Annotated in this window: 53 protein-coding genes (2 of these 53 running past the window's edge); 28 read left to right on the forward strand and 25 right to left on the reverse strand. The window is 71.0% G+C overall.

Going from position 1 to position 56,241, the window contains the following annotated elements:
• Positions 1–301 carry the end of an aldehyde dehydrogenase family protein gene (locus GT755_RS26390; RefSeq protein ID WP_161482317.1) on the forward strand. 563 nt of this gene lie to the left of the window's left edge, so only the last 301 of its 864 coding nucleotides appear in the window; its start codon lies beyond the left edge, outside the window; it ends in the stop codon at positions 299–301.
• 305 nt (positions 302–606) lie between these two features.
• Here GT755_RS26390 and GT755_RS26395 read toward each other — a convergent pair whose 3' ends face one another.
• The 11 genes from GT755_RS26395 to GT755_RS26445 all read right to left on the reverse strand — a co-directional run bounded on the left by GT755_RS26395 (position 607) and on the right by GT755_RS26445 (position 10,743).
• A complete protein-coding gene (locus GT755_RS26395; protein ID WP_161482318.1) occupies positions 607–1,695 on the reverse strand; it encodes a helix-turn-helix domain-containing protein in 1,089 nt (362 codons plus the stop codon).
• A gap of 44 nt (positions 1,696–1,739) precedes the next feature.
• Complete coding sequence (locus GT755_RS26400; protein ID WP_161482319.1) at positions 1,740–3,050, reverse strand: amidase; 1,311 nt, start codon at positions 3,048–3,050, stop codon at positions 1,740–1,742.
• A 57-nt stretch (positions 3,051–3,107) separates the two neighbouring features.
• Positions 3,108–3,290, reverse strand: a complete 183-nt coding sequence (locus GT755_RS26405; RefSeq protein WP_030456990.1) for a toxin-antitoxin system HicB family antitoxin — start codon at positions 3,288–3,290, stop codon at positions 3,108–3,110.
• Entirely contained in the window at positions 3,283–4,134 is an 852-nt protein-coding gene (locus GT755_RS26410) for an SPFH domain-containing protein (protein ID WP_161482320.1), read from the reverse strand. The genes GT755_RS26405 and GT755_RS26410 overlap by 8 nt, the downstream gene beginning before the upstream one ends.
• A gap of 31 nt (positions 4,135–4,165) precedes the next feature.
• Positions 4,166–4,459 (reverse strand): hypothetical protein, encoded by a 294-nt coding sequence (locus tag GT755_RS26415; RefSeq protein ID WP_161482321.1) that lies wholly within the window; start codon positions 4,457–4,459, stop codon positions 4,166–4,168.
• Positions 4,460–4,522: 63 nt separating this feature from the next.
• Positions 4,523–5,170, reverse strand: a complete 648-nt coding sequence (locus GT755_RS26420) for a LolA-like protein (RefSeq protein WP_161482322.1) — start codon at positions 5,168–5,170, stop codon at positions 4,523–4,525.
• A gap of 400 nt (positions 5,171–5,570) precedes the next feature.
• Entirely contained in the window at positions 5,571–7,916 is a 2,346-nt protein-coding gene (hrpB, locus tag GT755_RS26425; RefSeq protein ID WP_328794508.1) for an ATP-dependent helicase HrpB, read from the reverse strand.
• A gap of 10 nt (positions 7,917–7,926) precedes the next feature.
• The gene (rho, locus tag GT755_RS26430; protein ID WP_161482323.1) at positions 7,927–8,988 is read right to left on the reverse strand and encodes a transcription termination factor Rho; all 1,062 of its coding nucleotides are present in this window, start codon (positions 8,986–8,988) and stop codon (positions 7,927–7,929) included.
• 165 nt (positions 8,989–9,153) lie between these two features.
• Positions 9,154–9,534: an NUDIX domain-containing protein gene (locus GT755_RS26435; RefSeq protein WP_328794509.1), complete on the reverse strand. Its 381-nt coding sequence runs from the start codon at positions 9,532–9,534 to the stop codon at positions 9,154–9,156.
• A 5-nt stretch (positions 9,535–9,539) separates the two neighbouring features.
• Entirely contained in the window at positions 9,540–10,118 is a 579-nt protein-coding gene (locus GT755_RS26440) for an LURP-one-related/scramblase family protein (RefSeq protein WP_030456982.1), read from the reverse strand.
• Positions 10,119–10,152: 34 nt separating this feature from the next.
• Complete coding sequence (locus GT755_RS26445; protein WP_161482325.1) at positions 10,153–10,743, reverse strand: TetR/AcrR family transcriptional regulator; 591 nt, start codon at positions 10,741–10,743, stop codon at positions 10,153–10,155.
• Between the two features lie 72 nt (positions 10,744–10,815).
• Here GT755_RS26445 and GT755_RS26450 point away from each other — a divergent pair, with 72 nt between their 5' ends.
• The 4 genes from GT755_RS26450 to lipB all read left to right on the forward strand — a co-directional run bounded on the left by GT755_RS26450 (position 10,816) and on the right by lipB (position 13,636).
• Positions 10,816–11,724 carry an ABC transporter permease gene (locus GT755_RS26450; protein WP_161482326.1) on the forward strand — a complete coding sequence of 303 codons (909 nt, stop codon included), beginning with the start codon at positions 10,816–10,818 and terminating at the stop codon, positions 11,722–11,724.
• Between the two features lie 2 nt (positions 11,725–11,726).
• Positions 11,727–12,704 carry a lysylphosphatidylglycerol synthase transmembrane domain-containing protein gene (locus GT755_RS26455; RefSeq protein WP_235967460.1) on the forward strand — a complete coding sequence of 326 codons (978 nt, stop codon included), beginning with the start codon at positions 11,727–11,729 and terminating at the stop codon, positions 12,702–12,704.
• An 86-nt stretch (positions 12,705–12,790) separates the two neighbouring features.
• Positions 12,791–12,985 (forward strand): PspC domain-containing protein, encoded by a 195-nt coding sequence (locus GT755_RS26460; RefSeq protein WP_030456978.1) that lies wholly within the window; start codon positions 12,791–12,793, stop codon positions 12,983–12,985.
• A 15-nt stretch (positions 12,986–13,000) separates the two neighbouring features.
• Complete coding sequence (gene lipB, locus GT755_RS26465; RefSeq protein WP_161482328.1) at positions 13,001–13,636, forward strand: lipoyl(octanoyl) transferase LipB; 636 nt, start codon at positions 13,001–13,003, stop codon at positions 13,634–13,636.
• On the opposite strand, the gene GT755_RS26470 is transcribed toward lipB, so the two are convergent.
• Both GT755_RS26470 and GT755_RS26475 read right to left on the reverse strand, forming a co-directional pair.
• The gene (locus tag GT755_RS26470; RefSeq protein ID WP_161482329.1) at positions 13,629–15,155 is read right to left on the reverse strand and encodes an amino acid permease; all 1,527 of its coding nucleotides are present in this window, start codon (positions 15,153–15,155) and stop codon (positions 13,629–13,631) included. The two genes, lipB and GT755_RS26470, sit on opposite strands and share 8 nt — an antisense overlap.
• A 30-nt stretch (positions 15,156–15,185) precedes the next feature.
• Positions 15,186–16,091: a phosphotransferase gene (locus GT755_RS26475; RefSeq protein WP_161482330.1), complete on the reverse strand. Its 906-nt coding sequence runs from the start codon at positions 16,089–16,091 to the stop codon at positions 15,186–15,188.
• A 75-nt stretch (positions 16,092–16,166) separates the two neighbouring features.
• Here GT755_RS26475 and GT755_RS26480 point away from each other — a divergent pair, with 75 nt between their 5' ends.
• A complete protein-coding gene (locus tag GT755_RS26480) occupies positions 16,167–18,503 on the forward strand; it encodes a GcvT family protein (protein ID WP_161482331.1) in 2,337 nt (778 codons plus the stop codon).
• Here the strand turns inward: GT755_RS26480 and GT755_RS26485 are convergent.
• Together GT755_RS26485 and GT755_RS26490 are read right to left on the reverse strand one after the other, a co-directional pair.
• Positions 18,486–19,361, reverse strand: coding sequence for a sugar kinase (locus tag GT755_RS26485; RefSeq protein WP_161482332.1), 876 nt, complete (start codon positions 19,359–19,361; stop codon positions 18,486–18,488). The two genes, GT755_RS26480 and GT755_RS26485, sit on opposite strands and share 18 nt — an antisense overlap.
• A 112-nt stretch (positions 19,362–19,473) precedes the next feature.
• A complete protein-coding gene (locus GT755_RS26490) occupies positions 19,474–19,875 on the reverse strand; it encodes a hypothetical protein (RefSeq protein WP_161482333.1) in 402 nt (133 codons plus the stop codon).
• 182 nt (positions 19,876–20,057) lie between these two features.
• On the opposite strand from GT755_RS26490, the gene GT755_RS26495 reads away from it, so the two are divergent.
• The 7 genes from GT755_RS26495 to GT755_RS26525 all read left to right on the forward strand — a co-directional run bounded on the left by GT755_RS26495 (position 20,058) and on the right by GT755_RS26525 (position 26,841).
• Positions 20,058–20,261, forward strand: coding sequence for a hypothetical protein (locus GT755_RS26495; protein ID WP_161482334.1), 204 nt, complete (start codon positions 20,058–20,060; stop codon positions 20,259–20,261).
• A gap of 540 nt (positions 20,262–20,801) precedes the next feature.
• A complete protein-coding gene (locus GT755_RS26500; RefSeq protein ID WP_030456970.1) occupies positions 20,802–22,109 on the forward strand; it encodes an ABC transporter substrate-binding protein in 1,308 nt (435 codons plus the stop codon).
• 56 nt (positions 22,110–22,165) lie between these two features.
• The gene (locus tag GT755_RS26505) at positions 22,166–23,131 is read left to right on the forward strand and encodes a carbohydrate ABC transporter permease (RefSeq protein WP_161482335.1); all 966 of its coding nucleotides are present in this window, start codon (positions 22,166–22,168) and stop codon (positions 23,129–23,131) included.
• Positions 23,128–23,952: a carbohydrate ABC transporter permease gene (locus GT755_RS26510; RefSeq protein WP_030456968.1), complete on the forward strand. Its 825-nt coding sequence runs from the start codon at positions 23,128–23,130 to the stop codon at positions 23,950–23,952. Before GT755_RS26505 ends, GT755_RS26510 begins: the two co-directional genes overlap by 4 nt.
• Positions 23,949–25,322, forward strand: a complete 1,374-nt coding sequence (locus GT755_RS26515; protein WP_161482336.1) for a GH1 family beta-glucosidase — start codon at positions 23,949–23,951, stop codon at positions 25,320–25,322. The genes GT755_RS26510 and GT755_RS26515 overlap by 4 nt, the downstream gene beginning before the upstream one ends.
• An 11-nt stretch (positions 25,323–25,333) precedes the next feature.
• Entirely contained in the window at positions 25,334–26,314 is a 981-nt protein-coding gene (locus tag GT755_RS26520; protein ID WP_202610553.1) for a LacI family DNA-binding transcriptional regulator, read from the forward strand.
• Between the two features lie 134 nt (positions 26,315–26,448).
• Positions 26,449–26,841, forward strand: a complete 393-nt coding sequence (locus GT755_RS26525) for a hypothetical protein (RefSeq protein ID WP_161482338.1) — start codon at positions 26,449–26,451, stop codon at positions 26,839–26,841.
• On the opposite strand, the gene GT755_RS26530 is transcribed toward GT755_RS26525, so the two are convergent.
• Positions 26,830–27,267, reverse strand: a complete 438-nt coding sequence (locus GT755_RS26530) for a CoA-binding protein (RefSeq protein WP_328794510.1) — start codon at positions 27,265–27,267, stop codon at positions 26,830–26,832. The two genes, GT755_RS26525 and GT755_RS26530, sit on opposite strands and share 12 nt — an antisense overlap.
• A 136-nt stretch (positions 27,268–27,403) precedes the next feature.
• On the opposite strand from GT755_RS26530, the gene lanKC reads away from it, so the two are divergent.
• The 5 genes from lanKC to GT755_RS26555 all read left to right on the forward strand — a co-directional run bounded on the left by lanKC (position 27,404) and on the right by GT755_RS26555 (position 35,346).
• Positions 27,404–29,914 carry a class III lanthionine synthetase LanKC gene (lanKC, locus tag GT755_RS26535; RefSeq protein ID WP_161482339.1) on the forward strand — a complete coding sequence of 837 codons (2,511 nt, stop codon included), beginning with the start codon at positions 27,404–27,406 and terminating at the stop codon, positions 29,912–29,914.
• A gap of 63 nt (positions 29,915–29,977) precedes the next feature.
• Positions 29,978–30,124, forward strand: coding sequence for a SapB/AmfS family lanthipeptide (locus GT755_RS26540; protein WP_156046157.1), 147 nt, complete (start codon positions 29,978–29,980; stop codon positions 30,122–30,124).
• A gap of 88 nt (positions 30,125–30,212) precedes the next feature.
• Positions 30,213–31,814 (forward strand): ABC transporter transmembrane domain-containing protein, encoded by a 1,602-nt coding sequence (locus GT755_RS26545; protein ID WP_161482340.1) that lies wholly within the window; start codon positions 30,213–30,215, stop codon positions 31,812–31,814.
• A complete protein-coding gene (locus GT755_RS41310) occupies positions 31,811–33,454 on the forward strand; it encodes an ATP-binding cassette domain-containing protein (protein ID WP_161482341.1) in 1,644 nt (547 codons plus the stop codon). Before GT755_RS26545 ends, GT755_RS41310 begins: the two co-directional genes overlap by 4 nt.
• Positions 33,451–35,346, forward strand: coding sequence for a prolyl oligopeptidase family serine peptidase (locus GT755_RS26555; RefSeq protein WP_161482342.1), 1,896 nt, complete (start codon positions 33,451–33,453; stop codon positions 35,344–35,346). The genes GT755_RS41310 and GT755_RS26555 overlap by 4 nt, the downstream gene beginning before the upstream one ends.
• A gap of 6 nt (positions 35,347–35,352) precedes the next feature.
• Here GT755_RS26555 and GT755_RS26560 read toward each other — a convergent pair whose 3' ends face one another.
• Complete coding sequence (locus tag GT755_RS26560) at positions 35,353–35,817, reverse strand: ATP-binding protein (protein WP_161482343.1); 465 nt, start codon at positions 35,815–35,817, stop codon at positions 35,353–35,355.
• Positions 35,818–35,926: 109 nt separating this feature from the next.
• On the opposite strand from GT755_RS26560, the gene GT755_RS26565 reads away from it, so the two are divergent.
• Entirely contained in the window at positions 35,927–36,730 is an 804-nt protein-coding gene (locus GT755_RS26565; RefSeq protein WP_161482344.1) for a PIG-L family deacetylase, read from the forward strand.
• A complete protein-coding gene (locus GT755_RS26570; protein ID WP_161482345.1) occupies positions 36,727–37,962 on the forward strand; it encodes an epoxide hydrolase family protein in 1,236 nt (411 codons plus the stop codon). The genes GT755_RS26565 and GT755_RS26570 overlap by 4 nt, the downstream gene beginning before the upstream one ends.
• Here the strand turns inward: GT755_RS26570 and GT755_RS26575 are convergent.
• Positions 37,901–39,097 (reverse strand): RNA polymerase sigma factor, encoded by a 1,197-nt coding sequence (locus GT755_RS26575; RefSeq protein ID WP_161482346.1) that lies wholly within the window; start codon positions 39,095–39,097, stop codon positions 37,901–37,903. The two genes, GT755_RS26570 and GT755_RS26575, sit on opposite strands and share 62 nt — an antisense overlap.
• A gap of 4 nt (positions 39,098–39,101) precedes the next feature.
• On the reverse strand, positions 39,102–39,449 hold the full coding sequence (locus GT755_RS26580; protein WP_161482347.1) for a YciI family protein: 348 nt from the start codon (positions 39,447–39,449) through the stop codon (positions 39,102–39,104).
• 110 nt (positions 39,450–39,559) lie between these two features.
• Here GT755_RS26580 and GT755_RS41315 point away from each other — a divergent pair, with 110 nt between their 5' ends.
• Entirely contained in the window at positions 39,560–42,769 is a 3,210-nt protein-coding gene (locus GT755_RS41315; RefSeq protein ID WP_161482348.1) for an nSTAND1 domain-containing NTPase, read from the forward strand.
• On the opposite strand, the gene GT755_RS26590 is transcribed toward GT755_RS41315, so the two are convergent.
• The 3 genes from GT755_RS26590 to GT755_RS41320 all read right to left on the reverse strand — a co-directional run bounded on the left by GT755_RS26590 (position 42,711) and on the right by GT755_RS41320 (position 47,733).
• Positions 42,711–43,841: an FUSC family protein gene (locus tag GT755_RS26590; RefSeq protein WP_161482349.1), complete on the reverse strand. Its 1,131-nt coding sequence runs from the start codon at positions 43,839–43,841 to the stop codon at positions 42,711–42,713. The genes GT755_RS41315 and GT755_RS26590 overlap by 59 nt on opposite strands.
• A 123-nt stretch (positions 43,842–43,964) precedes the next feature.
• Positions 43,965–46,466, reverse strand: a complete 2,502-nt coding sequence (locus tag GT755_RS26595) for an ATP-dependent Clp protease ATP-binding subunit (RefSeq protein ID WP_161482350.1) — start codon at positions 46,464–46,466, stop codon at positions 43,965–43,967.
• A 91-nt stretch (positions 46,467–46,557) separates the two neighbouring features.
• The gene (locus GT755_RS41320; protein WP_161482351.1) at positions 46,558–47,733 is read right to left on the reverse strand and encodes an alpha/beta hydrolase; all 1,176 of its coding nucleotides are present in this window, start codon (positions 47,731–47,733) and stop codon (positions 46,558–46,560) included.
• 24 nt (positions 47,734–47,757) lie between these two features.
• Between GT755_RS41320 and GT755_RS26605 the strand changes: the two genes are divergently transcribed.
• Complete coding sequence (locus tag GT755_RS26605) at positions 47,758–48,579, forward strand: class I SAM-dependent methyltransferase (RefSeq protein ID WP_161482352.1); 822 nt, start codon at positions 47,758–47,760, stop codon at positions 48,577–48,579.
• Here GT755_RS26605 and GT755_RS26610 read toward each other — a convergent pair.
• Complete coding sequence (locus GT755_RS26610) at positions 48,518–48,949, reverse strand: hypothetical protein (protein ID WP_161482353.1); 432 nt, start codon at positions 48,947–48,949, stop codon at positions 48,518–48,520. The genes GT755_RS26605 and GT755_RS26610 overlap by 62 nt on opposite strands.
• Positions 48,950–49,083: 134 nt before the next feature.
• Here GT755_RS26610 and GT755_RS26615 point away from each other — a divergent pair, with 134 nt between their 5' ends.
• The 3 genes from GT755_RS26615 to GT755_RS26625 are packed head-to-tail and all read left to right on the forward strand — an operon-like array spanning position 49,084 to position 51,420.
• Positions 49,084–50,028: an alpha/beta hydrolase gene (locus GT755_RS26615; RefSeq protein ID WP_161482354.1), complete on the forward strand. Its 945-nt coding sequence runs from the start codon at positions 49,084–49,086 to the stop codon at positions 50,026–50,028.
• A gap of 41 nt (positions 50,029–50,069) precedes the next feature.
• Positions 50,070–51,023: a helix-turn-helix domain-containing protein gene (locus GT755_RS26620; protein WP_161482355.1), complete on the forward strand. Its 954-nt coding sequence runs from the start codon at positions 50,070–50,072 to the stop codon at positions 51,021–51,023.
• A 10-nt stretch (positions 51,024–51,033) separates the two neighbouring features.
• Positions 51,034–51,420, forward strand: a complete 387-nt coding sequence (locus GT755_RS26625) for a TOBE domain-containing protein (RefSeq protein WP_030451747.1) — start codon at positions 51,034–51,036, stop codon at positions 51,418–51,420.
• Here the strand turns inward: GT755_RS26625 and GT755_RS26630 are convergent.
• Together GT755_RS26630 and GT755_RS26635 are read right to left on the reverse strand one after the other, a co-directional pair.
• Complete coding sequence (locus GT755_RS26630) at positions 51,417–51,788, reverse strand: STAS domain-containing protein (protein ID WP_161482356.1); 372 nt, start codon at positions 51,786–51,788, stop codon at positions 51,417–51,419. The genes GT755_RS26625 and GT755_RS26630 overlap by 4 nt on opposite strands.
• A gap of 106 nt (positions 51,789–51,894) precedes the next feature.
• Entirely contained in the window at positions 51,895–52,746 is an 852-nt protein-coding gene (locus GT755_RS26635; protein ID WP_161482357.1) for an LLM class F420-dependent oxidoreductase, read from the reverse strand.
• Between the two features lie 312 nt (positions 52,747–53,058).
• On the opposite strand from GT755_RS26635, the gene GT755_RS26640 reads away from it, so the two are divergent.
• From GT755_RS26640 to GT755_RS26650, 3 genes are all read left to right on the forward strand, one after another.
• Complete coding sequence (locus GT755_RS26640; RefSeq protein WP_161482358.1) at positions 53,059–53,721, forward strand: TetR/AcrR family transcriptional regulator; 663 nt, start codon at positions 53,059–53,061, stop codon at positions 53,719–53,721.
• Positions 53,722–53,758: 37 nt separating this feature from the next.
• The gene (locus GT755_RS26645; RefSeq protein ID WP_328794511.1) at positions 53,759–56,062 is read left to right on the forward strand and encodes a transketolase-like TK C-terminal-containing protein; all 2,304 of its coding nucleotides are present in this window, start codon (positions 53,759–53,761) and stop codon (positions 56,060–56,062) included.
• An 84-nt stretch (positions 56,063–56,146) separates the two neighbouring features.
• On the forward strand, positions 56,147–56,241 hold the 5' end (the start) of the coding sequence (locus GT755_RS26650) for a neutral zinc metallopeptidase (RefSeq protein WP_161482359.1). It continues 643 nt past the right edge of the window; 95 of the gene's 738 nt are visible here — the first part of the coding sequence; the start codon lies at positions 56,147–56,149; its stop codon lies off the right edge, out of view.

Consider the following 56,241-nt stretch of genomic DNA (forward strand, 5'->3'; position numbering starts at 1 on the left):
TCCCTCGATCACCCTCGCCGAGGTGCTGGCGACCTCCGACCTGCCGGGCGGGGTGGTGAACATCCTGACGGGGTCGGCCGCCGAGATGGCGCCGTGGCTGGCCGGGCACATGGACGTCAACGGGATCGACCTGACGGGGGCCGACGCGGAGCTGGCCCAGAGGTGCGAGGAACTGGCGGCGGAGAATTTGAAGCGGGTGCTGCGGCCCAACGGGAAGACGGATTGGACGGCCGATCCGGGGACGGGGCGGATGACGGCGTTCCTGGAGACGAAGACGGTCTGGCACCCGATCGGGATCTGACCGGGCCTCTACAGGAGGCCGTGCCGACGGGCGAACTCGCCGAAGGCCGAGCCGGAACACGCAACCGCATCCCCGTGGCGGTCAGCGCGTCCACGAGGTTGCCGGCCGAGACCTCGGTGAGTTTGCCCCTCTGGCATGCGATGGCGAGCAGCGCGGATGGTCGGGCAAGCCGCTCCGGATCTCCTCGCGGACGATGTGCGTCGTCAGGCAGGGTGTTCCGACCATGAGGTCGCGCAGAACGTCCAAGCGTTCGGCGCGGGCGAAGTGGCTCAGACAGGGCGCATCGAAGACCAGGGGTGTCGACGTCACGGTGTGGAGTCGCACTCCTCCTGGAGGGGCAGGTCATCCGCGTCGATATGGCCTCGCATCATCTCCACCGCCCGTGACGTCGTGATGAGCCGTCTTTGGAATGCCTCGAACACGGCGTGTGCGTAGCTGGGCGGCACCCGGATCGAATCGAGATCGGGCTGGGGCGCCCAGCCGATCGCCTCCTTGAGCTCCGCCTTCGTGGGGTTCCGTCTCTTCAGGACGTTGGCGGCGTCTCGGGTGAGGAATTCGGCTTGAACCGCTTGGCGGACGGTCAGCGACCACGATGCCCGGTAGCGGGCGGAGACCCTGACCAGCGACTCCCGGGAATCGCCCGGCGGCAGGTCGCGGAACACGGCCGACGGAATCAGGAGTTCGGCGGCGAAGGCGTCGATCACGGCTTCCCGTTCTTCGCGGGAGGTGCCCACGCCCAGGTCCGCCGAGTATTCGTCTCCGACGATGAGGTGGCCGAGTTCGTGGGCGGCGGTCGCCCGGCGGCGCCCGGGGTCCCCCTGTCTGCTCACCACGGCGGCCGCCACGTCGTCGTCGACCGCGGAAGCGCCGTCTCCGGGCAGGTCGACGACGGCGACGAGTTGCCCGACCTGCTCGCATACCGAGATCAGCGATTCGATCGGTCGATCACCGAGATCGACGATCTCCCTGACCCAGAGCGCCGCCTTGCGGGCACTGGTCGCGTCCGCGACCGTGACCGGGGATCGCTTGATCGCAGGGACGGCCAGAAGCCCCAATTCGACGAGCTGCCTGATGTCCGCCAGCCAGGCGGACAGCGCGACGCCCAGGTGGAACGACTGGCGACCGGCGTCGGTGGCGGTGTCTTCGGCCAGTTGGGCCCGGCGGGAGATGACCGGTGGCGGCGTGCTGATCAGATAGTCGAGCGGGACGCCGAGAATGTCGGACAGCCGGATGAGTTCCAGGGCGTCGATGCGACGGATCCCGAGTTCGATCTTGGCGACCATGGTGCGGTCGAGGCCCAGGGCGCGGGCGAGCTCTTCTTGTGACAACGCGGCGGCCAGTCTGCTTTCGCGTACCCGCTCACCGACGTCGGCCCACTGCTCCGGGTCCTTCATAGTGCGATAATCGCACGGGCTGAATCACGCGGATACCTGATGTGTCAAAAGGTTGGCGCATGCCGGGCCCAAGGCCGGGCGCGCTCCAGATAGCCCGCCAGGCTCAGCAGCAGCCCCTCCCCATCTGGCGGCGCGATCAGCTGGACTCCGATCGGCAGTCCCGAGCTGTGCCGTCCGAACGGGATCGTCATCGCCGGCCACCCCGCCATGTTCCACGCCCCCGTCAGCGGCGCGAACGTGATGTCGGCGTAGGCGTTGCGGGCCATCCCCCGGGACTCCCAACCGTCAGCCGAAGGCGGCAGGCGGGCGATGGTCGGGGTGATCAGCACGTCGATGTCGCCGAACCACTGGTCGGCGCCGTAGGCGCGCCACTGGTCGCGCCTGCGTGAGCCGTCGCGGTGGATCCGCTGCAGGAACCGGCCCACGCGGGCCATCGAGCGGGTGCGCGGTTCGAGTGAGCGTTCGTCGAGGTCGTGGGCGTCGGTGGCGGCGCAGGAGTACCAGGCGGCGATCGTCGACCAGCCCAAAGACATGGGGAAGCGGCGGCCGTGGTCGACCACGGTGTGGCCGGCTTCGCGCAGCGTCGCCCCGGCGGCTCGTGCCGCCTCCTGGAACTCCGCGTCGACCGAGAAGCCCGGCGGAAGGGGGTTGGGGGCCACGGCGATGCGGAGGTCTTCGGCCTCGGGGAGGATCGGGGTGCCGGTCATCACGGTCAGGGCCAGGACCGTGTCGTTCACCGTCGTGGTCAGCGGGCCGTTCTCGGACATCGCGAACCAGTCGTGGGGCGGGGGCTCCAGGAGGCCGTGGCCGGGTTTGAGGGCGATCACGCCGCAGGCGGCGCCCGGGATGCGTAAGGAGCCGAGGCCGTCGTTTCCGAGGGCCAGGGGGACCATTCCGGCGGCCACGGCGGCGGCGCTGCCTCCGGAGGATCCGCCGGCGGTTCGCTTGGCGTCCCAGGGGTTGCGGGTGTCGCCGATGGCGTACAGGCACAGTTCGGGGCACTTCGTCAGGCCGAGCACGATCGCGCCCGCCGCGCGGAGCCGGGCCACCACGGGATGGTCCTCCTGCGCGGGTTCCGGTGACGCGGCCCGGGTGCCGTTGGTGGCGGTCTGGCCGGCCACGGCCACGTTGTCCTTGACGGCCACCGGCACGCCCGCCAACGGGAGGTCGGGGCGGTGTCCGAGGGCCTTCGCGTCGGCCATGGCCGACTCCGCCAGGACGGTTCGGAAGGCGCCGACGGCGTCGTCACGTGCGGAGATCGCCGCGAGGTGGTCGGCCACGACCTGTTCCGCGGTCGCCTCGCCGGCGCGCACGGCGTCGGCTATCTCCACGGCGGTACGTCCGGCCCACGACATGTCCAGAGTGTGGACCGGACGTACCTGCCATTAGAAGGCTCGTAACCAAGACGATGCCTAGTCGGACCTTTTCGGCGCCCGTCCCGCCTGAGTCAGCGCCATGCGGAGCGCGAATTCGATCTGCGCGTTGACGCTGCGGAGATCGTCGGCCGCCCACTTGGCGATCGCCTCGTGGACGGCCGGATCGAGCCGCAGCAGGAGCTTCTTGGGCTCCTTCTTGGCGGGACGTTCGTCAGGCATACAGACTGCCGGCGTTGACCACCGGCTGGGTCGCCCGGTCGCCGCACAGGACGACCAGGAGGTTGGAGACCATCGCGGCGCGGCGCTCCTCGTCGAGTTCGACGACGTGCTCGGCGCTCAGGCGGTCGAGGGCGAGCTGGACCATGCCGACCGCGCCCTCGACGATCTGCCGCCGGGCGGCGACGACCTGGGCGGCCTGCTGGCGGACCAGCATGGCCTGGGCGATCTCGGGGGCGTAGGCCAGGTGGGTGATGCGGGCCTCCAGCAGCTCGATGCCGGCCAGGTCGGTGCGCTCACGGAGCTCGTTGGTGAGCTCCTCGGCGACCGTCGCGCCGTCGCGGAGGCTGGTGCGGTCTTCGATGTGGCTGTCGTAGGGGTGGGAGGTCGCCAGGTGCCGCACGGCGGCCTCCGACTGGATGGCGACGAAGTTCTCGTAGTCGTCCACGGAGAAGGAGGCCTTGGCGGTGTCGACGACCCGGTAGACGACGACGGCCGCGATCTCGACGGGGTTGCCGTCGGCGTCGTTGACCTTGAGCTTGGTGGTCTCGAAGTTGCGCACCCGGAGGCTGACACGGTTCTTGTCGGTGAACGGGACCGTCCAGGTGAACCCGGCGGTCTTGATGGTGCCGATGTAGCGGCCGAAGAACTGCACGACCTTGGCCTCGTTGGGGTTGACCACGGCGAAGCCGGACGCCGGCAGGAACACGATCACCGCCGCCACGACCACGCACACGATGAAGAACGCCTCGTCCTGGGTCATGCCGAACAGCACCAGGGCCGCCGCCACGACGAGCAGCGCGACCAGGATGACAAACCCGTTCATCCGGAAGGCCTCTCGCTCCATGCCCTTCCTCCTGACTATCGAAGTGATATCACTAAGATAGCGTCTCGCTAGCATCCAGCGTCAATAGCTCGGCCACGACGACTCTGTAGTGGTATTTCGCGGTCATCCCTTTGATGGTGGTCAGGTACTCGTCGTCGCTGATGCGGTAGACGCTGCGCACGCCGCCGTTCATGGGGTGCTGCGGCCGGTGCCGCACGGCGAGCTCGTACGCGATCGACCGCGCCTCGGCGCGCTCGCCCTTGACCTCGTAGATGTCCGAGACGCGCCACTCCTTGCGGGTGGTGTTGCCGACGTTCTCCTCGATGAGGACTCTCCACTGGCTCATGACCGGCGATCATGCCAAAACGCGCCCTCCCCGTAGGGAGGGCGCGTCTAGATGGCCGCCGGGCTACTCGCCCAGGAGGTTCTTCAGGGTCTGCGGGTCGACGTCCTTGACCTTGCCGGCCGGCGGCGTCTGCACGGTGACCGGCTTGTCGTACTCCTTGACCGTCAGGCTCAGGTTGAACGGCTTGCCGCCTTCCTCGTTGCGGAACTGCTGCCGCCTGACCATGCCCGAGGAGTCGACCCAGGTGTCCACCTGCAGGGTCTTGGGCCAGTCGCCGGGCGAGGCCGTCGGTGTGGGCAGGCCGGCGGCCTGCGCGGCCTCCTGCGTGTCGAGGGAGGAGCTGTAGTGGGTGACGGTCTGGCCGCCGACCTCCTCCTCGCCCTCGTTCTGGACGTCCTTGTACGCGCCGGCGATCTGCTTGACCGTCGCGGGGTCCTGGAGGCGGCCGCTGGTGAGCAGATCGGAGATCATCTTGCCGCGTTCGCCCGGGAGGTTGTTCAGCGCCACCCGCCACCAGGTGTCGCCCTGGTTCTGGATCAGGCCGTCGCCGTTCACGTAGGCGGTGTCGCCGTTGATGATGATCTGCGGCTGCGCCGAGTTGGCCTTGCCGTCGAGCGTGAGTTTGTTGACCTTCGCGGTCAGGAGGTTGGGCTTGTTCTGGCGGGCCCATGTGCCGCGCGCGTCGATCTTGCCTTCGCTGCTGAAGTGCATGGTGCCCGACGCCGTGTTGGCCTCGGCGCTCTTCGTGAGAGCGTCCTGCAGGGCCGTCGCCGGTTCGGCTGTCGTCGTGGGGCTGGCTGACGGGCTCTCCGAGCCTGTTGGGCTCTGGGTCGGCTCAGGACTCCCCGCGGGTGCGGATGTGGGGACGTCCGGGACGGGTGTTGCCCATGCCGCCGTCGTCCCGGCCCAGGCGGCGGCGGTGACCACTGCCGAGGCCGTGCCGAGAGCGGCGAGCCGTAGACGAGCGTGTCGCATTTGTCCCCCTGGTATGCGATTTGTGCTGTCCCAAGCACCGTAAGTGGACAAATGGGGCGAAAAGTAGAGGAATGTCCATTCACGGAATAACGCGGATGATCGCTTGACCGAAACGGACATGATCTTGACTGATCGTCTAGCGACGCCGGGGATTGGTCCGGGCTGTGGGTGGTGCGGCGAGCGGATCCTCCGGCCACGGGTGCTTCGGATAACGCCCCCGCAGCTCGGCCCGGACCTGCCGATAGCCTTCCCGCCAGAACGACGCCAGATCCCCGGTGACCGCGACCGGTCTGCCCGCCGGGGAGAGCAGGTGGATGGTGACGGGGACCCCGGCGACGACCGGGGTGGTCGTCCAGCCGAACAGCTCCTGCAGTTTGGCCGCCAGCACCGGCCGCTCGCCGCTGTAGTCGAGGCGGGCCTGCGACCCGCTGGGGATCTCCAGCCGTTCCGGTACGACCTCGTCGAGCCGCACCTGCCACGGCGCCAGGCCGCGGAGCGCGGCGGCCACGTCGAGCGCGGCCAGATCGGCCCGCCGCCGGACCCTGGTCAGGTCGAGCCCCTCGACCAGCGCCTTCTCGACATCGGGCCACGGCTCGCCGAGCGCCCGCCGGGCGAACTCCATGCGCTCCCTGAGCGCCCGCGCGGCCGGCGTCCAGGTGAGCAGTCCCACGCCCTCCTGCCGCAGCCCCTCCTTGACCGCCGCCGAGACGTCGGTCTTCAGGGGTGTGGACGACAACTCGATCGCCCCCAGCCGGCGAACCCGCCGGGCGACGACGTCGCCGTCCCGCCAGGCGATCTCGTCGTCCTCGACGACGGGGCCCGACATGAGCGCGACGCCCTCGTCGATGACGGCGGCCTGGCGCACCCGCGCGGCGGCCCTGCCCGTGGCCCGATCGGCGACCGCCACGGCCAGCCACTCGGCCTCGGCCAGCCGCGACCCCTGTCGCACCTCGGCCCCCGTACCGGACGCCATGACGAACCCGGTCCCGGCCCGCCGCCGGGCCACCCGCTCGGGATAGGCGAACGCGACGACGGTCCCGGCGACCTGGTCGTCGGACAACTCGCCCGCCTCCGCCGGTGCGGACGACTCACGGGCGAGCCGAGCGGCCTCGCGCCGCAGCTCCGGGGTGCGCCCGGCCCGCCACGCCGTGACGAGGTCGTCGGAGGCGTCGCGGGGGAGCTGCCCGCCGAGCAGGGCCACCACCTCGGCGGCTCTGCGCGCCCCGGTCAGCGGCGCGGCGTCGAGCAGCGCCCGGGCCAGCCGGGGATGCACCCCGATGTCGGCGATCCGGCGTCCCTTCGCGGTGACTTTGCCGTCGTCGAGGGCGCCCAGCAGCGTCAGAGTCTCGCGCGCCGCCTTCAACGGCCCGGCCGGCGGCTGGTCGAGCAGGGACAACCGGTCGGAGCCCCAGCACGCGGCCTGAAGGGCGAACGACGTGAGGTCGGCCAGCGCGATCTCCGGTTGCGGGTGGTCGGCCCGGCGTTCGGCCTCGGGCCAGCACCGGTAGACGACCCCCGGACCCTCCCGGCCGGCCCGTCCGGCCCGCTGGACGGCCGCCGCCCGCGACGCCGGAACCGTCACCAGGGACCCCAGCCCCCGGGCGTGATCCATCCGAGGCTCCCGGGCCAGCCCGGAGTCGACGACGATCCGCACCCCGGGCACGGTCAGGCTCGACTCGGCCACCGACGTCGCCAGGATGACGCGCCGCTCCCGGCCGGGGGAGAGCACCGAGTCCTGGACGTGGGAGGGCGATCCGCCGTGCACCTGGATCACGTCGAGATCCCCGAGCCGGCGCCCGACCGCCCCGAGCTCGGCCACGCCGGGCAGGAAGCAGAGCACGTCGCCGTCGTGCTCCCGCCAGGCGCGCAGGACCGTGTCGGCGACGTGGGAGAGGAAGGCCGCGTCGACCCGGGGCCAGATCACCGCGGGCCGGGGCGGCGGCGCCCACACGACGTCGACGGGATGCACCGCACCCTGGGCCTCGACCACGGGCCCCTCGATCAGGGACGCCCACCGGGGCGCGTCGGCGGTGGCCGACATGGCCAGGATGCGCAGGTCGGGGCGGAGCGCGGCGCGTACGTCGAGAAGAAAGGCCAGTGTCGTGTCGGCGTCGAGATGGCGCTCGTGGCACTCGTCGACGATGACCACGTCGACCCCGGTGAGTTCGGGGTCCCGCTGGAGACGCCGGAGGAGGACGCCGGTCGTCACGACCTCAATTCGGGTGTTCGCCGACACCTGGCGCTCGCCGCGGATGGTGTAGCCGACCCGTTCGCCCGTCTTCTCGCCGAGCGACCAGGCCATCCGCCGCGCGGCGGCCCGTACGGCGATCCGCCGGGGCTCGGCCACCACGACCTTGCGGGGGGCCAGCGCGAGCGGCACGAGCGTGGTCTTGCCGCTGCCGGGAGGAGAGGTCAGCACCGCCGCGCCGTCGGAGTCGAGGGCGGCCAGCAGCCGCGGCAGGGCGTGGGTGACCGGGAGCACGCCCGTCAGCTTAGGCGGCCTGGGCCAGACCGAGGAGAAGCTCGGCGTTGGAGCCGGTGTCCTTCAGCTTGGACAGGAACGGCTCGAAGCTCTCGTGCGTGTTGAGAGCCTTGCGGAGCCGCCAGACGAGCGGCAGCTCGGCGGGATCGAGGAGGAGCTCCTCCCGGCGGGTGCTCGACCCGGTGACGTCGACGGCCGGGAACACCCGCCGCTCCGACAGGGCGCGGCTGAGCCGCAGCTCCATGTTGCCGGTGCTCTTGAACTCCTCGAAGAGGTTGTCGTCCATCTTCGACCCGGTCTCGACCAGGGCCGTCGCGATGATCGTGAGAGATCCGCCCTCACGCAGCTTCCGCGCCGCGCCGAGGATCCGCTTCGGCGGGTGGACGGCCCGCACGTCGATCCCGCCGCTGAGCGTCTTCCCGCCGCCGGGCAGCACCATGTTGTACGCCCTCCCGACCCGGGTGATCGAGTCGATCAGCAGCACGACGTCCTGCCGCTGCTCGACAAGGCGCTTGGCCCGCTCGACCGCGAGCTCGACGACGGCGATGTGATCGGCCGGCGGCCGGTCGAAGGTCGAGGCGATGACCTCCCCCTTCACCGACGCCCGCATGTCGGTGACCTCCTCGGGCCGCTCGTCGACGAGCACGACCATGAGGTGGACGTCAGGGTGGTTGGTGCTGACGGCGTCGGCGATGGCCTTGAGGATCAGCGTCTTCCCCGCCTTGGGCGGGGCCACGATGAGCCCCCGCTGCCCCTTGCCGATGGGCGTCAGCAGATCGATGACCCGGGTGGACAGAACACTTTTGCTCGTCTCCAGCCGGAGCCGTTCTTCGGGGTGCACGGGCGTCAGCTCCGCGAAGTGGGGCCGCCGGCCGGGCGGCCCGGCGTCGACGGACACGAGTTTGCCGCCCTGGGCCGTGCCGTGCACGACGTCCCCCTGCCGGAGCCCTTCGAGCAGCTCAGGCGGGACGACGACGTCGTTGGATGATTTGAGGTAGCCGTCGACCCGCAGGTGACGACCGTCGAGGATGCCGCGCACATTCCGGGCACGGCGAACGAGGGGGGTTGCCATGATGGGCTCCTTGGGAGCACGGGAAGGCAGGCCACGGAAGGCCCAGTGGGACGCCTTCGGTGAATCAGAGTGTGAGGTCTGGGAGCGTGTGCCCGAGAAGGGGCCAGAAACACGCAATCCCGATGACACCGTAACACGGAGAGCGCCGCAGGTCTTCCCCCGGCTTCAGACGATCAGCCGGACGGCCAGCAACTCCGCCACCACCTCGGGCTTCAGGTCGATCTCGGCCAGCCGGCTGAGGGGGATCTCCTCGACGAGGTATTCGCCACGCGCCGGGTCGGAGAACTCCGGCCCGGTCCTGAGGGCGGGATCCCAGGCGTGGATGCGGCCCAGATAGAAGTACTGACCGTCGGCGACGTGGAAGAGCGAGTCGATGACCGCGTCCCCGCCCAGCTCTTCCCGCACCTCTCTGAGCAGCGTCTCTTCCAGACTCCGATCTTCAGGCTCGACGCCGCCGCCGGGAAGAACCCAGTAGGGCGCCCGCCCCGGCCGCACCCGCTTGATCGTCAGCAGGTGACCGCCGGGGGTGCGGAGAATCGCTCGCACCCGGTTCACCGGGACTGCAGGGCGTCCAGGGCCACCGCCATCGCGATCACCAGTCGGCGGTCCAGTCGCGGGTCGTTGATCTCGATCGCGTACCTGTCGCGCAGGCCCCACTTGCGGTCGACCGAGAAGGCGATCGACGCGCCCACGCTGAAGTCGAAGTGGTAGGGCAGCCACTCCAGCGAGTCGGCGAAACGCCTTAACAAGGCCACCGACAACCGTCGTTCCGTCCCGGTGTAGGTCGGCAGGCCGGGCTGCTGCACGTGCCACGTCGAGCGCAGGAGTGACTTGCCGAAGTCCTTGCGGAACATGCCGATCGAGGTGCCCGACGCGTCGACCACGTCGTAGCCGCTCGCCAGGTCGATGACCTTGCGGGCCTTGAAGGAGGCCAGGGCCTCGGCGCGGCTCTCGTCGGTGTAGAAGGTCACCTGCTCTTTCAGGGCCAGGCGTTTCTGTTCGGCGAACGCGACCACCGGGCCCTCGGAGCCGTCGGGTGAGGTCGCGCTCACCACGTAACGGTTGACCATCGGGGTGATCTTCTGGCGAAGGATCAGCTTCGACTGGGTCTGGAGGGCCGCCGCGTCCACAAGAACCTCCGTTTTCAGGGCCTTTCCCACCCTATTACCCAAGATCCCCTGTCAGATAGCGCTGGACGGAAGGGCCTACGGAGATCACCAGTTCGTCGGTGGTCATCGACGCCATGGGCTCGACGGCGAGCAGGTAGCGGGCGAAGGCCATGCCCATGAGCTGGGCCGCGGCCAGGATGGCGCGGCGTTCGGGCTGGTCTCCCGGCAGGCTCTTGGCCAGCGGGGTGGCCAGTTCGCCGCTCATGAAGTCGCGCATGATCTGGGCGGCGGCCGGGGTCGAGGCGATGGAGCCGACGATGGCGCGGATTCTGGGGCCGGTCTCCGGGCTCTCCCAGACCTCCAGGTAGCGGCGGGTCAGGCGTTCGCCCAGCGAGGAGACGTCGCCCGCGAGGGCGACCGCGAGTTCCTGGACGGGCATGGCGCCGCGCAGGGCGGCGTCGAACAGGCCGTCTTTCGAGCCGAAGAAGTGCATGACCAGGGCCGGGTCGACGTCGGCCGCGCGGGCGACGCCGCGGATGGTCGTGCCGCCGTAGCCCGATTCGACGAAGGAGGCGATGGCGGCCTCCAGGATCGCCTCTCTCGTCTGCGGGGTGCCCGGCCGGCGGCCGGTCTTGCTGCTTTCCATGGGGGCTATTCAACCACGTTGAATTCATCTATGTTGAACTCAACAGCGTTGAAGTCATCAAGGAGAGAAATCATGAAGAGGCTGATCCCGGCGGTGGTCCTGGCCACCCTCATCGGGATGTTCTTCGTCGGCTCGTTCGTGGGCGCCCTGCACTCGCCCGAGCCCCATGACGTGCCGGTCGCCGTCGTCGGGCCCCCGCAGGCCGCCGCGCAGCTCGCGCCGAAGCTCGCCGGGAAGTTCGAGCTCACGGTCTACGCCGACGAGGCGGCGGCGCGCACGGCCCTGGCCGACCGCGAGGTCGACGCGGTCCTGCTGCCGCAGCAGCAGAAGCTCGTGGTCGCCAGTGCCGCGAGCCGGTCGGCGGCCACGGTCATCACCTCGGTGTTCACCGCCGCCGCTCCGCTCGCGGTCGAGGACGCCCACCCGCTGCCGCCCGGTGACCAGGGCGGGATCGCCGGGATGTTCTTCGTGCTCGGGCTGGTCATCCCGGGCATCGCGATCGGGGTGGCGGCGGCCAGGGAGAGGCCGCTGGCCGGGATCGGGGCGATCGTGCTGGCCGGGGTCACCGTCGGGCTGGCCAACGCCTGGCTCGGCGACGTCGTGTTCGGGGCGCTGCCGGGCGCGTTCCTCGGGCTCGTGGCCGTCTCGGCGGCAGTGGTCGTCACGCTCGGGCTGGTGGTCGCGGGGCTGGTGCGGCTCATCGGGACACCCGGCGCGGGGCTGGCCGGTCTGCTCTTCGTGCTGATCGGGGTGCCGGCCAGCGGCGGGCCGCTCGGGGCGCGGTTCATCCCCGAGTGGTACGCGGCCATCGGACACGTGCTCCCGGTCGGGCAGGGATCGACCGCCATCAGGAACGTCGTCTTCTTCGACGGGGCCGCGCTTGGACTGCCTTTGCTGGTCCTTGCCGGTTGGGCGGTCGTGGGCTTGACCCTGACCCTCTCAGCCCTGTCTCAGGTCAAACGTGCATCATTTGCGGGGTGAGGATGATTCGCCGGTTGAAATGGCCGGCCATGGCGGGGCTGGCCGTGCTGGCCTACCTCACGCTGCGGGACGCTCTCCCGTCACCGTCCGAGGTGTGGGATGTGATCGCCGCGGCCGACGCCAACTGGCTGCTGGTCGCGGCGGTGTTCCAACTGCTGGCCATGGCGGTCTTCGCGCGGTTCTTCCGCAGGCTGCTGGCGCTGGGCGGGGTCCGGGTCTCCCGGCCCCGCATCCTGGCCGTCACCTTCGCCCGCAACGCCGTGGCGGGGTCGCTGCCGGCCGGGCCGGTGGTGTCGGTGGCGTACACGACGCAGGTCTTCACCAAGCTCGGGGCCGGGAAGCGGCTGATCGCGGCGGTGCTGGTGCTGGCGGCGGCCTACTCGGGCGGCACGTTCGGGGTGCTGGCCCTGGTGGCCCTGGTCTTCTCGCCGGAGACCCGGGTGGTCACGCTGATCGCGGTCGGCGGGGTGATCGCGGTCGCCGTGCTGGTGTTCAAGGCCGGGCATCTGCTCGACCGCGTGCCCAAGGTCGCCGGGCAGCTCCGGGCCACCTTCAACACGGTCGGCGGCACCCGCCGCGACCATCTGCGGCTGGCCCATCTGGCGCTGCTGAACTGGGTGCTCGACGTCGTCAGCCTCGGGGCGGTGTGCGTCGCGATCGAGGCGACCGCCAACCCCCACACGGTGCTGCTGGGCTTCGTCGCGGCCAAGACGGCCGCCGCGCTGGCGGTGGTGCCGGGCGGGCTCGGGGTCGCCGAGGTCGGGATGGCGGCCACGTACATCGCGGCCGGGATGTCGGGCGGGCAGGCGGCGGCGGTCGTGCTGCTCTACCGGCTGGTGTCGTACTGGATGAATCTGGTCCTCGGGTGGATCGCGTGGATCCTCCTGCACGACCCGGTCCGGAAGGCGACGATCGGAGGGCTGGCCCGGCTCGGATCGTCGCTGAGTCCCTACGTGTACGACCGGCATCCAACCCCTTAGGGGTTTTCTCAGGGTTCGTGGTGGAACGGGGGATAGTTACCGGTTCGTTCAACTGGTAACCGATCCACACGATGGAGGAACTCCTGATGCACCGATCCCGTCACCACAAGATGATCGCCGGGGTCTGCGGCGGTATCGCCGAGCGGTTCAACATGTCCCCGACGGTCGTCCGGCTCCTGTTCCTCGCCTCCTGCATCCTCCCCGGTCCGCAGTTCATCGCGTACCTGATCATGTGGGTGGTCTTCCCCAAGGCACCGGCGCAGAAGTACGCGCACCACTGACCTATCCTCGGTTCCATGGACGCACGGCCGCTGACCCTGATCCACGACGAGCTGGTCGACTATGAGAAGGCCATGGCCACCATGGACGAACTCATCGCCGACCGGCAGGAGGATCGCCGACCCGACACCCTGTGGCTGCTCAGCCACCCGAAGGTGTTCACGGTCGGCCGGCGGACGCTGACGGAACACCTGCCCGACCCCTCCCACGGCATCCCCGTGGTGACGACCACCCGGGGCGGGCAGCTGACCTACCACGGCCCCGGGCAGCTCGTCGGCTATCTGATCGTCAAGCTGCGCACCGGCGAGGGGGTCGTCGACTACATCCGCGAGGTCGAACTCCGGCTGGTCGAGGCCCTCGCCGCGGTGGGCGTCGACGCCGAGCGGCGCGACACGCCGCCCGGCTCCGAGCTGCTCACCGGGGTCTGGACCCGCGACACCGGCCGGAAGATCGTCTCGATCGGCATGCGCGCCTCCAAGGGCGTGACCAGCCACGGGTTCGCCATCAACGTCGACGGCGACCTCTCCCCGTGGGATCTGGCGGTGCCCTGCGGGATGCCCGACGTCGACATGACCTCGGTGTCCCGCGAGACGCGCGCGGGAGACATGGCGACGGTGGCCGCCGCCGTGGCGACGGCCTTCGAAGCTAACTGACCGGCTTCTCGTCGAGGGTCTCGTCCACGGTCCGGCGGGGGCCGGTGAACCAATGGCGGGCCGACAACGCCCACCACAGTCCGACGCCGAGCACCATCACGCCCACCACGATCGGCGCGTAGTTCACGGCCGTCCAGGTGAAGTCGCTGGTGAACGGCACCCCGGCCGGGGCGAGCGGCATGATGAAGTAGATCGACACGACCACGATCTCGATGATCGCGATCCAGCCCATCACCTTGTACTTGCGCCCGAGCGTCCACGGTCCGGGCTGGAACCGGTCGCCCATGCGCAGCCGCAGGTAGATCGGGATCGCGAAGGCGATGTAGAGGCCGATGACCGCGACCGAGACGACCGCGTAGAACGCGAGCGGGGTGCCCGTCGGGGCCTCCCACAACGCCGGGAGGGTCAGCACCAGCGCGGCCACGCAGCCCAGGATGATCGCGTTCACCGGTGTCCGGTTCCGGTCCACCTTGGACCAGAGCCGCCACCCGGGGACGGCGCCGTCCCGGGAGAACGCGTAGGTCATCCGCGACATCGAGGTCACGCAGCTCATGCCGCAGAAGAACTGGCCGATCGTGGAGATCGCGAAGATCGCGTTGGCCAGGTTGCCCGGCACGGCTGTGTCGAAGATGGCCCCGACGAAGCCGAACTGGTTGTTGATCTCGTCGACGTTGGTCGCCGCGAACAGGAACGCCAGCAGCAGGATCCAGCCGCCGATCGCCGAGTAGAAGATCGACTGCCACAGGCCGCGCGCCGCCGCGGTGGACGCCCCCTGGGTCTCCTCCGAGACGTGGGCGCAGGCGTCGAAGCCGGTGATCGTGTACTGGGTGAGCAGGAAGCCCAGCGGCAGCACGAAGAACCAGAAGCTGCTGTCGCTGAAGCCCGAGTTGTTGATCGTCTCGGTGAAGACGAACGACATCGACTGGTGCGAGTCCGGCCCGAAGATCAGGATCAGCACGACCACCGCCGCGCCGAAGACATGCCACCACACCGAGACGTTCTGCAGCAGGGAGATCAGCCGGTGGCTGTAGACGTTGATCAGCGCGTGCAGCGCCAGGATGATCGCGAACAGGATGAAGGTGTTGGTGAGTGACACCTCGTACCCGAAGAACCGGTCGAGGGTGATGTTCATGAAGGTCGCGCAGCCGTAGTCGACCGACGCGGTCACCGCCACCAGGCCGATCAGGTTGAACCACCCGGTGAACCAGCCGTGGATCGGCTTGCCCATCTTGGCGGCCCACCAGTAGATGCCGCCCGCCGTGGGATAGGCCGACACCAGCTCCGACATGCACAGGCCGATGATCAGAATGAAGATCGAGATGATCGGCCAGCCCCACGAGATCGCGATGGGGCCGCCGTTGTTCCAGGCCTGGCCGAAGGTGGTGAAGCAGCCGGCCAGGATCGAGATGATGGAGAAGGAGATCGCGAAATTGGAGAAGCCGCTCCAGGTCCGGGACAGCTCCTGTTTGTAGCCGAGTTCCGCTAGTCGCTTGGCGTCGTCGTCGAGGGATTGAGCCATCGAGGCCTCCTCATGCCGTGCAGTGGGGGGTTACCGGCCGGCGGCGTCCATGAGGGATCCGAAGCCGGGGTCCGTGAGGTCGCCCGTCGCCTTGGCGTACTTCGTGGCGGCTTCGGCGTTGTAGTCGAAGTCGCGCTGCTGGGCCACCAGGCGGTGGTGTACGACGAACCAGAGTGTCCAGGTCAGGTTGGACATGATCACGTTCAGTCGCACGCGGGCGATCAGCGCCTCGTCATGGGTGCCGAAGTAGGCTCGCGTGAGCCGTTCGACGTCGTCGGGGTCGAAGGAGGCCTCGGCGGCGATGTCGCCCAGTTCGAAGCAGGGGTCGTTGTTGCCGGAAAGCTGGTAGTCGACGATTCTGACCCGGCCCCGAGCCTCGAGGAAGTTCTCGGGGAGCAGGTCGTTGTGGCAGGGTACGTCCGTTATGTGACGTTTTGCCAGGGTTTCTTCGATTGTTCGGACGGTGCCCGCCCAGTCGGCGAAGCCGTCGGGCATCGGCAGGTCGTGCTCCCGGCAGAGGGCGACGAAGCCGTCGTACTTGCGGAAGATCGAGAAGTCGTTGGCGAAGCGCGGCCCCGCGTGGAGGGTGCGGGCGGCCTCGGCGATCTTGGGGATGCGGGCCCGGACGGCCGGCGCGTCGAGGGTGAGGCCGTCGATGTACTCCAGGATCAGCGCGCCCGGCAGTTCGTGCAGCACCCGGGCGCCCACGCCGGTCTCGGCGGCGACCACGGTGTTGGCGATCTCCTGGTCGAGGGGGAGGCCCAGGCCGGTCGCGGCGATCTTCGGATCGAGCACCCGGAGCAGCCAGCGGTCGCCGTCGTCGGTCTCCACGCGGGCGATGTAGTGGCTCAGCCCGCCCTTGATCCTCGTGTGGGTGACCGGTCGGCCGGCCCAGGACGCGACCAGACCCAGCGCGGACGCGACGGGATCTGGCATGCGCTGCTCCTTTTGGTCTACGTTTAGACCATTGATCGCATTTTGGGCGTCAGTTGTTACAGGACGGTACCGATGGTGCAACTTCCCGCAGACGCCCGAGCGGTCGTCATCGGGGGCGGGGTGGCCGGGTGTTCGGTCGCCTACCACCTGGCGCGGCTCGGCTGGCAGGACGTCGTCCTCGTCGAACGGCACGACCTGACCGAGGGCACGACCTGGCACTCGGCGGGCTTCGTCGGGCAGTTGCGCTCGACCGTCACCCAGACCCGCATGATCATGTACTCAGCAGGTCTGTACCCCGAACTCCGCGACCTCACCGGTCTGGACCCGGGCTGGCACGGCGTCGGCGGGCTGCGCCTGGCGACCACGCCCGAACGCCACGAGGAGCTGGTCCGGCAGGCCGGCGCGGCCGAGACCTACGGCCTCGACCTGGAACTCCTGACCGGCGCGCAGACCAAGGAGCGGCTGCCGCTGCTGGAGACCGGCGACGTCGTCTCGTCGCTCTGGTTGCCCGGCGACGGCTGGCTCGACCCCGCGATGCTGGCGAAGGCGCTGGCCGAGGGCGCCCGCAAGCTCGGCGTGCGGATCTTCACCGGCGCCGCGGTGACCGGACTGGAGACCGCGGACGGCGCGATCACCGGCGTCCGGTTCGGCGACCACGTGATCAGGACCGGGACGGTCGTCAACGCGGCCGGGGCGGCGTCCGGGGTGATCGGGCGGATGGCCGGGGTCGAGCTGCCGATCGTCCCGATCAAGCACCAATACGTCGTGACCGAATCGACCGGTGTTTCGGTCGGCATGCCCACCGTCCGCGACCCCGACAACATCGTCTACTTCCGCGAGGAGGGCGGCGGCATCCTGGTCGGCGGCTACGTCCGCACGCCCCAGGTCTGGGACGAGCCGAACCCGCTGGCCACGCCGCGGCACCTGTTCGAGCCTGACATGCCGAAGTTCGAGGAGTCGTGGACGTCGGCCGTCCACCGCCTGCCGCACCTGCGCGAACGCGGGGAGATCGTCAAGGTCGTCCACGGGCCCGAGGCGTTCACCCCCGACGGGGAGTTCCTGCTGGGGGAGACGTCGGTACGCGGCCTCTGGGTCGCCGCCGGGTTCTGCGTGCACGGCCTGGCCGCCGCCGGGGGCGTCGGCAAGGTGACCGCGGAGTGGATCGTCGAGGGCGCCCCCGAATACGACATGTTCGCCATGGACGTCGCGCGCTTCGGGCCGCACGCCCGGTCGACGTCCTGGGCGCGGGCGAAGGTGCTGGACGCGTACAGCGCCTACTACGACATCGTCTACCCCGGTCAGGAGCGCACCGCGGCCCGGCCGCTGCGCAGGTCGCCCGCCTACGCCCGGCACGCCGAACTTGGCGCCGAGTTCGGGGAGAAGGCCGGGTGGGAGCGGGTCAACTGGTACGCGCCCACCGGAGACGACGCGCCGCGCCCGAAGGGCTGGGCGGGCCGCGTCTGGTCGCCCGCCGTCCGCGAGGAGTGCCTGGCCACCCGCGACTCCGCCGGGTTGTTCGACCAGACCTCGTTCGCCAAGTTCGACCTGCGCGGCTTCGAGCGGCTCCAGGCCCTGGCCGGGGCGAACCTCGACCGCCCGGTCGGCACGGTCGTCTACACCCAACTGCTCAACGCGCGCGGCGGCATCGAGGCCGACGTCACGATCACCCGCCTGGGCGACGACCGGTTCCGGCTGGTGACCGGCACCGCCTTCGGCGGCCACGACGCGGCCCTGCTGCGCCGGCACGGCGTCGACGTCACCGACGTGACCTCGGCCTACGCCTGCTACTGCCTGTGGGGACCGGACTCCCACGACATCCTGAGCAGTCTGACCAGTGACGACCTCGGCTTTGGCTACATGCAGTCGCGCGAGATCAGCGTGGGCTACGTGCCGGTGCGGGCCCAGCGGGTCACCTTCGTCGGCGAGTACGGCTGGGAGCTCTACACGCCGGTCGAGTTCGGGCTGACCCTGTGGGACCTGCTGGCCGGGACCGGCGTGCGGCCCGGCGGCTACAAGGCGATCGACTCGATGCGCCTGGAGAAGGGCTACCGGGTCTGGGGGGCCGACATCACCCCGGAGACGACCCCGTTCGAGGCCGGGCTCGGTTTCGCGGTCCGGAAGTCGGTGCCGCGGACCGAATCCGCGGTGGAACTCGCCTGCCTCGTCGTCGACGACCCCGCCGAGGTGTGCCTCGGCGGGGAACCCGTGCGGGTCGACGGGGTGCCCGCCTCGCGGGTCACCTCAGGCGGCTACGGCCATCGGGTCGACCGGTCGATCGCCTACGCCTACCTGCCCAAGGGCGTGACCCGGGTGGAAGTCGGCGTGAACGGCGGCTGGGTGGGGGCCGACGTCGTCGCCGGGCCGGTCTACGATCCGCAGAACCTGCGGGTCAGGTCACGGGGGCAGCTCTGACCTGGTGGGCAGGCCCTGCCAGGTCGAGTGGGCGGCCACCGCGAAGGCCGCCACCGAGATGCCCCGCTTGAGCCGGTCGGAGGGGTGCACCCCGTCGAGCAGCGCGCTCAGATATCCGGCCACGAACGCGCCGCCGACCTCGGTCGCGTCGACGACCGTCACGGGGGCGGCCTGGGTGTCGTACCGGAAACCCTCGACCGTGGCGCTGGCCCCCTTGGAGCCGCGCATCACGACGAGTTCGGGCACCTGGGCGATGGCGCTCTCGACCAGGCCGAGCTCGTCCTGGTTGGCGAACAGGACGTCGGCCGAGGCGGCGAGCTCCCGGAGGCCGTCGCGGGCCTCCTGCACGCTCTCCCACAGGTTCGGCCGGTGGTTCACGTCGACCGAGACCAGCACGCCGGCGTCCTTGGCCAGCTTCACCGCGTGGTGCACCGCGCTCCACGCGTATCCGCTCAGCGCGGGGGTGATGCCGGTGACGTGCAGGATGCGCGCGTCCTGGACCTCCGTCGGCACGTCGCCCGTCGACACCCGCGACCCGGCCGAGCCGCCCCGGTAGAAGACGGCGTGCGCGACCCGGCCGATGCGGCGCTGGCGCAGCGCCAGGCCGCTGGCGGCGGTCTCGTCGACCCGCAGGTGGGAGACGTCCACGCCCTCGCCGCGCAGCACCGTGGTGGTGCGCACCCCGATCTCGTCGTCGCTGACCCGGCCGACGTAGGCCACCGAGTGCCCGAGCCGGGCCAGGCCGACCGCGACGGTCAGTTCGGGGCCCTCCAGGTCGAGCCGGGCGGACATGTCGTGCCGGATTCGGTCGGCGGTCACGACGCCCAGCACCTCGCCGAGCGTGAACAGATCGGTCATCGCACTCTTCTCCGCAGCTGATCGGGAAAAGCATGGCAGAACCGTTCCAACGGCGGAACGCCGATCGGCCCCCGCCTTGCCTCAGGCGAGGGCCGATCGATGGTGCCGCCGGTCAGAAGGCGTCGTCGCGGCGCGAGTGGCGTCCACCGGCGACGAGCCGGTCGCCGTCCTCCACCCGGTCGCGGTCCTCCACCCGGTCGACGGGACGGGTCTCGTCACGGTCGTCGACGCCGTTGTGGTTGCGGTCGACGAGCTGCTGCTCCAGATCCCGCTTCTCACTCTCCAGCCGGGAGACGCGGTCGCGCTCGGCCAGCCGCTCCTCGCGCATGCGGCGGCGCTTGGCGACGCTGCGGCGCATGCCGCCGCTGACCATCGCCAGCCCGATGAGGACGCCCGCGGCGGTGGCCGCGCCGAGCAGGAACATCTCGAAGGAGGTCAGCGTGAAGTTCCAGTCGAGCACGGTGATGGGGGTGGTCGCCGCCGCGGTGGTGTCCTGAATGGAGATTTCGATCAAGACTGCACCCGCGACCACGATCAGGAGAAGGCCCAGAAGAACCATGTGTTCTCACCTCGAATGCAGATGTGGCTTGGCCCACTTGTCTGCCCCCGATTCGGCCGTTCATGTCGGTCGTGGCGGGTTTCGGAGTTTTACAGGCGGTCGTCCATGATCTCCGTTTGCTTGGGTATGGGGCCGTTATGAGTGAGCTGCAGCAGGTGGAAGAGGAGATCGCCCGCATTCGCGCGGAGGCCCGTTCCCTGCGCGAGCAGATCGGCGACCGGGCCGGCGACGGTCCGGCCGACTCGGCGGAGCTGGCCACCCTCATCGCCAACGCCGACCAGCTCGACAACCTCGCGGAGGAGCTGGAGAGCCGGCGCGACACCCTGAAGAACCAGGGCTGACCGGAACCCCCACGGTCGGGACGAGCTGACGGCCTTCGGTGCCGGTCGGGTCCGGCGCGACCCTTCCGGCACCGACGGCCTGCACCTTCTTGCCACGTACCCGGAGGTGCGCCCGGACGGGCGTTCCGCCGTGAGCCCTGCCCAGGACCCTGCCCTGAACCTGTGTCCGGCCCGCGCACGTCCGCTCACCTGGGTCGATCCCCACGTGGAACCTCCTCGGCGGAAGACGGCGGCGAGCCGTACCTGAGAGAACAGAAAGCGCTCTCGCGCTCGGATCGTCCTGCTACTTCTGGACTTTTGTCAAGACTAGGTTTAACTTGCAGGAAACCCGCGAGAACTTTGAGAAAGCGCTCTACCTGATTCAGGAGATCCTTGGATCAAGCCTCTGAGCTGCTGAGACGTGTGAAAACTCCAGGGAACGTTCCCTGGAGGTCACGACGATCGTTATCTCTCAGCCCATTGACAACCCCACGGGCCCAGCTCGACCCTCACTCCAGGGAACGTTCTCTTCATGATCAAAAATAGGAAGGTTCCATCGGCATGTCTCACCCCCCTCGCCGCCGTGCCGCGCGGCTGCTGGTGCCCCTGATCGCCGCTTCCCTCCTGGCCGCCGCCTGTGGTGGTGGGGAGAGCACGCCGGCCCCCGGAGCCGCCAGCGGCGGTGCCGCCGCTCCCGCCGAGCCGGTCAAGCTGACCGTGGCCCTCTTCAGCGACTTCCACTACGGCCCGCTGTACGAGGAGTTCAAGAAGACCCACCCGAACGTCGAGATCACCGAGCGCCGGGCGCAGTTCAACGACCACCACAACAACCTGGTCACCCAGGTCGCCACCGGGGCGGGCGCCGCCGACATCGTCGCCGTCGAGGGCGGCTTCATCGCCACCTTCCGCGAGGTCGCCGACAAGTTCCACAACCTCAACGACTACGGCCTGGGCTCACGCCAGTCCGAGTACCTCGACTGGAAGTGGCAGCTCGGCCTGTCGAAGGACGGCTCCCAGCTCATCGGCCTCGGCACCGACGTCGGCGGCCTGGCCATGTGTTACCGGCCCGACCTCTTCAAGGAGGCCGGCCTGCCCACCGACCGCGACGAGGTCAGCGCCTTGTGGCCGACCTGGGAGCAGTACGTCGAGACCGGCAAGAAGTTCGTCGCCGCGGGCGGCAAGGCGGCCTTCACCGACGGCCCCGGTGAGCACTTCCGCGCCATGGTCGAGCAGGCCCCCGTCGGCTTCTACGACACCAGCGACAAGGTCGTCGTCGGCACCAACCCCGACGTGCGCAAGGCCTGGGACATCTCGGTCTCCATGATCCAGAACAAGCTGTCGGGCAAGCTCGTCGCGTTCACCCCCGAGTGGACCACCGGCATCGCCAAGGGCACCTTCGCCACGATGGTCTGCCCCGCCTGGAAGACCGGCGTGATCAAGGACCAGAAGCCCGGCGAGGGCACCTGGGACATCGCGGCCGTGCCCGGCGGCGGCGGCAACCAGGGCGGCACCCACCTGCTCGCCCCCAAGCAGGGCAAGCACCCCAAGGAGGCCGCCGAGCTGATCAACTTCCTGACCAGCAAGGAGAGCCAGCTCACCCTGTGGAAGGACGCCTCGGCCCTGCCGTCGCTGCCCGCCCTCTACACGGACCCGGCCGTCGCCGACTTCGTGAACCCCTACTTCGGCGACGCCCCCATCGGCAAGATCTTCACCGACGCCGCCAAGGCGTTGAAGCCGCAGTACACGGGCCCCAAGGCCGGTGACGTGAACGTCGCCATGGGCAACGGCCTCGGCCGCATCGAACTCCAGGGTCAGGACCCCGAAGAGGCCTGGAAGCAGGCCGTCGCGGACTCCGAGAAGATCAAGTAGCCGTACGCCGCGGGGTGGCCGGTCCGGCCACCCCGCCTTCCCTTGAGAGGAGCGCCATGGCCACGCGTGCCCCGGAACGTGCAGCGCCGCCACGGCGACCGGGAGGCAAGCGCCGGCTGACCGCCCGCCACTGGCGGCACACCGTCGACGTCAAAGCCTCCCCGTACGCGTACGTCGCCCCGTTCTTCCTGCTGTTCTGCGCCTTCGGGCTGTTCCCCATCGGCTACACGCTCTGGGTGAGCCTGCACGAGTGGACGCTGCTGGACGACGAGCACACCTTCGTGGGCCTGGAGAACTTCCGGGTCCTGCTGGCGGACTCGTACTTCTGGAACGCGACGTTCAACACGTTGTCGATCGGCCTGCTGTCGATGCTGCCGCAGTTGCTGCTGGCGCTGTGGCTCGCCCATCTGCTGAACCGGCCGCTGCGGGCCCAGAACTTCTTCCGGATCACCCTGCTGCTGCCCAACGTCACCAGCGTCGTCGCGGTCGTGGTGATCTTCTCGCAGATCTTCGGCCGCGACTTCGGCCTGATCAACTGGGTCATCACCAGTTTCGGGTTCGACGGCATCGCCTGGCGTGACGGCACCCTGAGCTCCCACGTGGCCATCTCGACGATGATCATGTGGCGGTGGACGGGCTACAACGCGCTCATCCTGCTGGCCGCGATGCAGGCCGTACCGCGAGAGCTGTACGAAGCCGCCACCATCGACGGCGCGTCGAGCTTCACCCAGCTCCGCAAGGTCACCGTGCCGATGATCCGGCCCACCATCGCCTTCGTGGTGATCACCTCGACCATCGGCTCGATGCAGATCTTCGCCGAGCCGCTGCTGTTCGGCGCCTACACCCTCACCGGCGGGCAGGACCGGCAGTACCAGACGCTCTCGCTGTTCTTCTACGAGAACTACATGCGCCTCGACTTCGGCTTCTCGTCGGCAATCTCCTGGATGATCTTCGTCTTCATTCTGATCATCGCCGGGATCAACTACCTGCTCACCAACCGGATGAAGGGAAGCATCCGATGACCGGCCGTCGGGTCAACAACCGGCTGACCTATCTCACCCTGACCGCGGTCGCGTTCTTCTTCACGATCCCGCTCTACTACTCGATCGTGGTGGCCTCCCGCGACAACGCCTCCCTCGCGTCGGTGCCGCCGCCGCTCTTCCCCGGCGGCAACTTCTTCGAGAACGTCAGCCGGGTCTTCGACACCGTGCCGTTCGGCCTGGCGATGCTGAACTCGGTGCTCGTGGCCGGCACGATCTCGATCTCGGTCATGTTCTTCTCGACCCTGGCCGGCTTCGCCTTCGCCAAACTGCGCTTCCGCGGCCGCAACATCCTGCTGCTCATGACCGTCGGCACGATGATGGTGCCGACCCTGGCCGGCATCATCCCGCTCTACATCCTCATGGTGAAGCTGGAGTGGGTCGGCTCGCTGTACGCCGTCGTCGTGCCCGCCCTGGTCAACGCGTTCGGCGTGTTCTTCATGACGCAGTTCCTGTCCCGCGCGCTCCCGACCGAGCTCCTGGAGGCGGGCCGCGTCGACGGCTGCACGACCTGGGGCCTGGTCTGGCACGTCGTCTTCCCGGCGGCCCGCCCGGCGGCGGCCGTACTCGGCATGCTGACCTTCATGACGGCCTGGAACGACTACATGTGGCCGCTCATGGTGCTGACCCCGGAGAACCCGACGGTCCAGGTGGCGCTGTCGACCCTGGCCGCCGGCTACGTCAACGACTACGTGATGGGCCTGGCGGGCACCGCGCTCGGCACGCTGCCCCTCGTCATCGTGTTCGCACTTCTCGGCAAGCACATCATCGGAGGAATCATGCAGGGGGCGGTCAAGGGATGACGCCGGAAATCCAGTTTCCCGAGAGGTTCATCTGGGGTGCCGCCACGGCGTCATACCAGGTGGAGGGGGCCGCCCGGGAAGACGGTCGCGGCGTGTCCATCTGGGACACCTTCGCGCGCACCCCCGGCAAGGTCGCCGACGGTCACACCGGCGACGTCGCCTGCGACCACTACCACCGCTATCCGGAGGACGTGCGCCTCATGGCCGATCTCGGCCTGGGCGTCTACCGGTTCTCCACCGCCTGGCCCCGGGTCGTCCCCGACGGCTCGGGCCCGGCCAACCCGCGCGGCCTCGACTTCTACGACCGCCTGGTCGACGAGCTGCTGGGCGCCGGGATCACCCCGTACGTGACCCTCTACCACTGGGACCTGCCGCAGAACCTGGAGGACCGCGGCGGCTGGACCTCCCGCGACACGGCCTACTACTTCGCCGACTACGCGGCGGCCGTGCACGCCCGGCTCTCCGACCGGGTCTCGACGTGGACCACCCTGAACGAGCCGTGGGTCTCGGCGTTCCTCGGCTACGGCAGCGGCGTGCACGCCCCCGGCGTCACCGACGCCTCGGCCGCGTTCAAGGCGGCCCACCACCTGCTGCTCGCCCACGGCCTGGCCGCGCAGAACCTCACGGGCACCCTGGCGCTGACGCTCAACATGGCGCCGGTGGTCACCCCGGCCCAGATCCTCGACGCGGGGATCGCCCTGTCGCAGGGGGACTCCGACGCCGTCAGGCTGGTCGACGCCCTGCTCAACCGGCAGTTCCTCGACCCGGCGCTGAAGGGCACCTACCCGGCCGAGGTGCTGGAGATCGTGGAGCGGCACGGCGGCCTCGACCACATCCGCGACGGCGACCTGGAGATCATCAACCAGCCGCTCGACCTGCTCGGGATCAACTACTACAACCCGTGCGTGGTCCAGGCGTCTCCCGGCGCGGTGGCGCCGTTGGCGTGGCCCGGCACGGACGGCGTCGACTTCGTCTCCATCGAGGGCCCGCAGACCGCCATGGGCTGGCCGATCATCCCCTCGGGCCTGTCGCGGCTGCTGGTCCGGCTGTCGCACGACTACCCGGACGTCGGCCTGCTGGTCACCGAGAACGGCGCGGCCTTCCACGACAAGGTCGTCGGCGACCGCGTGCCCGACGGCGACCGGGTCTCCTACCTCGACGGTCACCTGCGCGCCTGCCACGACGCCATCGCCCAGGGAGCCGACCTGCGGGGCTATCTGGTGTGGTCCCTCTTCGACAACTTCGAGTGGGCGGAGGGATACCACCAGAGGTTCGGTATCGTGCGGATCGACTACGCCACGCAGCGCCGTCTGCCCAAGGACAGCGCTCTGTGGTACCGGGACGTCATCCAGCGGAACGGCATCGAGTGAAACGTCCAACCTTGGAGGCAGTCGCCGCCCGCGCCGGCGTGTCCAAGTCGACCGTCTCAAGGGTGGTCAACGGCGACACGACCGTGACGCCGAACTTCCGCGAGCTGGTGCTGCGGGCGGTGAACGAGCTCGGCTACGTGCCCAACTCGGTCGCCCGCAGCCTGGTGACCCAGCGCACCAACTCCATCGCCCTGGTGGTCTCCGACCCGCCCGCCGGGTTGTTCTCCGACGACCCCATGTTCTCGGCCGTGGTGCGGTCGGCGTCGCGGGCCCTTGAGGCGGCCTCCAAGCAGGTCGTCCTGATGCTCGCCGGGTCCGACGAGAGCCGCGTGCGGGTCCAGGAGTACGTCGCCGCCGGGCACGTCGACGGCGTGATGCTGGTGTCGTTCTACGGGGCCGACCCGCTGCCCGCGGCCCTGATGCGGATGGGCCTGCCGATGGCCTCCTTCGGCAAGCCCGTCTCGGCCCCCTCGGTCCCCTACGTCGACAACGACAACCTCGGGGGAGCACGCCAGGCGGTCGAGCACCTGCTGAGCCGGGGCCGGCGGCGGATCGCCACCATCTCGGGCCCGCTCGACATGATCGCCTCGCAGGACCGACTGACCGGCTACCGGGAGACGCTGCGCGACACCGGCCGCCGGTCGATCATCGCGGTCGGCGACTTCACCCGGGTCTCGGGCGACCAGGCGATGTGCCAGCTCCTCGAAGACGACCCGGGCCTCGACGCCGTCTTCGCGGCCAACGACCTGATGGCGATCGGCGCCCTCCACGCCCTGCGCAGGGCCGGTCGCCGGGTCCCCGACGACGTGGCCGTGGTCGGGTTCGACGACATAGAGGCCGCGCTCTACACCGACCCGCCGCTGACGACGGTCCGCAGCCCGATGGCCGACCAGGCGCTGGCGGTGGTCAGCCTGCTGCTGGGGCTGTTCGAAGACGGGCGCGCCGACCCGGTGATACTGCCGACGGAACTGGTGATCCGGGAGTCGAGCTGAGGCGGGCCTGTCATGTTCGGCGTCCCCTCGGCGCGGGGCGTCACGTCCCGCCGAGGTCGGGACCGTCGCCTCACGACACCCGCCCACCCCGGCGGGGATCCTCGTAGGGTCGTCACCCGGCCCGAGGAAAGCCCATGTCACCGAAGTCCATCGTCATCGCGGTCGGCGTCCTGCTCGTCATGGACCTGACCGGCGCCGGCATCTCCGTGTCCGCCGGGCTCAACGCCGACTTCCTGGAGGCCCTCGGCCCGACGGCCCGGTTGTCGGCGCCGCTCCCGATGATGGCCGCCCAGGCGATCCTGGCTTTCGCGGTCACCCGGGAGCGCCGCGCCGTCGCGATCCCGGCCGCCGCGCTGCTGGTCGTCGCGGGGGTGCTGGCCTTCGTCTCCGGCTTCTTCGACGGCGGGTACGCCGCCGAGCTCACGACGGGCCAGCGGGTGTTCCAGATCGTGCTGGTCAGCGGGCATCTGGTGCTGAGCGCCCTGGCGGGGGTCCGGCTGGCGGGGCTGCTGCGGTCAGCGGCGTAGCGCCCACTCGACGGCCGGGCAGCGGTTCATGACGACGTCGATCCCGGCCGCCAGCGCCCGGTCGCCGGCCGCCTCGTCGTACACGTCGAGCGGCAGCCACACCGCCCCCGCGCCCACCGCGATCGCCTCGTCGATCACGCCGCCCGCGAAGGCGGTGCGCCGGTAGATCGCCACCACGTCGATCGGGACGGGGACCTCGGCGAGGGCCGGGTAGGTCGTCTCGCCCAGGACCGGCCTGCCGTCGGGATGCACCGGGATGATGCGTTTGCCGCGCCGCTTCATGAGTTCCGCCTGGTTGTAGACGGTCCGGGCCGGATCGCCGGAAAGGCCGACGAAGGCCCAGGTCGTCGTGTCGTTCAGCAGGCGCCTGATGACCGTCGGGTCGGCGAAACGATCTCCCATGTCCTGGTGCAACAAGCCGATCACCGGGTCTCTTCCGGCACAGGTCAGGTCGGGTTTCACGACGGCACCCATGACGTTTGCCCACACAGGATTGATTGAACTTGTAACTAGAAGCTCTTGGGGTTATCCGGAATTCTTCCTGTTAGCAGAAAGCAGGGAGATGGCAGTGAATGACCAGTATGAGCTTTATTGCCTCGCGGACCGGCTTTTCTATGACACCGCCGACCGGCGCGGAACCGCCATTCCGGATTTCGCCGTGGCCGGCCGTGAGGTTCCGCGTGGCTGGTCCCACCAGCCGTCCGACACCTGGTTCCACTACGCCCCGACCGGCCATGACGTTCCGCCGCAGGGCTGGAAGATCCACGTGTCGGCCGGGCTGGCCGACGCGGCGCGGGTGCTGGAAATCGTCTGGGACTATTGCATCGAACGTGATATCCCATTCAAATTCCTGCGCAGCCGGTCTGTCGTCACCATGCTCAACTCGAAAGGCGCGGCGCGGGGCGCGAGCGGCAAACTGGTCACCATCTACCCACGTCAAGACTGCCTGGAGCTGACGCTCAAGGAGCTCGACGGCCTGCTGGCCGGGGTGCGCGGGCCCTACATCCTGAGCGATCTGCGCTACGGCGACGGGCCCCTGTTCGTCCGCTACGGCGGGTTCACGGCTCGGCGCTGCGTCGCCGCCAACGGCGACCTGGTGCCCGCGATGGAAAACGACCGGGGCGAGCTGGTGCCCGACGTCCGGGGGCCGTCGTTCACGGTGCCCGACTGGGTCGAGCTGCCCGACTTCCTCGCGCCTCATCTGGAGGCCAGGAACGCGGTCACCACGACCGACCTGCCCTACACCGTCGACTCCGTCATGCACTTCTCCAACGGCGGCGGCGTCTACCTCGCCACCGACAGGCGGAGCGGCGAGCGGGTCGTGCTCAAGGAGGCCCGGCCGATGGCGGGGCTCGACGCGGCCGAGCGCGACGCGGTGGCGCGGCTCCAGCACGAACGCGACGTCCTGCGGCGGCTCGACGGGCTCGACTGCGCGCCCGGCTACCGCGACTACTTCGTGCTCGGCGACCACCACTTCCTGGTGACGGAGTTCGTCGACGCCACGCCGCTGCAGCGCACCCTGGTCCGCACGTTCCCGCTGACCAAGGCCGACGCGACGGCCGAGTCGATCGCCGAATACACCGTCTGGGCCCTCGACACGCTGCCCAAGGTGCGGGCCGCGATCGAGGCGCTGCACGAACGCGGGGTCGTCTTCTGCGACCTCCACCCCAACAACATCCTGATCACGCCCGAAGGGCGGCTCGTCCTCATCGACTTCGAGGTCGCGACCTTCATCGAAGACCGCGGGCGGTCGGTGCTGGCCCATCCGGCCTTCCAGGCGCCGGCCGACCGCCGGGGCGCCGACGTCGACCTCTACGCCCTCGCCTGTCTCACACTGGGCCTGTTCGCGCCGCAGCTCACGATCACCGTGCCACTGGCGCGGGCGAAGGCGGGCCAGCTCGGGCGGCTGATCGTCGACACGTTCCCGGTGCCGCCCGAGCTGATCAAGCGGGCCGTCCACACGATCAGCGGGCCCATCGGGGGCGGGCCCACTGCGAGTGTGACCCTGGGCGATCCCATGGCGGCGATGGCGCGGGCGATCCTCGCCAGCGCCACGCCGGAACGGACCGACCGGCTCTTCCCCGGCGACATCGCCCAGTTCCGGCCCGGCGGCGGGGTCAACCTGGCCCACGGCGCGGCGGGCGTGCTGTTCGCGCTCGACGCGGCCGGGGCCGGGCGCTACCCCGAGTTCGAAGAGTGGCTGCTCCGCCAGCGGCCGGAGTCGCCGCCCGGCTTCTACGACGGTCTCCACGGCGTCGCCTACGTGCTCGACCGCTTCGGCCACGTCGACCGGGCGCTCGACCTCGTCGACCGGGCGATGGCCGGACCGTGGCGCGATCTCGACCTCGGTCTGTGGTCGGGGCTGGCCGGCATCGGGCTCAACCTGCTCCACCTGGGGCTCGACGCCCGCCCGCTGATCGAGTTGTGCGCCGAGCGGCTGCCTCACGACGTACCCGACATCTCGGGCGGCGCGAACCCCAGAGCCGGTCTGCTCCACGGCCTGAGCGGTCCCGCCCTGTTGTTCCTGCGCGCCTACGACCACACCCGCGACCCCGCGCTGCTCGATCTGGCCGAACGGGCGCTGCGCCTCGATTTGAAGCGCTGCGTCACCACGTCAGACGGATCGCTGCAGGTCAACCAGGGCTGGCGGACCCTGCCCTACCTCGACGAGGGCTCGGTCGGCATCGCGATCGTGCTGGCCGACCTGCTGCGCCAGCGGCCCGGCTCACCGCTGGCCGCCGCCCTGCCCGACCTGCTCAAAGTGGGCCGCTGCCGGTTCTTCGTGCAGCCCGGCCTGTTCGCCGGACGGGCCGGCATGGTGCTGGCCGACCGCACCCTGATCCCCGGCCTCGACTGGCACGTCCTGCCCTACCGCGACGGGATCGCCTTCCCCGGCGACCAGCTGCTCCGGCTGTCGATGGACTTCGCGACCGGCACCGCCGGCGTCCTCTACGCCCTCAGCGGCACCCCGTTGCCCTTCACGCATCCACTCGGCGCGGAGCCCTACGCCGCGCCCGGTGGTGTCCCCCTTCGCCCATCGGCCAAGGAGGTGATCGGGGCCCCGAACAGCTAGCTCCACCTTTCTAAAGATCTCGAATGTCCTCCCGATAGAGAAACTTCGTAAAGGAGCATGACCATGGTTCTTCTCGACCTTCAGGCGATGGAGCTTCCCGGCGGCGGATACCCCGGTGGCGGCGGCCACGGTGGCGGCGGCAGCACGCTGACCCTGCTCGGCTGCGCGTCCCAGACGCCCAGCAACCTGAGCCTGCTGCTCTGCCACTAGGCACCCGATCGGGGGCCCTGGGCTCGCGGGAGCCCGGGGCCCTCCCCGTTTTCGAAGTCTCCGCCCACGTGAAGAGAGGGAGTCGGCGTTGCGACCGGCCGACCGGCTGACAACCGAGGCGATCAGGCGTAGCGGGCCCGCGGCGGGCGTGCTCGCCGCTGTCGCCCTCATCGGCGCCGGCCTTGAGCTGGCACTGCCGTTCGTGCTCGGCCGTGCCGTCGACACCTTCTCCCCGACCTGGGTGGGCTGCGCCGGGGCCGTCGTGGTGCTCCTCGTCGCCTGCGACGGTCTCGGTGTCTACATGAGCGCCACCGGTGGCGCGCGGGCGGCGGCCTGGTTGCGCCACCGGGCGCTCTCCCATCTGCTCGGCGCCGGTCCCGGTGTGACCCGGCGCATCCCCGAGGGCGACCTGGTGACCCGGCTCGGCCTCAACGCCGAAGAGGCCGGGCGCGCGGCCGACGCCGTGGTCGCCTCGGTGGCGCTGGTGGTGCCGTCGGCCGGGGCGCTGGTCCTGCTGGTGCTGATCGATCCGTGGCTGGCGCTGACGCTGGCGGGCGGGCTGGTCGCCATCGCGTTCGTGCTGAAGCGGTTCCTGAAGGTCTCCACGGTGATCGCCGGCGGCTACCAGGAGGCGCAGGCCGACATCGCCGCGCGCCTGGTCGAGGCGGTCGGCGGCGCCCGTACGATCGCGGCGGCCGGAACCGCCGAACAGGAGACCCGGCGGGTGCTGACCGCCCTTCCGGTGGTGCGCGGCCACGCGATGGCGTTGTGGCGGGCCAACGCCGACTCCGGGGTGCGAGCCGCGATCGTGGTGCCGCTCCTGGAGGTGCTGGTGCTGGCCGTGGGCGGCTGGCGGCTGGCGGCCGGGGAACTGTCGGCCGGCGAGCTCTACGCCGCCACCCGCTACGTGGTCATCGGCGCGGGCCTCGGCCCCGCGATCGGCTCGCTGGGCCGGCTGGCCCGCGCCCGCGCGGCCGGGGCGCGGCTGGCCGACGTCCTCGACGAGTGCCCGCGGGCTCACGGGGTGCACACGCTGCCCCCCGGCCCCGGGACCCTGACGTTCCGCGACGTCCCCGGCCTCGACGTGGAGATCCAGGGCGGCAGTTCGGTGGCCGTCGTCGGCACGGGGAGCACCCGGTTCGCGCGGCTCGCGGCCCGCCTCGACGACCCGGAGACCGGAGAGGTGCTGCTCGACGGGGTCCCGCTGCGGTCGCTGACCCGGGAGTCGCTCAGAACCGCCGTCGGCTACGCCGTCGCCAGGCCCCACCTGGTCGGCGACACCGTCGCCGACGCGACCGGCGGCTCCCGCACGGCGGCCGTGGCGGCCGGGGCCGACGAGTTCATCCGCCGCCTGCCCCACGGCTACCAGACCGCCCTCGCCGAGGCCCCCATGTCGGGCGGCGAACGCCAGCGGCTCGGCCTGGCCAGGGCCTTCGCGAAGGGAAACCGCCTGCTGGTGCTCGACGACGCGACCTCCAGCCTCGACACCATCACCGAACGCCAGGTCTCCACGGCCCTGTCCGCAGACACCCGCACCCACGTCATGGTGACCCACCGGGCCGCCGTCGCGGCGCGCGCCGACCGGGTGATCTGGCTGCACGACGGGCGGGTGCGCGGCTTCGACCGCCACCTCGTCCTCTGGCACGACCCCGGCTACCGGGCCGTCTTCCAGGGCGGGGAGACGCGGTGATCACCTTCGGCCCTCACACCCGGATCGGGGTGTTCCTCTGGCGGGCCTTCCACGCCCGGCCGGGCCAGGTGCGGCGGTTCGTCCTGTGGTCGCTGGTCGAGGCGGCCCCGGCGTTCGTCATCGGGCTGGCCGTCGCGCGGGCCGTCGACGCGTTCACCACCCACCAGGCCGTCGCGGGGCTCTCGTGGACGTTCCTGCTCGGCCTCTCCTGGATCTTCGCCGCCGTCGGGGGGCGGCAGGTGGTCGTCACGCTGGCGACCATCGTCGAGCCCGTCCGCGAGGAACTGCTGACCACGACGATCCGGGGCGCCCTGGAGGCCGGGCGAGACGACCCCGCCGCCGTCACCCGGGCCAACCTGCAGGTCGAGGTGGCGCGCGACGCGTTCACCGGGGTGATCGGGTCGGTGAAGGCGTTCCTGTTCGCCCTCCTCGGGGCCGTCGCCGGGGTGGTGGCGCTGATGCCCGAGCTGCTCCTGCTGGTGCTGCCGCCGCTGCTGCTCGGGCTGGGGGCGTTCCTCTTCTCGCTGCCCGAACTGGCCAGGCGGCAGCACGCCTACCTGCTCGCCGACGAGGCCACCGCCGAGAGCCTGGTCACGGTCACCGCCGCGCTCGGCGACATCGCCGCGTCCGGCGACGAAGACCACGCCGCCCGATACGCCGGCGCCCGATTCGACCGCCAGCGGCGCGCGGCCGGCCGGCTGGCGACGGTCACCACGCTCCGGACCGTCGTGCTGGGCGCGGGGGCCTGGGCGCCGATCCTGCTGGTGCTCGCCTATGCGCCCCGGCTGGGGGCGACCCCGGGGGTCGTGCTCGGGACCCTCGCCTATGTCATGCAGTCGCTCACGCCCGCGCTGTTCAACCTGGCCAGTGGGCTGGGGGAGAGCGGCGTGCGGCTCTGGGTCACCCTGGCCCGGTTGCGGGCCGCGCTGCCGCCGCCGCGGGAGGAGACCCGCAGGGCCGAGGGGGTGCACACCGAGCTGAAGGGGGTCACCTTCGCCTACGGGCCCCGGGCGCTGCCGGTCGTCGACCGCCTCGACCTGGTCATCCCCGAAGGCGAGCACCTCGCCGTCGTCGGGCCGAGCGGCATCGGGAAGTCCACCCTCGCCGCGCTGATCGCCGGGCTGGTCGTGCCCGATCAGGGGCGGGTGACCGTCGGCGGGGTGCCGGCCGCCCGGCTCGACCGGGGGCAGCGGGTGCTGATCCCGCAGGAGGCCTACGTCTTCCGGGGGACCGTCGCCGAGAACCTCGGCGACCACGACCCCCGGCGGATGCGGCAGGCGCTCGACGCCATCGGGGCCGCCCACGTCAAACTCCAGGCCACCGAGCTCGGCCCGGCCGACAGGCAGCTCGTCGCGCTGGCCAGGGCCTATCTCGCCGACGCCCCGCTGGTCATCCTCGACGAGGCCACCTCCTGCCTCGACCCGGCGGCCGAGGCCCGCGTCGAGCAGGCCTTCGCGGAGCGCGGCGGCACCCTCGTCGTCGTCGCCCATCGCATCAGTTCGGCGCTGCGGGCCCGGAAGGTGCTGGTCATGGACGGCACCCGCGTCGTCGCCGGCACCCATCAGGAACTCCTCGCCGCCTCCCCCCTGTACGCGGATCTGGCCGGGCATTGGGACCCCAGACTCAGGCAGGTGTCATGATCGAGATCATCCACGGGCACGTCGTCTCCGACCCCTACCGCTGGCTGGAAGACCCGGCCTCCGACGAGACGCGGGCCTGGCAGGCGCAGCAGGAGGTCGTCTGGCGCAGCCAGCTCCTCCCCGGCCGCGACCGCTTCCGGGCCAGGATCGACGAACTGAGCGACACCGGCGTCGTGGGCGCCCCGATCTGGCGGGGCGGCACCGCCTTCCGCGTCCGCCGTGATCCGGGCCGCCGTCTGCCCGTCCTCTACGCCGACGACCGGGTGGTCCTCGACCCCGAGGCGATCGACCCGGGCGCGACCACGCTGCTCGACGCCTGGCATCCCTCGCCCGACGGGACGCTGGTCGCCTGCCAGCTCTCCCGGGGTGGTGACGAACGGTCCGAGCTCTACGTCCTCGACGCCCGGACCGGCGCGCTCGTCGACGGCCCGATCGGGGGCCTGCGCCACTCGCCGGTGGCCTGGTTGCCGGACGGCGACGGCTTCTACTACGTCCGCGACCGGCGGGCCCGCGTCCACCGCCTCGACGGCGACGACCTCGACGTGGCCGACGCCGACGGCATCGCCCTCAGCGCCGACGGCCGGTGGCTGACCCTCTCGGTCAACCGGGGGGCGGGCAACGACGTGTGGTTGTGCGACCTGGTGAGCCCGTCGCGGCGGGTCGTCCAGCAGGACGTCGCGGCCCGGTCGGCCGTGGCGGTGGGGGGCGACGGGAGGGCGTACATGATCACGACCCTCGACGCCCCCCGGGGGCGGCTGCTGGTCGCCGACCCGGCCGCGCCCGACGACTTCCGCGACCTCGTGTCCGAAGACGCCGAGGCCGTGATCGCCGACTTCGCCCTGCTCGACGGGGTCCTCCTGGTGGCGTGGGTGCGCCATGCCATCGGGGAGATCTCCGTCCACGATCCCGAGACCGGGGAGCGTCAAGGAGCGGTCCCGCTCCCCGGTCTCGGCTCCCTCGGGCGGATGTCCGCCCGCGGCCACGAGGTCTGGTTCACCTACTCCGACTACGTCACCCCCGAGAGCGTCTACCGCTACGACGCCCGCACTGGCGAGACCACCCTCTGGGAGGCGGCCCCCGGCCGGGCCGAGCTGCCCGAGATCGAGTCGCACCAGGTCGTCTACCAGTCGGCCGACGGCACGCCGGTCCGGATGGTCGTGCTCGGCAAGGGCCTGCCGGGCCCCCGGCCGTGCATCCTCTACGGCTACGGCGGGTTCGGGGTGCCGCTCACGCCCTCCTACTCCTCCTATGTGCTGCCGTGGCTGGAGGCGGGTGGTGTCTTCGCGTTCGCCCAGGTCAGGGGTGGTGGTGAAGAAGGGGAGACGTGGCATCGGGCGGGCATGCGGGGGCGGAAGCAGAACTCGTTCGACGACTTCGCCGCCGCCGCCGAGACGCTGATCGCGGCGGGCTGGACGACCCCCGCCCTGCTCGGCGTCACCGGCGAGTCGGGCGGCGGGCTGCTCGTCGGGGCGCTCATCACGCAGCGCCCCGAACTGGTCGCCGCCGCCGTGTGCTCGGCGCCGGTGCTCGACATGGTCAGGTTCGAGAAGACGGGGCTGGGCAGCTCGTGGGTGCCGGAATACGGCTCCGCCGACGACCCCGAGCAGTTCGCCTGGCTGATGGCCTACTCGCCCTACCACCACGTCAAGGAGGGCGTCGACTACCCCGCGACGCTCTTCACGGTCTTCGACGGCGACAGCCGCGTCGACCCCCTCCACGCCCGCAAGATGTGCGCGGCCCTCCAGGGCGCGACGTCGGGGGTGCGCCCGATCCTGTTCCGTCACGAGACCGGGGTCGGCCACGCGGGCCGTTCGGCCGACCGGGCGGCCGGGCTGGCCGCCGACATGCTCGCCTTCCTGGCCCGTGAGCTGGGCGGCCTCGACGACGACTAGGGCGGCTCAGGCCGACCGGGGCAGCGGGAGGGCCAGGGCCGACGGCGGGGTGGTGGTGAGGGAGATCTCGAACCAGACCTTGTTGCGGCCCCCCTCCCTGACGATGCCCCAGCGGTCCGAGAGGGCGTCGAGCAGCGGGAGGCCGCGGCCGTTCGTCGCGGTGGCGGTCGTGTGGCGGGCACACGGGGGTTCGGGCGAGCCGTCGTCCTGGACGCACACCCGCACCTCGTCGGCCGAGAACCAGACCGTCACGGTGAACACGCCGCCGTCGCCCGATCTGGAGTGGACGACCGCGTTCGTGGCGATCTCGCTGGTGAGCAGCACGGAGTCGTCGTGCAGCGGGTGGTCTCTGCCGATCGTGGCCGAGACCAGGCGGCGGGCCACGACGACCTGGTCACGGCCGCCCGCGAGCCGGGCGACCCTCGTCGTGTCGATGGAGTCGAGTGTGGTGACGTTCCCCGAGCCGTTCATGCGTCCTCCTCGATGACTGCGCAAAGAAGACGCGCCGGTACGTGATCCGAGATGTCACGCGAAGGTGCGACTGTGCTTCCCCGATCGGCGCTGCCGTAGCGTGGGAGCCATGCTGACGCTGATGGCGGTGCACGCCCACCCTGACGACGAGGTCATGGGCACCGGGGGGAGCTTCGCGAAATACGCCGCCGAAGGGGTGCGCACGGTCCTGGTGACCTGCACGAACGGGGAGCAGGGCGACGGGCCGGGCGGGGTGAAGCCGGGGGAGCCGGGCCACTCGGAGACCCAGGTGGCCGAGCAGCGGCTCGCCGAGCTGGCCGAGTCGGTGGGGCATCTCAACATCACCCACCTCGAACTGCTCGGATACCACGATTCCGGCATGGCCGGATGGGCGGGCAACGCCAGCTCCGACGCGTTCGCCAACGTCGACTTCGACAAGGCCGTGGCCCGGGTGGCGGCGCTGATGGAGGAGTATCGGCCGCAGGTCGTGGTGACCTACGACGAGAACGGCAACTACGGGCACCCCGACCACATCCAGGCCCACCGGGTCGCGGTGGCGGCGGCCGAGGCGACCGGGATCCCGGTGAAGTTCTACTACACGGCCGTGCCGAGGCGGGTCATCCAGGCGGCGTACGCCGCCATGAAGGCGCAGGGCATGGACCCGGGATGGGAGCTGCCCGAGGACTTCGGCACCCCCGACGAGCTGATCACCACGGTGGTCGACACCCACGAGCAGGCCGACGTGAAGCTGGCCGCGCTGCGGGCGCACGGCAGCCAGGGCGACAGCATCTCCCTGTTGTCGATGCCGCCGGAGACCCAGCGCATGGCCATGTCGGCCGAACACTTCGTCCGGGTGTTCAGCAGGGTCCCGGCGCCCGACCACGAAGACGACCTGTTCGCGGGCCTGCGATGAAGATCCACGTGCCCGACGAGGTGCTCGACGACCTGCGCCGGCGGCTCGAACTGACCCGGCTGCCCGCCGACGAGGGCAACGACGACGGGTTCTACGGGGTGCCGGTCACGCGGCTGAGGCCGCTGGTCGACCACTGGCTCGACGGCTACGACTGGCGCAAGGCCGAAGCGGCGATCAACGCCTACGACCACGAGCAGGTCGAGGTCGACGGCGTGCCGATCCACTTCATGCGGCGGCCGGGCGCCGGGCCGGACCCGACGCCGCTGATCCTCACCCACGGCTGGCCCTGGACGTTCTGGCACTGGTCGAAGGTGGTCGACGCGCTGGCCGACCCGGCCGCGCACGGCGGCGACCCGGCCGACGCGTTCGACGTCATCGTGCCGTCGCTGCCCGGCTTCGGCTTCCCCGGCCCGCTGCGGAACCGGCCCGAGCTCAACTTCTGGATGGTCGCCGACCTGTGGCACACGCTGATGACCGAGGTGCTCGGCCACGAGCGCTACGCCGCCGCCGGATGTGACATCGGCGCGCTGGTCACCGGGCAGCTCGGCCACAAGTACGCCGACAGTCTCCACGGCATCCACATCGGCTCGGGCCAGAAGCTCACCATGTTCAACGGCGACCGGGGCTGGGACCTGGCCCAGGGCCAGGTGCTCCCCGACGACCTGCCGCCGGAGATCAGAGACCGGATCATCACGTTCGACCGGCGGTTCGCCTCCCACCTGGCCGTGCACGTCCTGGACTCCTCGACGCTCGCCCACGCCCTGTCCGACTCCCCGGCGGGCCTGCTGGCCTGGTTGCTCAAGCGCTGGGACTCCTGGAGCGACCGGAGCGGCGGCGACCCCTTCACCCCCGACGACCTGCTCACCCATACGATGATCTTCTGGGTGAACAACTCGATCGGCACATCGATGCGCTACTACGCCAACGCCAACCGCCACCCCTGGACCCCCTCCCACGACCGCACCCCGGCCGTCGAGGCCCCGACGGGCATCACGTTCGTCGGCTACGAGAACCCTCCCGGCGTCACCACCGACCAGCGGGTGGCCGCCTTCGCGAACAGCGACCGGGGTGGCTGGTACAACCACGTGAACCTCACCGCCCACGACAGGGGCGGCCACTTCATCCCGTGGGAGATCCCGGAGGAATGGGTCGACGACCTGCGGCGGACCTTCAGGAAGGCCCGGGGCCGGCCCGGCGCTCGTAGAGGGTCTTCTCCCGCGCGTTCCGGGTGAGGCCGGCCGCCTCGCGGAAGGCCGCCTTGGCCTCCTCGAACCGGCCGGCGCGTTCGAGGAGGTCGCCCCGCACCGCCGCGAGGTGGGGGTTGCCGTGGAGGGCCAGGCCGTCGACGATCTTCAGCCCGGCCTCCGGGCCCTCCGCCATGCCCACGGCGACGGCGCGGTTCAGCTCGACGATCGGCGAGGGGGCCACGTGGGCGAGCAGCCGGTAGAGGTCGGCCATCCGGGCCCAGTCGGTGTCGGCGAAGGTCAGGGCCCTGGCGTGCACGGCGGCGATGGCGGCCTGGAGGCCGTACGGACCCAGGACACCGGTCGACTCGGCGCGGGCCAGCGCTTCGAGACCCCGGCGGATCAGCAGCCGGTCCCACCGCGACCGGTCCTGGTCGGCGAGCAGGACCGGCTCCCCGCCGGGGCCGACGCGGGCGGCCAGGCGCGACGACTGGATCTCCAGCAGCGCCTGCAGGCCGGACGCCTCCGACGACCCGGGCATGAGCGCCGCCAGCACGCGTGCCAACCGCAGCGCCTCGAAGCACAGGTCGGCGCGGATCCACGAGTCGCCCGAGGTCGCCGAGTAGCCCTCGTTGTAGATCAGATAGATCACTTCGAGGACCGAGGCCAGGCGGGCGGGCAGTTCTTCGGCGGGTGGCAGCTCGATCGGCACCTTCCGCAGCGCCGTCTTGGCCCGGTAGACGCGCTGCCCGACGGTCGGTTCGGGCACCAGGAACGCACGGGCGATCTCGGCCGTGGTCAGCCCGCCGAGCAGCCGCAGCGTGAGTGCCAGCCGCCCCTCGACGGCCACCGCCGGATGGCAGGCCGTGAAGATCAGCGTCAGCAGTTCGGGTTCGGGCTCAGCGGCCGGCCGCAGGGCGAGTTCGCGGAGTTTCTCCTCGTAGACGCCCTGCCGCCGGAGCTGGTCGATCGCCTTCCGCTTGGCCGTGGTGGTCAGCCAGCCGCCCGGGTTCGCCGGCACGCCCTCGGCCGGCCAGGTCTCCAGGGCCAGCACGAAGGCGTCTTGAGCCGACTCCTCGGCCAGGCCGAGGTCACCGGTCATCCGGGCCACGGTCGCGATGACCTTGGCCGACTCGATGCGCCAGACGGCCTCGACGGTGCGGATCGGATCGAGGGAGCCCACACCCTCAGAATGTCATCAGCGGGAAGACGCGGGAGACGCCCTCCCAGCCGGGCCACATGTCGCGGTGCAGCCGCATGAACCGGTTGGCCCACTCGATCGCCTCCGCCTCGTCGCGGACTTCGTAGATCGCGTAGCTGATGAGCTCCTTGGCCTCGGCGAACGGGCCGTCGGAGACGGTCAGCTTGCCGCCGACGACCTCGACCTCGGCGGCGAGGCCCCGCAGGCCGCTCTGGTCGACCAGGGCGCCGGCCTCGGTGGCCTCCTGGCCGAGCCGCATGATCGCCGACATGAGCTCGGCGGGCGGCGGGGTCTCGGGCTGGGCGGTGCGGGTCAGCGTGATCAGGTAGCGCATGGGTGTTCTCCGTTCGTTCTCGTGCGAACCTACGACCCCTCCACGAACGGCCGGCCGGTGTTTCGACAGCCGCCGGTTACTTTTCTGCGATTTCCGGCCATGCTTGTCAGGTGAGCAGCAGGCCTCCCTATCCGGGGCTGGCGGCCTTCGGCGCGCCGGACGCCGCCGTGTTCTTCGGCCGCGACGACCTCCTGTCCGAGCTGCGGCGGCGTACCGAGAACGAGCGGCTCGTCGTCGTCACGGGCGCCTCGGGGGCGGGGAAGACCTCGCTGGTCGACGTCGGGCTCGGCGGGTTGCGCCTGCGGCCCGGCGATGATCCGGTCGGCGCGCTGCTGGCCGCGTTCGGGGCCGCGATGGACCGCGACCGGCTGGCCGCGGCGCCTCATCACCTCGACGAGTCCGGCAACCCGGGGCTGGTCGTGGTCGACCGGTTCGAAGAGGTCTTCGTGCTCTGCCGCGACCTCGACGCGCGGCGGACCTTCGTCGCGGCGCTCGCCGCCACCCGGGCCCGGGTGGTGCTGGTGTTGCGGGCCGACTTCACCGGCGACGCCGCCGCCCACCCCGAGCTGGTCGCGGCCCTGTCCCGGCCGCTGCTCGTCTCCCCGTTGTCCGGGTACGACCTCCGCGCGGCCGTCGAGCGGCCCGCCCTGGCCCACGGGGTGACCTTCGAAGAGGGCCTGGTCGACGAGATCGTCGCCGACCACAACGGCGACCTGCCGCTGCTGGCCCACACCCTGCGCGTGATGTGGGACCGCCGCGAGGGCGGCCCGCTGACGTTCGAGGGCTACCGGGCCACCGGCCGGGTGACCGGCGCGATCCCCCGCAGCGCCGAACGGGCGCTGGTCCGCAACGACGCCAGGGCGGCGCTGTCGGCGCTGGCCGGGCCCCACGGCACATTGCGGCCGGGCCCGATGACGCCCGAGCTCGAACCCTTCGTGGCGGCCGGGCTCGTCCGGACCGACGGCGAGAGCGCCGAGCTGGCCCACGAGGCGGTGATCCGGGCCTGGCCCCGGTTCACCGCGTGGACGGAGGCCGACCGGGCGGCCGGTCAGGTGCGGCGGGAGTTCGCCGCCGACGCCGACCGGTGGGTGCTCAGCGGGTTCGCGCCGCCCCACCTCTACACCGGCACCCGGCTCGCGGCGGCGCGGGCGGCGGTGCGGCGCATCCGGCGGGAGCTGACCCCGGCCGAGGTGGCGTTCCTGGAGGCGAGCGCGGCCCAGGAGTTCGAGGGGCGGCGGGCCGACGACAGGCGCACGTTCGTGCGCGGCCTGTTCTCGATCGCGGCGGTGGCGCTGCTCGTGCTGAGTTTCGGGGCGACCGGCGCGCTGGCGCTGCTCGTCAACGGGGCCACCCGCGACCGCGACGCCGCCGTCGGCCGCAGCACGGTCGCCGTGGCCCGCCACCTGCTGGCCCAGGGCGACGCGCTGGCCGCCGACCAGCCGGTGCTCGCCCGCCTGCTGCGGCTGGCCGGGGCCGAGATCGCGCCCGCGCTGCCCGAGGCGGCGGCCGGGCTGCGCGCGTCGGCGGCGCATCCCGCGCTCGACGTGCTGCGCCCGCCGGGTGTGGAGACCATGGTCGTCAGCGCCGCCGGGCTGGCGGCCACCACGTCGGGCGGCGACGTCACGCTCTGGCGGGACGGCGCCCGGCTGGCGGTCGTGCACGCCCACGACGACCCGATCAGCGCGCTCGCCTTCACCCGCGACGGCCGCCGGTTCGCCACCGCCGCCTCCGACGGTTCGGTGCGGATCTGGGACACCGCGGCCCGCGACATGCTGGTGGCCGTCGACGACGGCGGGCTCGGGCGCAAGGCCGTCGCGTTCGGTCCCGACGGGCGGACCATCGCGGTCGCGGCGGCCGGACGTCCGGTCACGATCTGGAGCACCACCACGGCCCAGCCGGTGGCGGAGTTCCCGGCGGCGGGCGAGCGCCCGCTGGTGCTGTTCGGCAACGACGGCGACACCTTCTACACCGCGACCGCGCGGGGCCTGGAGGTCTTCGACCTGCCGACCAGGAAACGGCTGCGCCTGCTGCCCTCCGAGCGGGTCACCTCGGCCGCGCTCACCCCCAACACGCGCACCCTCGCCGTCGGCCGGGCCGACGGCGGCGTCGAGATCTGGGGGGTGGGGGAGCGCGAGTTCACGCCGCGGGGCGAGTTCGCCGCGCACGACCGCGCGGTCGAGACGATCACGTTCAGCCCCGACGGCCGCACGTTCGCCACCGGCGGCGGCGACGAGGCGGTGCGGATCTGGGAGACCGCGAGCCGCCGCCGCGTCGGCGACACGATCACCGGCCACACCGGGACGGTCGTCGCCGTGGGCTACCTGCCCGACGGGCGCACCCTGCTCACCGCGGCCACCGACCGGACCGTCCGGGTCTGGAACACGGCGGCGTACGACTCCGTGCTCGACCTGACCACCCGGGTCGCCGACCCGAAGAGCGGCCGGTTCGCCACGGTCGACGCGATCGCCTTCACCCAGGACGGCACGATCTTCGCCACCGGCGACGCCGCCGGCACGGTGCGCCTCTGGCGGACCGCCTCGCGAACCCCGCTCGGGCTGCCGATCGAGACGCGGACCTCCGGGGTGCACTCGATGGTGTTCGACCCCACGACCGGCGGGCTGGTCGTGCTGAGCACCGACAACGTGATCAGCCTGCTCGACGTCGACAGCCGCACCAGCCAGCCCTTGTGGGCCAACCCGCCCCAGGAGGTCACCAACCACGGCGTCCTGGGCCCCGACGGCCGGACGCTCGCGCTGGCCTACGGCGCGAACGTGGAGGTGTGGGACAACCAGACCCGGCGGCTGACCGGGCGGCTCGGCGGCCACGACGGCGACGTGCGCGCGGTGGCGTTCAGTCCCGATGGGCGGCTGCTGGCGACCGGGGGCGCCGACCGGGTGATCCGGTTGTGGGATCCGGTGAAGGCGACGGCCGCCGGGCCGGCCCTCCTGGGGCACACCGGCGACGTGTTGTCGGTCGCGTTCAGCCCCGACGGCAGCGTGCTGGCCAGCGGCGACGACAGTGGGATGGTGCGCTTCTGGGACGTCGCGACCGGCCGGTCGCTGGGTGCCTACCACGGCCGGGCCCCCGCCGACGGCGTCCCGGCCTTCGCGGCGAGCGCGCTGGCCTTCAGCCCCGACGGCGGGACTCTCGTGGGTGGCGGCCGGTTCACGGCCCCGGGCCAACCGGCCCTGGAGATCTGGGATTCCACGCTCTACGGCGCGGACGCCCGCGACCTCGTCTGCGACCAGGCCGGCCGCACCCTCACACCCGAAGAGTGGCGCGTGCACGTACCCGGTCAGCCCTATCGGCGGCTCTGCTGACGATCGGGCGGCGGGTCTCGTGCGGGCGGATGTTGCGGCGGTGGACGAGCGGGTCCTGGCCGTCACGCAGGCCGTCGAGGAGACGGTCGAGGTGGACGAGCAGCTCGCCGTGCAGCGGCCAGTGGCCCGGGTCCTCGCGCAGGACGGCGCCGAGCTCGTCGCGCATGCGGCGGCCCTCGGTCACTGAGCGGTCGAGTTCGCCCGTGAGGCGCTCGGCCTCGGCGGGGCAGCAGGTGGTGGCCGCCTCGGCGTAGTTGCGGGTGGTCTGGGCCAGGTCGTGCAGCACACTGGCCAGGCGCTCCCGCACGCCGGGCTCCCACATCCGCAGGCCGGTCCGGTCGCTGATGCTCCGGGCCAGGCCGCGTACGGTCGGGATCGCGCGTTCCAGGGTGTCGAGGGCCTCGCGGAGGGCGCGGCTGTGGCCCGTGAGGGTGCGGCCACGCAGGCGGGCGGTCTCGTCGGCGGTGTCGACCGCGGCCTCGACCCGGTGGATCTCCGCGGTGAGCTTCCTGGCCTGGTCCATCCAGCGGCCGACGGCCTCGGGGCCGGGTTCGGCGGCCAGGCCGGCGGCCATGTCGTCGAGGAGGCCCGCCACCCGGCCGCCGAAGTCGGCGATGGCCCGCTCGGCGGGGCGCAGCCGCGTCGGCGTCGCCACGAAGACGGTCACCAGGCCGACGGCCGCGCCGATCAGGGTCTCCACGATGCGGTCGGCGGCGGCCGGGCCGGTGCCGAACTGGAGGATCAGCATCGCGCTGATCGGCACCTCAAGCAGGTGCTCACGCAGTTTCAGCAGGTGGCCGAGGCCCAGGGCGACCGCCACGGACAGACCGAGGCTCCACCAGCTCAGCCCGAACAGCCCGCTCATGACCACCGACACCAGGACGCCCGCCCCGACGCTGACGATCCGCCCACCGGCGTGCTTCAGCGTCCGGAACAGCGAGACCTGGACGACGAGCATCGCGGTCAGCGGGGCCAGCGTGGGCGCCCGGGTGTCGAGCAGGACGAGCGCGATCACATACGCGGCCATCGCCGTGACGACCAGGCGGGCGATCGACGTCAGACGTTCCGGCATGCGGGTGTCCACCTCCCCCAAATAAGACATTTCTTGACAAACGGCATGCCTGGGGGTGGATATTTCCTGGTTCCGGCAAAACCGAAGGGCCGGGTGGATCACCCGGCCCTTGGTCTTCCGCTGTTACGGCTTCGCCGTGAACGTCGACGGGACGTACATCTCGGTCTCCGGCTTGGCCTCGCCGACGAAGGTGAACTTGGCGGCCTCGCCCTCACCCTCCACGTCGACCTTGACGACCTGGCCGGGACGCAGCTCGCCGTAGAGGATCTTCTCCGACAACGAGTCCTCCAGCTCACGCTGGATGGTCCGGCGCAGCGGCCGGGCGCCCAGGACGGGGTCGTAACCACGGTCGGCGAGCACCTGCTTGGCGGCCGGGGTCAGCTCCAGAGCCATGTCCCGGTCCTTCAGACGGGCGTCCACCTGGGCCAGCATCAGGTCGACGATCTGGATGATCTCGGTCATGCGGAGCTGGTGGAAGACGACGGTGTCGTCGACGCGGTTGAGGAACTCGGGCCGGAAGTGCTGCTTGAGCTCCTCCTGGACCTTGGCCTTCATCCGGTCGTAGTTGCCCTCGACGTCGTTGTTCTTGGCGAACCCGACCCCGATGCCCTTGCTGATGTCACGGGTGCCGAGGTTGGTGGTCATGATGATGACCGTGTTCTTGAAGTCGACCACCCGGCCCTGGGCGTCGGTCAGGCGGCCGTCCTCCAGGATCTGCAGCAGGCTGTTGAAGATGTCGGGGTGGGCCTTCTCGATCTCGTCGAACAGCACCACCGAGAACGGCTTGCGCCGCACCTTCTCGGTCAGCTGGCCGCCCTCCTCGTAGCCGACGTAGCCGGGAGGCGAGCCGAACAGCCGGGAGACGGTGTGCTTCTCCATGAACTCCGACATGTCCAGCATGATCAGCGCGTCTTCGTCGCCGAACAGGAACTCCGCCAGCGCCTTCGAGAGCTCGGTCTTACCGACACCTGAGGGGCCGGCGAAGATGAACGAGCCGCCCGGCCTTCTGGGGTCCTTCAGGCCCGCCCGGGTACGCCGGATCGAGCGGCTGAGGCCCTTGATCGCGTCGTCCTGGCCGATGATGCGCTTGTGCAGCTCGTCTTCCATCCGGAGGAGACGCTGGGACTCCTCCTCGGTCAGCTTGAAGACGGGGATGCCGGTCGCGGTGGCCAGCACCTCGGCGATCAGTTCCTCGGTGACCTCGGCGACGACGTCCATGTCGCCGGCCTTCCACTCGCGCTCGCGCCGCTCACGCTTGAGCATGAGCTGCTTCTCGTTGTCGCGGAGGGCGGCGGCCTTCTCGAAGTCCTGCGCGTCTATGGCCGATTCCTTGTCCCGGCGCACGTTGGCGATCTTCTCGTCGAAGTCGCGCAGGTCGGGCGGGGCGGTCATGCGGCGGATGCGCATGCGCGAGCCGGCCTCGTCGATCAGGTCGATCGCCTTGTCGGGCAGGAACCGGTCGGAGATGTACCGGTCGGCCAGCGTCGCCGCGGCCACGAGCGCGCCGTCGGTGATCGAGACGCGGTGGTGGGCCTCGTAGCGGTCACGCAGACCCTTGAGGATCTCGATCGTGTGCGACAACGACGGCTCGGCGACCTGGATCGGCTGGAAACGACGCTCCAGCGCGGCATCCTTCTCCAGGTGCTTGCGGTACTCGTCGAGCGTCGTGGCGCCGATGGTCTGGAGTTCGCCTCGCGCCAGCATGGGCTTGAGGATCGACGCGGCGTCTATCGCGCCCTCGGCCGCGCCCGCACCCACCAGGGTGTGGAGCTCGTCGATGAACAGGATGATGTCGCCGCGGGTGCGGATCTCCTTGAGCACCTTCTTCAGGCGCTCTTCGAAGTCACCGCGGTAGCGGCTGCCCGCCACCAGCGCGCCCAGGTCGAGGGTGTAGAGGTGCTTGTCCTTGAGCGTCTCGGGCACCTCGCCCTTGACGATCTTCTGCGACAGGCCCTCGACGACGGCCGTCTTGCCGACGCCGGGCTCGCCGACGAGCACCGGGTTGTTCTTGGTGCGGCGGGACAGCACCTGCATGACCCGCTCGATCTCCTTGTCCCGCCCGATGACCGGGTCGAGCTTGCCCTCGCGGGCGGCCTGGGTCAGGTTGCGGCCGAACTGGTCGAGGACCAGCGAGGTCGCGGGCGCGCTCTCCTGGGGCCCGCCCGAGGCCGCGGCCTCCTTGCCGCCCTGGTAGCCGTGCAGCAGCTGGATGACCTGCTGGCGCACCCGGTTCAGGTCGGCGCCCAGCTTCACGAGGACCTGGGCGGCCACGCCCTCGCCCTCGCGGATGAGGCCGAGCAGGATGTGCTCGGTGCCGATGTAGTTGTGGCCGAGCTGCAGCGCCTCGCGCAGCGACAGCTCGAGAACCTTCTTGGCACGCGGGGTGAAGGGGATGTGGCCGGAGGGGGCCGACTGGCCCTGGCCGATGATCTCCTCGACCTGCTGGCGGACGCCTTCGAGGCTGATGCCCAGGCTTTCGAGGGCCTTGGCGGCGACGCCTTCGCCTTCGTGGATGAGGCCAAGCAGGATGTGCTCGGTGCCGATGTAGTTGTGGTTGAGCATCCGGGCCTCTTCTTGGGCCAGGACGACCACCCGCCGCGCTCGGTCGGTGAACCTTTCGAACATCTCTCGCCGCTCCATGGAGTCCGGGGGGCCCTGTTACTCCATAGAACGCGGTAATTGGAGTGATGGGTACCGAATACGCGATCGGCGAACTTCACTCAGGGCGTACGGTCAGCCAGGTTAGAGCGGGCGGGAAGTGCTGCGCCCACCAGTAGATGTCGTGGCCGCCGGCCCACTCGACGTGGCGGACCTTCGCTCCGGCGGCGGTCAGCTTGGTGGCCCAGTCGTCGGCCGCCCACCGGAAACCCGATTCGAGGGTGCCGCCGCCGACGTAGCTCCTGGTCAGGGCGTGCAGCTCGGTCTCCGGGGGGATACCGGGGCTGAGCCCGAGCGCGCCGGAGAAGACGTCGGGACGCCGCTGGGCGGCGTTGAGGGCCCAGACCGCGCCGCTCGACGCCCCGGCGGTCAGCCAGACGCCCGAGGCGGGGAACCGCTCGTCGGCCCACGGGATCACCTCGTCGGTGACGAAGGCCAGGTGGGCGGCGTAGCGCTCGGGGTCGTGGGCCGGGAGGTACTCCTGCGACCTCGGGTCGCCGTCGCCGGACTCGGCGCAGAAGATCCCCACCACGGCCACCGGCGGGCAGGTGCCCGTCACGATCGCCGCCTCGACGACCGGGGCGAAGGCGGCCAGCATCTGGCCGTCGGCCAGGCACACCGCGGGGATGAGACCCCGGGTTCCGGGCGGTACGTAAAGGGCGATCGTGCGGGGCTCGCCGAGGAAGGTGAGCCGGTGCTCCTCCAGGGTGCCCTGGAGCTCGGAGACCTCGGGCAGCGCCGGAGGCGCCAGCTTCCCGCGCCACTCCCGCTCGGCCACCATCGTGGGGGCGTCGGGGCAGACGTACACGCTGATCACCGACTCGTCGAGGCGGCGGATGCGCAGCGACGCCTCCCAGAGGTCGTCGGCGCCGTCGACCGGCCACATGAGGAACTGCACGCCGCCGGAGATGCGGGGGTACTCGCACGTGCCCCGCCAGACGATGTGGAGCACGTCGTCCTCCGACCAAACCGCCAGGTCGTCGTCGTCGAGCCGGGCGCGCAGCGCGGCGGGGTCGCGCGGGGTCCAGACCCGCCTGATCTCGGCGTCGGGCGGCAGCTTCTCCGACCAGTTCTCGGCCGCTCTGATCTTGTTGGCGGTGACGAGCGACCGCAGGTGCTGGGCGACCGTCTCACGGCCTGCGGCGGCACGCTCATCGTCAGTGACGGAATGGTCGTAGGCGGCCTCTAATTCGCCATCTATTTCATATGTCCATACATCCAGACGATCTGCCACGTTGCGAACGTACACAATGGAGTAATGGACCGCGAGAAAATCTCCCTCGCCGGCGCCCAGGAGACGATGCTCGCCACCCTGTGGAGCCGAGCTCTCGACAGTCGCTCCCCCCGCTCGATTCTGAAGGACGAGGTCGCGCAGCAGGCCGTCGAGCGGATCGACTACGACTTCGCCAAGACCGGCATCACCCCCGTGATGGCGGCCGGGGTCGCCCTGCGGGCGCTGCGCATCGACGAGTGGACCAGGGACTTCCTCCGGCGCCACCCCACCGCGACCGTGCTCCACCTGGCCTGCGGGCTCGACACCCGGGCCCAGCGCATCGACCCCGGCCCCCTGGTGCGCTGGATCGACCTCGACTATCCGGAGGTGCTGGAGCTGCGCGACCGGGTGATCGACCGGCCCGACGGCGACTACCACACCATCGCGTCGTCGGTCACGAGCGAGAAGTGGCTGGGCGCGGTGCCCGACGACCGGCCGACCGCGGTGGTCTTCGAGGGGTTGTCGATGTATCTCCGCGAGGACGACGGCCGCCGGTTGATCGAGCGGCTGACCGGCAGGTTCGCGACGGGCGAGCTCATCTTCGACTGCCAGAACTCGACCGGGATCCGGCTCCAGAAGCTCAACCGGCCCGTCCGGCAGACCGGCGCGACCCTCTATTGGGCCGTCGACGACCCGCGTGTGCTGGAGTCGTGGCATCCCGGGCTGACGCTGCGGGAGGCGCAGCGGGTGGTCGACATGCCGGGCGTCGAGGACTATCCGCTCGGCGGGCGGGTGGCGATGTGGATCATGGCGCATCTGCCGGGGTTCCGGAATATCGGGCAGATCCTGCGCTACTCCTGGAGCTGACCCACGCCGCGAGGGCGAAACAGGCGGCGGCGGCCGCGGCGATGATCCAGAAGTAGCCCGGCGGGTCGAAGCGCAGGGTCGCCACGACGACCACGGCCGACGACACCGCCCCTCCCAGGGTCACCCGCAAGGCGGGCCGGACGCCGAGCAGCGCCAGGGCGGCCCAGGCGGCCACCGTCGCGACGGCGTAGGCGGTGAAGATCACCGGCAGGAGGCACTCCAGGCCGCCCGAGCAGATGGCCTCGCCGATTCCGCTGGAGGACAGGAACCGGCCGACCGCACCGGTGAGCGGCATGACGGCCGCCCCGACGAGGACGGCGGTGATGACCTGCGCCTGTCGGGAGCGTTTTTTATGCAATTCGACACCCATGTCGCCAATATCCGGTTATTTGTCGTCGGGAGAATGAGTACGCCTACTCAACATGCGCTGTTCCCGCCACTCGTCGGGAATCGCCCACCGCATGGCGCTTGGGACTCACGGCACCTCTGATCAGGATGTGAGGCATGACAGCCGTACCGTTCGACCCCGAGCTCGCCGCCGCGCTCGCGGTCATCTCGCAGAACATGCCGTCGTCGCTCACGCCCGAGATGATCCCATTGCTCCGCCAGGGGATGGCCGGTTTCACCCCCTCCGAAGACCTCACTCTCGACGGGATCGTCGACCTCACCGACGTCGACCTCGGCGACGGGGTGTCGGTCGTCGTCTGCCGCCCGGTCGCCGCGCCGACGCCCGCACCCGCCGTGTACTGGATCCACGGCGGCGGCATGATCATGGGCGACCATCGGGTCGGGCTGGCCGATCCGCTGGCGTGGGCGGTCGAGCTCGGCCTGGTCGTCGTCAGCGTCGACTACCGCCTCGCCCCCGAGCACCCCGACCCCGCGCCCGTCGAAGACTGCTACCGCGGCCTGGTCTGGCTCGCCGAGAACGCCGCCGACCTGGGGATCGACCCGGCCAGGATCGTGATCGCGGGCGGCAGCGCCGGCGGTGGCCTGGCGGCGGGCACCGCCCTGCTGGCCCGCGACCGGGGCGGCCCCGCCCTGCTCGGCCAGATGCTCATCTATCCGATGCTCGACGAGCGCAACGACACCGTCTCCAGCCACCAGATGTCCGGGCTCGGCGTCTGGGACCACACCTCCAACGACACCGGCTGGTCGGCCCTCCTCGGCGACCGCCGCGGCGGCCCGGACGTGTCGATCTACGCCTCGCCCTCGCGGGCCACCGACCTGTCGGGCCTGCCGCCCGCGTTCGTCGACGTCGGCTCGGCCGAGACGTTCCGCGACGAGGACGTCGCCTACGCGACCGCGATCTGGCAGTCGGGCGGCCAGGCCGAACTCCACGTGTGGCCGGGCGGCTTCCACGGCTTCGACGTCATGGTCCCGCAGGCGGCGTTGTCCCAGCGGGCCAAGCACGCCCGGCTCGACTGGCTGCGGCGGCTGCTCGGCCACTGAGCCGCGCGGATTCCGGTCGGCCGCTGAGGGAGACTGAGGAGATGCGGGAGCTCGTCGGAAGATTGGCCGCGCTCGACCCTGACGCCAGCGCCGCCGTGCAGGTCATCGCCTACTTCGACCGGCTCGCCGAAGGGCGGGCGGGGCTGGAGGCGACCGTGCGCGGGGTCGCGGTGCTGGCGGGCTGCGCGGCCCGATTGGTCGACGAGGAGCGCGCCGTCTTCCTGCGGGTCCTGGCCGACGGCCACCGCGAAGACCACCCCTCTGATGAGAACCCCGACTGGCCGCGGGTGCGGTCCGGGGAGGTGGAGCTCCTCCTGGAGAAGCCCAGTCCGCCTTCACCCGTCGACCTGATGGTGCTGGAGCGCGGGGTGGCGCTGGCCCGGGACGTGCTCGACCGGACGCGGGGCCGGGCGCCCGACCCCGCCCTCGTCGAGCTGGTCGTGGACGCCTCCGTCGGGGAGACCGCCCGGTCACACGCGGCCAGGCGGCTGCGCCTCGGGGAACGGGCCCGCGCCATCGCGCTGCCCGACGGGGTCGTGCTGGTCGAGCCGCACGGGGAGGCCCGCCACCCGCTGGGCGCGGTCAGGGCCGGGGTGGGACCGGTCGTGCCGGTCGGACGGCTGCCCAGGTCCTACGCCGACGCGAAGGTCGCGCTCCGGTTCGCCGACGACGTGCTCGGGCCGCGGGTGGTGCACTACGACGACCTCGGCGGCCTGGCCGCCGTGGCCGCCGCCGTCGGCCCGGCGACGGCGCCCTCGCCCGACGTCGTCACGCTCGGCACACTGCCCGCCTGGGCGCTGGAGACGCTGCACGCGGTCGTCACGTCGACCAGCCTGCGGACCGCCGCCACCCACCTCACCCTTCACCACTCGACACTGGTCGACCGGCTCGGGCGGGCCGAGCACCTGCTCGGGTGGGAGGTGCGTGAGCCCGGCGGGCGGTTCCGGCTGCAGCTGGCGTTCGCACTGCGGCGGCTGCACGCCCACCCGGAATAGGCTGTCGCGCGTGGCCACGTTCAGGATCAGTGAGGCCGCGGCGATCCTCGGCGTGAGCGCCGACACCGTACGCCGCTGGGTCGACTCCGGGCGGCTCGCCGCCAGCCGCGACGAGCACGGCCGGCGGCTGATCGACGGGCCCGACCTGGCCGCCTTCGCGCGCACCCAGATCGCCGGGGAGACCGGCGGGGCCACCTCGTCGGCCCGCAACCGGTTCCGGGGCATCGTCACCGAGGTCGTGCGCGACACCGTGATGGCCCAGGTGGAGATCGCCGCCGGGCCGTTCAGGGTGGTGTCGCTGATGAGCCGTCAGGCAGCCGACGAGCTGCGGCTGGAACCGGGTGCGGTCGCGGTCGCGGTGGTCAAGTCGACCAACGTGGTGGTCGAGCTCTCCTAGGCCCGATGGCTGCGATGGGGGTGGCGCGCCAGGCGTACGCCCAGGGCCTCCGAGACCGACCGGCAGACCCGCAACCCCTCGGCGGCGAGCAGCGCGTTGATGCGGAGGACCTGCCGGGCGGGGGCCGCGAGGGTGAGGCCGCCGCCGCGGCCGCGTAACTGCTCGTCGGCGCGGCAGAGGGTGAGCATGCCGCCGAGATCGCTGAAGGTCAGGCCGGCCGCGGCGACGACGACGCGGCTGACGTTCCGGGCGTGCAGCCCGATCAGGGTGGCCTCGACGACCGGCTGGGTGAACATGTCGAGTTCGCCCACCAGTGACATGATCACGGTGTCTTGGTCGATGTCGGTGATGTCGACCGCCAGGTGCATGCGCGTCCCCTTCGCTCGCTAGTCACCGTCTCAGCCCATAGTCGCCTTTGCGAGGTTCTCTGACCATTAAGGTGGGATCCCAGTCATGCGGACGGCTGTCGGACGTCTAGAACAGGACCGTCGCCAGCTCGCGCCACTGCTCCATCGGCAACTCGCCCGCCGGGGTGCCGAGCACCTGGAGGCACACGTGGTCGGCGCCCGCGTCGCGGTGCTGGTTGAGGCGGGCCGCGCACTGCTCGGGCGTGCCCCACACGAACAGGGCGTCGATCAGCCGGTCGCTGCCCCGGCCGCTCACGTCGTCGTCGGCGAAGCCGCCGCGCAGCCAGTTGTTCACATAGTTCGGCATGGCCAGGTAGGGGTGCAGGGCCTCGCGGGCGAGTTGCCGGGCGCGGGCCGGGTCGGTCTCCAGGACGACGCCCTGCTCGGAGGCGACCAGGCGTCCGGGGCCGATCGCCGACCGGATCGCGGCGGTCTGCTCCGGGGTCACCAGGTAGGGGTGGGCGCCCGCGGCCCGGTTCTTGGCCACCTCCACCATCTTGGGGCCGAGGGCGGCCAGTACCCGGCGGTCGGGGGTCACCCCCTCCTTGTCGAGCTCGTCGAGGTAGGAGGTCATGGCCGTGAGCGGCTTGCGGTAGGCGCCGGGGCGGAAGCGGTCGACCATGCTCTCGTGGCTGACCCCGAGGCCGAGCAGGAAACGGCCGCCGTGGGCGGAGCCGAGGGCGCGAGTGCGTTCGGCGGCCTCGCGGGCCGACGTGGACCAGATGTTGGTGATGCCGGTGGCGACGGTGACGTCGGTCGTGGCGGCCAGGATGTTCGCCGCGGTGTCGAGACCGCTGTCGGTCCCGCCGGGGACCCAGAGCGCGCCGTAGCCGAGCTTCTCCAGCTCGGCCGCCGCCTGCCCGACCTCGGCCGGGTTGTCGGTCCGGAACTCTCGGGCCCAAACGCCGTAGGGTTTCATGTCGCCTCTTTCGTGTGTTCGCGCCGGGGTGAACGGCGTTACCTGGTGACGTACCGTGATCAACAGCTGCTTAACCCCGCCTCGGCGCCCTCTTCTGGTCGGTGGACGGATGGCCGGTCATGAATATCGTTGAATCCAAACCCGGCGCTTACCGAACGTGGCGATCGGGCGTGTTTTCCCAGGTGGCGACGGATGAGAATTCGATTTCACCGGTGTTCTGCAAATGGACGCGGCGGTAAACGGATAGGCCATTGTCTAACGGCGTTGGGCGTTACCCTCTAAGTCAAAAGTTCACAGAGTAGAAGAGGTGCCATGGCCCGGCCCAAGGTCCCGCTGATCTCCCGGAGAAAGGTCCTGGAAACGGCGCTGGCGATCGTCGACGAGGAGGGGCTCGACGCTCTCAGCATCCGCCGGCTGGGCGAGGCCCTGAACGTCAACGGGGCATCCCTCTACCACCACTTCCGGAACAAGGACGAGATTCTCGACGGGGTCACGCAGCTCGCGCTGGAAAGCGTCGAGTTCCCGGTTCCCGACCACCCGAGCTGGCGGGTCTGGTTACCGCTGACGGCCTATCGCACCCGCGCCGCCCTGGTGGCCCATCCGGGGCTGATCCCGGTGATGTTGCGCCGGGCCTCGCTGGGCGGCACCCCCGAGGCCGAGGCGCTCGTGGCGCGGTTGCAGCGCGAGGGCGTGCCGCTCGGGATCATCGCGCCGGTGACGGAGAGCCTCGAACTGCTCGCGGTGACCAGCGCCCTGCAGGAGGTCGGGGCCAAGGCTCTGGAGGACGGGCCGGCCGTGTCCCGGCTGGAGGAGGCGCGCGGGGCGCGCGGGGTGTCGCCCGGCGAACTGTTCGAGGTGATGGTGTCCTCGACCATCTCTCTGGTGGAGAGCGCGATCGCGCTGAAGGAGTCGCGCGAGGCCCTGGAGCGGGTGCCGGCCGCACGGGCGAAAGGCGGCCGCGGGAAGCGGTCCTAATTAGACGTTAGTGCTGGTTGATGCCATAGTTTCGCCCGTGCAGCGAGAATTGTGGTCGAACGACACTGATGTCCTTAAAGCCGTCGAACGCCGGGTTCTCTGGCTCTCCATGGCGATCGTCCACCACGCCAACCGGGTACGCCCCAACCGCACGGGCCTGAAGGTGGGCGGCCACCAGGCGTCGTCGGCGTCGATGGTCTCGATCATGACCGAGTTGTGGTTCCGCCACCTGAGGCCCGAAGACCGCGTGTCGGTCAAGCCGCACGCCTCGCCGGTCCTGCACGCCGTCAACTACCTGCTGGGCGACCTCGACCGGCGCTATCTCACGACGCTGCGCGAGTTCGGCGGCCTGCAGTCCTACCCCAGCCGCGCCAAGGACCCCGACCAGGTCGACTACTCGACCGGCTCGGTCGGCATCGGCGCCACCGCCCCGATCTGGGGCGCGCTGGCCCGCCGCTACGTCGACTCGATGACGTCGGGCGGCGGCGCGGGCCGCCAGTACTCGCTGGTCGGCGACGCCGAGCTCGACGAGGGAGCGGTCTGGGAGGCGATCGGCGACCCGATGGTGGCGGGCCTGGGGGAGATCGTCTGGATCGTCGACCTCAACCGCCAGTCGCTCGACCGGGTGGTCCCGGCGCTGGGCGCCCCGCGCCTGCAGGGCATGTTCGCCGCGGCGGGCTGGCAGGTCATCACCGTCAAGTACGGCGCCCTGCTGGAGTCGCTGTTCCGGCAGGAGGGCGGCGAGGCGCTGCGCACCCGCATCGACGCCATGCCCAACCCCGAATACCAGCGCCTGCTGCGCTGCACCCCCGACCAGCTCCGCGAGCGGCTGCCCGCCGGCGACCCCGAGATCGACACGCTCCTCAAGACGCTGGACGACGACACGCTCACCCGCGCGGTCAGGAACCTCGGCGGGCACGACTTCCCGGCGCTCAACCAGGCCTTCGCGGCGATCGACGACACCCGGCCGACGGTGATCTTCGCGTACACGATCAAGGGGCACGGCCTCGCGGTCGAGGGACACCCGCAGAACCACAGCTCCCTGCTGACCGCCGAGCAGCTCGCCGAGCTCGCCGAGCGGGTCGGCGCCGACCCCGGCGACCCGTGGGCGGGCTTCCCCGCCGACTCGCCCGAGGCCCGGTTCTGCGCCGAGGTCGGCGCCGCGCTCAAGCGCCCGCCGGTCGCCACGATGACCCCGCCCGAGGTGCCCACCGACTTCGGCCGCATCCCGGCCGGCACCGCGACCACCCAGGCGGCGCTGGGCCGCACCCTGCTCGACCTCACGCGGTCGGCCCCCGAGGCGGCCCGCCGGGTGGTGACGCTCAGCCCCGATGTCAGTTCGTCGACCAACCTCGGCGGCTGGGTCAACAAGGTCGGGGTCTGGTCGGCGACCGAGCAGGTCGACTGGTTCGCCGACGACCCCGAGACGATCCTGCACTGGCGTGAGCGGCCCACCGGCCAGCACATCGAGCTGGGCATCGCCGAGACCAACCTCGTCGGCCTGCTGGGCGAGCTCGGCGCGACCTGGTCGCGGTGGGGGCAGCCGCTGCTGCCGATCGGGGTGCTCTACGACCCGTTCGTCCAGCGCGCCCACGAGCCGTGGTCGTTCGGCATCTACGCGGGCGGCCAGTCGATCCTGGTCGGCACCCCGTCGGGGGTCACGCTGGCCCCGGAGGGCGGCGCGCACCAGTCGATCACCACGCCGTCGCTCGGCCTGGAACAGCCGGGGTGCGTCACGTACGAGCCCGCGTTCGCCATCGACGTCGAGTGGACCCTGCTGGCCTCGCTGGCCAAGCTGGGCCGTCCCGACGGCAGGTCGGCGTACCTGCGCCTGTCGACCCGCCCGGTCGACCAGTCGCTGGCCGACGTGCCCGGCGACCCGGCGGTCCGCGAGCGGCGGCGACGGCAGGCGGTCGCGGGCGCCTACCTGCTGCGCAAGGCCCCCGACGCCCCCGCGGTCACGATCGTGGCGATGGGCGCGACCGTCCCGGAGGCGCTCTCGGCCGCCGAGCGGCTGCAGCGGCTCGGGATCCGCGCCGACGTCGTCTGCGTCACCAGCCCGGGGTTGCTGTTCACCGCCACCCAGGCCAGGGCCGGGCGGGAGGACGGCGCGACCTGGGTGCTCGACGCGGCCTTCCCGGCGCACCGCGCCGCGCCGATGGTCACCGTCCTCGACGGGCACCCGCACACCCTGGCGTTCCTGGCCGGAATCAACAACGTCAAGGCGCGTCATCTCGGAGTGACCCGATTCGGGCAGTCCGGCGATCTAGAGTCGGTTTACCGGTACCACGGGATCGACGCGGACGCCATCGTTGGGGCTGTCCTGGATGTGTCAAGTTGAGGTGTTCGCAGCTTGGATCGATGTCATAAGCCCTACCATTTCGGACTCGTGACGAGAATTACTCGCTATTTCGTTGTCGCCGCAATGCTGATCACGGCGGGGGCCGTGCTGGCGTCTCCGGCCCAGGCCGAGGCCAAGGCGTTCGTGCCCAAGTCCGTGGCGACGGCGAATCCGCTGTA

The organism is Herbidospora solisilvae (assembly GCF_009901565.1).
In the GTDB taxonomy this organism is placed as follows: domain Bacteria; phylum Actinomycetota; class Actinomycetes; order Streptosporangiales; family Streptosporangiaceae; genus Herbidospora; species Herbidospora solisilvae.

What these genes read in the sequence shown, in the direction of transcription:
- GT755_RS26395 (WP_161482318.1), bottom strand. Translation starts at nt 1,695, where the DNA reads ATGAAGGACCCGGAGCAGTGGGCCGACGTCGGTGAGCGGGTACGCGAA.
- GT755_RS26400 (WP_161482319.1), bottom strand. Translation starts at nt 3,050, where the DNA reads ATGTCGTGGGCCGGACGTACCGCCGTGGAGATAGCCGACGCCGTGCGC.
- GT755_RS26405 (WP_030456990.1), bottom strand. Translation starts at nt 3,290, where the DNA reads ATGCCTGACGAACGTCCCGCCAAGAAGGAGCCCAAGAAGCTCCTGCTG.
- GT755_RS26410 (WP_161482320.1), bottom strand. Translation starts at nt 4,134, where the DNA reads ATGGAGCGAGAGGCCTTCCGGATGAACGGGTTTGTCATCCTGGTCGCG.
- GT755_RS26415 (WP_161482321.1), bottom strand. Translation starts at nt 4,459, where the DNA reads ATGAGCCAGTGGAGAGTCCTCATCGAGGAGAACGTCGGCAACACCACC.
- GT755_RS26420 (WP_161482322.1), bottom strand. Translation starts at nt 5,170, where the DNA reads ATGCACTTCAGCAGCGAAGGCAAGATCGACGCGCGCGGCACATGGGCC.
- rho (WP_161482323.1), bottom strand. Translation starts at nt 8,988, where the DNA reads ATGGCAACCCCCCTCGTTCGCCGTGCCCGGAATGTGCGCGGCATCCTC.
- GT755_RS26445 (WP_161482325.1), bottom strand. Translation starts at nt 10,743, where the DNA reads ATGGAAAGCAGCAAGACCGGCCGCCGGCCGGGCACCCCGCAGACGAGA.
- GT755_RS26450 (WP_161482326.1), top strand. Translation starts at nt 10,816, where the DNA reads ATGAAGAGGCTGATCCCGGCGGTGGTCCTGGCCACCCTCATCGGGATG.
- GT755_RS26455 (WP_235967460.1), top strand. Translation starts at nt 11,727, where the DNA reads ATGATTCGCCGGTTGAAATGGCCGGCCATGGCGGGGCTGGCCGTGCTG.
- GT755_RS26460 (WP_030456978.1), top strand. Translation starts at nt 12,791, where the DNA reads ATGCACCGATCCCGTCACCACAAGATGATCGCCGGGGTCTGCGGCGGT.
- lipB (WP_161482328.1), top strand. Translation starts at nt 13,001, where the DNA reads ATGGACGCACGGCCGCTGACCCTGATCCACGACGAGCTGGTCGACTAT.
- GT755_RS26470 (WP_161482329.1), bottom strand. Translation starts at nt 15,155, where the DNA reads ATGGCTCAATCCCTCGACGACGACGCCAAGCGACTAGCGGAACTCGGC.
- GT755_RS26475 (WP_161482330.1), bottom strand. Translation starts at nt 16,091, where the DNA reads ATGCCAGATCCCGTCGCGTCCGCGCTGGGTCTGGTCGCGTCCTGGGCC.
- GT755_RS26485 (WP_161482332.1), bottom strand. Translation starts at nt 19,361, where the DNA reads ATGACCGATCTGTTCACGCTCGGCGAGGTGCTGGGCGTCGTGACCGCC.
- GT755_RS26495 (WP_161482334.1), top strand. Translation starts at nt 20,058, where the DNA reads ATGAGTGAGCTGCAGCAGGTGGAAGAGGAGATCGCCCGCATTCGCGCG.
- GT755_RS26500 (WP_030456970.1), top strand. Translation starts at nt 20,802, where the DNA reads ATGTCTCACCCCCCTCGCCGCCGTGCCGCGCGGCTGCTGGTGCCCCTG.
- GT755_RS26505 (WP_161482335.1), top strand. Translation starts at nt 22,166, where the DNA reads ATGGCCACGCGTGCCCCGGAACGTGCAGCGCCGCCACGGCGACCGGGA.
- GT755_RS26510 (WP_030456968.1), top strand. Translation starts at nt 23,128, where the DNA reads ATGACCGGCCGTCGGGTCAACAACCGGCTGACCTATCTCACCCTGACC.
- GT755_RS26515 (WP_161482336.1), top strand. Translation starts at nt 23,949, where the DNA reads ATGACGCCGGAAATCCAGTTTCCCGAGAGGTTCATCTGGGGTGCCGCC.
- GT755_RS26525 (WP_161482338.1), top strand. Translation starts at nt 26,449, where the DNA reads ATGTCACCGAAGTCCATCGTCATCGCGGTCGGCGTCCTGCTCGTCATG.
- lanKC (WP_161482339.1), top strand. Translation starts at nt 27,404, where the DNA reads ATGGCAGTGAATGACCAGTATGAGCTTTATTGCCTCGCGGACCGGCTT.
- GT755_RS26540 (WP_156046157.1), top strand. Translation starts at nt 29,978, where the DNA reads ATGGTTCTTCTCGACCTTCAGGCGATGGAGCTTCCCGGCGGCGGATAC.
- GT755_RS26555 (WP_161482342.1), top strand. Translation starts at nt 33,451, where the DNA reads ATGATCGAGATCATCCACGGGCACGTCGTCTCCGACCCCTACCGCTGG.
- GT755_RS26560 (WP_161482343.1), bottom strand. Translation starts at nt 35,817, where the DNA reads ATGAACGGCTCGGGGAACGTCACCACACTCGACTCCATCGACACGACG.
- GT755_RS26565 (WP_161482344.1), top strand. Translation starts at nt 35,927, where the DNA reads ATGCTGACGCTGATGGCGGTGCACGCCCACCCTGACGACGAGGTCATG.
- GT755_RS26570 (WP_161482345.1), top strand. Translation starts at nt 36,727, where the DNA reads ATGAAGATCCACGTGCCCGACGAGGTGCTCGACGACCTGCGCCGGCGG.
- GT755_RS26580 (WP_161482347.1), bottom strand. Translation starts at nt 39,449, where the DNA reads ATGCGCTACCTGATCACGCTGACCCGCACCGCCCAGCCCGAGACCCCG.
- GT755_RS26590 (WP_161482349.1), bottom strand. Translation starts at nt 43,841, where the DNA reads ATGCCGGAACGTCTGACGTCGATCGCCCGCCTGGTCGTCACGGCGATG.
- GT755_RS26595 (WP_161482350.1), bottom strand. Translation starts at nt 46,466, where the DNA reads ATGTTCGAAAGGTTCACCGACCGAGCGCGGCGGGTGGTCGTCCTGGCC.
- GT755_RS26605 (WP_161482352.1), top strand. Translation starts at nt 47,758, where the DNA reads ATGGACCGCGAGAAAATCTCCCTCGCCGGCGCCCAGGAGACGATGCTC.
- GT755_RS26610 (WP_161482353.1), bottom strand. Translation starts at nt 48,949, where the DNA reads ATGGGTGTCGAATTGCATAAAAAACGCTCCCGACAGGCGCAGGTCATC.
- GT755_RS26615 (WP_161482354.1), top strand. Translation starts at nt 49,084, where the DNA reads ATGACAGCCGTACCGTTCGACCCCGAGCTCGCCGCCGCGCTCGCGGTC.
- GT755_RS26620 (WP_161482355.1), top strand. Translation starts at nt 50,070, where the DNA reads ATGCGGGAGCTCGTCGGAAGATTGGCCGCGCTCGACCCTGACGCCAGC.
- GT755_RS26630 (WP_161482356.1), bottom strand. Translation starts at nt 51,788, where the DNA reads ATGCACCTGGCGGTCGACATCACCGACATCGACCAAGACACCGTGATC.
- GT755_RS26635 (WP_161482357.1), bottom strand. Translation starts at nt 52,746, where the DNA reads ATGAAACCCTACGGCGTTTGGGCCCGAGAGTTCCGGACCGACAACCCG.
- GT755_RS26640 (WP_161482358.1), top strand. Translation starts at nt 53,059, where the DNA reads ATGGCCCGGCCCAAGGTCCCGCTGATCTCCCGGAGAAAGGTCCTGGAA.